Annotated in this window: 54 protein-coding genes, 1 tRNA gene, 3 pseudogenes and 3 riboswitches (1 of these 61 only partly in view); of the genes and pseudogenes, 33 read left to right on the top strand and 25 right to left on the bottom strand. The window is 37.3% G+C overall.

Annotation, left to right across the window (positions count from 1 at the left end):
* The 4 genes from GHC26_RS11705 to GHC26_RS11720 all read left to right on the top strand — a co-directional run.
* Positions 1-282 carry the end of a cytochrome P450 gene (locus GHC26_RS11705; RefSeq protein WP_163971455.1) on the top strand. Its footprint begins 981 nt before the window's first position, so 282 of the gene's 1,263 nt are visible here — the last part of the coding sequence; the start codon falls outside the window, past its left edge; it ends in the stop codon at positions 280-282.
* 113 nt (positions 283-395) lie between these two features.
* A complete protein-coding gene (locus GHC26_RS11710) occupies positions 396-842 on the top strand; it encodes a MarR family winged helix-turn-helix transcriptional regulator (protein WP_163971456.1) in 447 nt (148 codons plus the stop codon).
* Positions 843-931: 89 nt separating this feature from the next.
* Positions 932-1,534 (top strand): NAD(P)H:quinone oxidoreductase, encoded by a 603-nt coding sequence (gene wrbA, locus GHC26_RS11715; protein ID WP_163971457.1) that lies wholly within the window; start codon positions 932-934, stop codon positions 1,532-1,534.
* Between the two features lie 131 nt (positions 1,535-1,665).
* Complete coding sequence (locus GHC26_RS11720) at positions 1,666-2,862, top strand: class I SAM-dependent rRNA methyltransferase (RefSeq protein WP_163971458.1); 1,197 nt, start codon at positions 1,666-1,668, stop codon at positions 2,860-2,862.
* A gap of 758 nt (positions 2,863-3,620) precedes the next feature.
* On the opposite strand, the gene GHC26_RS16225 is transcribed toward GHC26_RS11720, so the two are convergent.
* A complete protein-coding gene (locus GHC26_RS16225; protein WP_163971507.1) occupies positions 3,621-3,869 on the bottom strand; it encodes a TetR/AcrR family transcriptional regulator in 249 nt (82 codons plus the stop codon).
* A gap of 19 nt (positions 3,870-3,888) precedes the next feature.
* A complete protein-coding gene (locus GHC26_RS11730; RefSeq protein WP_163971459.1) occupies positions 3,889-4,341 on the bottom strand; it encodes a YaiI/YqxD family protein in 453 nt (150 codons plus the stop codon).
* A 288-nt stretch (positions 4,342-4,629) separates the two neighbouring features.
* On the opposite strand from GHC26_RS11730, the gene GHC26_RS11735 reads away from it, so the two are divergent.
* Both GHC26_RS11735 and GHC26_RS11740 read left to right on the top strand, forming a co-directional pair.
* Positions 4,630-5,142, top strand: a complete 513-nt coding sequence (locus GHC26_RS11735; RefSeq protein WP_163971460.1) for a DUF3231 family protein — start codon at positions 4,630-4,632, stop codon at positions 5,140-5,142.
* Between the two features lie 32 nt (positions 5,143-5,174).
* Entirely contained in the window at positions 5,175-5,780 is a 606-nt protein-coding gene (locus GHC26_RS11740; RefSeq protein ID WP_318937004.1) for a GNAT family N-acetyltransferase, read from the top strand.
* 43 nt (positions 5,781-5,823) lie between these two features.
* Here GHC26_RS11740 and GHC26_RS11745 read toward each other — a convergent pair whose 3' ends face one another.
* On the bottom strand, positions 5,824-6,264 hold the full coding sequence (locus GHC26_RS11745; RefSeq protein WP_163971461.1) for a YndM family protein: 441 nt from the start codon (positions 6,262-6,264) through the stop codon (positions 5,824-5,826).
* 156 nt (positions 6,265-6,420) lie between these two features.
* Positions 6,421-6,579, top strand: a riboswitch (Lysine riboswitch).
* 175 nt (positions 6,580-6,754) lie between these two features.
* Between GHC26_RS11745 and GHC26_RS11750 the strand changes: the two genes are divergently transcribed.
* From GHC26_RS11750 to GHC26_RS11760, 3 genes are all read left to right on the top strand, one after another.
* Positions 6,755-7,573 (top strand): squalene/phytoene synthase family protein, encoded by an 819-nt coding sequence (locus tag GHC26_RS11750; RefSeq protein ID WP_163971462.1) that lies wholly within the window; start codon positions 6,755-6,757, stop codon positions 7,571-7,573.
* A 347-nt stretch (positions 7,574-7,920) separates the two neighbouring features.
* On the top strand, positions 7,921-9,471 hold the full coding sequence (locus GHC26_RS11755) for a BCCT family transporter (protein ID WP_163971463.1): 1,551 nt from the start codon (positions 7,921-7,923) through the stop codon (positions 9,469-9,471).
* 249 nt (positions 9,472-9,720) lie between these two features.
* Positions 9,721-10,185: a GNAT family N-acetyltransferase gene (locus GHC26_RS11760; protein ID WP_163971464.1), complete on the top strand. Its 465-nt coding sequence runs from the start codon at positions 9,721-9,723 to the stop codon at positions 10,183-10,185.
* A gap of 66 nt (positions 10,186-10,251) precedes the next feature.
* Here the strand turns inward: GHC26_RS11760 and GHC26_RS11765 are convergent, their stop codons facing one another.
* Positions 10,252-10,626, bottom strand: a complete 375-nt coding sequence (locus GHC26_RS11765; RefSeq protein WP_163971465.1) for a carboxymuconolactone decarboxylase family protein — start codon at positions 10,624-10,626, stop codon at positions 10,252-10,254.
* 197 nt (positions 10,627-10,823) lie between these two features.
* Between GHC26_RS11765 and GHC26_RS16230 the strand changes: the two genes are divergently transcribed.
* Entirely contained in the window at positions 10,824-10,910 is an 87-nt protein-coding gene (locus tag GHC26_RS16230; RefSeq protein ID WP_404821792.1) for a MerR family transcriptional regulator, read from the top strand.
* 274 nt (positions 10,911-11,184) lie between these two features.
* Positions 11,185-11,830: pseudogene (locus GHC26_RS11770) on the top strand (transcriptional regulator).
* Between the two features lie 284 nt (positions 11,831-12,114).
* Here GHC26_RS11770 and GHC26_RS11775 read toward each other — a convergent pair.
* Positions 12,115-12,187, bottom strand: a tRNA-Ala gene (locus GHC26_RS11775).
* Between the two features lie 165 nt (positions 12,188-12,352).
* Here GHC26_RS11775 and GHC26_RS11780 point away from each other — a divergent pair.
* From GHC26_RS11780 to GHC26_RS11795, 4 genes are all read left to right on the top strand, one after another.
* A complete protein-coding gene (locus GHC26_RS11780) occupies positions 12,353-12,637 on the top strand; it encodes a YhdT family protein (RefSeq protein WP_226376927.1) in 285 nt (94 codons plus the stop codon).
* Positions 12,634-14,073 (top strand): sodium/pantothenate symporter, encoded by a 1,440-nt coding sequence (panF, locus tag GHC26_RS11785; protein WP_163971466.1) that lies wholly within the window; start codon positions 12,634-12,636, stop codon positions 14,071-14,073. The genes GHC26_RS11780 and panF overlap by 4 nt, the downstream gene beginning before the upstream one ends.
* Positions 14,074-14,486: 413 nt before the next feature.
* A riboswitch (SAM riboswitch) is annotated at positions 14,487-14,587 on the top strand.
* Positions 14,588-14,968: 381 nt separating this feature from the next.
* Positions 14,969-16,033, top strand: coding sequence for a M42 family metallopeptidase (locus GHC26_RS11790; protein WP_163971467.1), 1,065 nt, complete (start codon positions 14,969-14,971; stop codon positions 16,031-16,033).
* 33 nt (positions 16,034-16,066) lie between these two features.
* Positions 16,067-17,671 carry a glutathione ABC transporter substrate-binding protein gene (locus GHC26_RS11795; protein WP_163971468.1) on the top strand — a complete coding sequence of 535 codons (1,605 nt, stop codon included), beginning with the start codon at positions 16,067-16,069 and terminating at the stop codon, positions 17,669-17,671.
* Between the two features lie 477 nt (positions 17,672-18,148).
* Here GHC26_RS11795 and GHC26_RS11800 read toward each other — a convergent pair whose 3' ends face one another.
* The gene (locus tag GHC26_RS11800; RefSeq protein WP_163971469.1) at positions 18,149-20,140 is read right to left on the bottom strand and encodes an acetoacetate--CoA ligase; all 1,992 of its coding nucleotides are present in this window, start codon (positions 20,138-20,140) and stop codon (positions 18,149-18,151) included.
* A gap of 136 nt (positions 20,141-20,276) precedes the next feature.
* Positions 20,277-20,480: pseudogene (locus GHC26_RS15955) on the bottom strand (DJ-1/PfpI family protein); the annotation flags it as partial.
* 219 nt (positions 20,481-20,699) lie between these two features.
* Here GHC26_RS15955 and GHC26_RS11810 point away from each other — a divergent pair.
* Positions 20,700-20,828 (top strand): annotated as a pseudogene (locus GHC26_RS11810) (BCCT family transporter); the annotation flags it as partial.
* 103 nt (positions 20,829-20,931) lie between these two features.
* Positions 20,932-21,057 (top strand): BCCT family transporter, encoded by a 126-nt coding sequence (locus GHC26_RS15960; RefSeq protein WP_226376930.1) that lies wholly within the window; start codon positions 20,932-20,934, stop codon positions 21,055-21,057.
* A 208-nt stretch (positions 21,058-21,265) separates the two neighbouring features.
* On the opposite strand, the gene GHC26_RS11820 is transcribed toward GHC26_RS15960, so the two are convergent.
* The 3 genes from GHC26_RS11820 to GHC26_RS11830 form a co-directional block, all read right to left on the bottom strand.
* Positions 21,266-21,703 carry a YueI family protein gene (locus GHC26_RS11820; protein WP_163971471.1) on the bottom strand — a complete coding sequence of 146 codons (438 nt, stop codon included), beginning with the start codon at positions 21,701-21,703 and terminating at the stop codon, positions 21,266-21,268.
* A 100-nt stretch (positions 21,704-21,803) separates the two neighbouring features.
* Positions 21,804-21,983 (bottom strand): YfhD family protein, encoded by a 180-nt coding sequence (locus GHC26_RS11825; RefSeq protein ID WP_163971472.1) that lies wholly within the window; start codon positions 21,981-21,983, stop codon positions 21,804-21,806.
* A gap of 76 nt (positions 21,984-22,059) precedes the next feature.
* On the bottom strand, positions 22,060-22,857 hold the full coding sequence (locus tag GHC26_RS11830) for a TIGR00266 family protein (RefSeq protein ID WP_163971473.1): 798 nt from the start codon (positions 22,855-22,857) through the stop codon (positions 22,060-22,062).
* A gap of 111 nt (positions 22,858-22,968) precedes the next feature.
* Between GHC26_RS11830 and GHC26_RS11835 the strand changes: the two genes are divergently transcribed.
* Positions 22,969-23,139, top strand: a complete 171-nt coding sequence (locus GHC26_RS11835; protein ID WP_163971474.1) for a hypothetical protein — start codon at positions 22,969-22,971, stop codon at positions 23,137-23,139.
* Between the two features lie 61 nt (positions 23,140-23,200).
* On the opposite strand, the gene GHC26_RS11840 is transcribed toward GHC26_RS11835, so the two are convergent.
* Positions 23,201-23,815: a spore coat protein gene (locus GHC26_RS11840; RefSeq protein ID WP_163971475.1), complete on the bottom strand. Its 615-nt coding sequence runs from the start codon at positions 23,813-23,815 to the stop codon at positions 23,201-23,203.
* A gap of 100 nt (positions 23,816-23,915) precedes the next feature.
* Here GHC26_RS11840 and GHC26_RS11845 point away from each other — a divergent pair, with 100 nt between their 5' ends.
* Both GHC26_RS11845 and GHC26_RS11850 read left to right on the top strand, forming a co-directional pair.
* On the top strand, positions 23,916-25,205 hold the full coding sequence (locus tag GHC26_RS11845) for an alpha/beta hydrolase family protein (RefSeq protein WP_163971476.1): 1,290 nt from the start codon (positions 23,916-23,918) through the stop codon (positions 25,203-25,205).
* 66 nt (positions 25,206-25,271) lie between these two features.
* Positions 25,272-26,219 (top strand): MBL fold metallo-hydrolase, encoded by a 948-nt coding sequence (locus GHC26_RS11850; RefSeq protein ID WP_163971477.1) that lies wholly within the window; start codon positions 25,272-25,274, stop codon positions 26,217-26,219.
* A 45-nt stretch (positions 26,220-26,264) separates the two neighbouring features.
* On the opposite strand, the gene GHC26_RS11855 is transcribed toward GHC26_RS11850, so the two are convergent.
* The 3 genes from GHC26_RS11855 to GHC26_RS11865 form a co-directional block, all read right to left on the bottom strand.
* On the bottom strand, positions 26,265-26,858 hold the full coding sequence (locus GHC26_RS11855) for a hypothetical protein (RefSeq protein WP_163971478.1): 594 nt from the start codon (positions 26,856-26,858) through the stop codon (positions 26,265-26,267).
* Positions 26,842-27,081, bottom strand: a complete 240-nt coding sequence (locus tag GHC26_RS11860; RefSeq protein ID WP_163971479.1) for a hypothetical protein — start codon at positions 27,079-27,081, stop codon at positions 26,842-26,844. Before GHC26_RS11860 ends, GHC26_RS11855 begins: the two co-directional genes overlap by 17 nt.
* Before the next feature lie 133 nt (positions 27,082-27,214).
* Positions 27,215-27,604: a hypothetical protein gene (locus tag GHC26_RS11865; RefSeq protein WP_163971480.1), complete on the bottom strand. Its 390-nt coding sequence runs from the start codon at positions 27,602-27,604 to the stop codon at positions 27,215-27,217.
* A gap of 797 nt (positions 27,605-28,401) precedes the next feature.
* Here GHC26_RS11865 and GHC26_RS11870 point away from each other — a divergent pair.
* From GHC26_RS11870 to GHC26_RS11885, 4 genes are read left to right on the top strand one after another with little or no spacing between them, the layout of a single operon-like run.
* Positions 28,402-28,773 carry a GntR family transcriptional regulator gene (locus GHC26_RS11870; RefSeq protein ID WP_163971481.1) on the top strand — a complete coding sequence of 124 codons (372 nt, stop codon included), beginning with the start codon at positions 28,402-28,404 and terminating at the stop codon, positions 28,771-28,773.
* 12 nt (positions 28,774-28,785) lie between these two features.
* Positions 28,786-29,475 carry an ATP-binding cassette domain-containing protein gene (locus GHC26_RS11875; RefSeq protein WP_163971482.1) on the top strand — a complete coding sequence of 230 codons (690 nt, stop codon included), beginning with the start codon at positions 28,786-28,788 and terminating at the stop codon, positions 29,473-29,475.
* Positions 29,472-30,305 (top strand): hypothetical protein, encoded by an 834-nt coding sequence (locus GHC26_RS11880; RefSeq protein ID WP_163971483.1) that lies wholly within the window; start codon positions 29,472-29,474, stop codon positions 30,303-30,305. The genes GHC26_RS11875 and GHC26_RS11880 overlap by 4 nt, the downstream gene beginning before the upstream one ends.
* Before the next feature lie 12 nt (positions 30,306-30,317).
* Positions 30,318-31,568, top strand: coding sequence for a hypothetical protein (locus tag GHC26_RS11885; RefSeq protein WP_163971484.1), 1,251 nt, complete (start codon positions 30,318-30,320; stop codon positions 31,566-31,568).
* Between the two features lie 40 nt (positions 31,569-31,608).
* Here the strand turns inward: GHC26_RS11885 and GHC26_RS11890 are convergent, their stop codons facing one another.
* Positions 31,609-32,157, bottom strand: a complete 549-nt coding sequence (locus tag GHC26_RS11890) for a CotY/CotZ family spore coat protein (RefSeq protein ID WP_163971485.1) — start codon at positions 32,155-32,157, stop codon at positions 31,609-31,611.
* A 509-nt stretch (positions 32,158-32,666) separates the two neighbouring features.
* Between GHC26_RS11890 and GHC26_RS11895 the strand changes: the two genes are divergently transcribed.
* Complete coding sequence (locus tag GHC26_RS11895; RefSeq protein ID WP_163971486.1) at positions 32,667-32,888, top strand: heavy-metal-associated domain-containing protein; 222 nt, start codon at positions 32,667-32,669, stop codon at positions 32,886-32,888.
* 95 nt (positions 32,889-32,983) lie between these two features.
* On the opposite strand, the gene GHC26_RS11900 is transcribed toward GHC26_RS11895, so the two are convergent.
* From GHC26_RS11900 to GHC26_RS11920, 5 genes are all read right to left on the bottom strand, one after another.
* Complete coding sequence (locus GHC26_RS11900) at positions 32,984-33,316, bottom strand: PTS lactose/cellobiose transporter subunit IIA (RefSeq protein WP_163971487.1); 333 nt, start codon at positions 33,314-33,316, stop codon at positions 32,984-32,986.
* Positions 33,317-33,334: 18 nt separating this feature from the next.
* Positions 33,335-34,636 (bottom strand): PTS sugar transporter subunit IIC, encoded by a 1,302-nt coding sequence (locus GHC26_RS11905; protein ID WP_163971488.1) that lies wholly within the window; start codon positions 34,634-34,636, stop codon positions 33,335-33,337.
* A 13-nt stretch (positions 34,637-34,649) separates the two neighbouring features.
* Positions 34,650-34,970: a PTS sugar transporter subunit IIB gene (locus GHC26_RS11910; RefSeq protein ID WP_163971489.1), complete on the bottom strand. Its 321-nt coding sequence runs from the start codon at positions 34,968-34,970 to the stop codon at positions 34,650-34,652.
* A gap of 19 nt (positions 34,971-34,989) precedes the next feature.
* Positions 34,990-35,211, bottom strand: a complete 222-nt coding sequence (locus tag GHC26_RS11915) for a hypothetical protein (protein ID WP_163971490.1) — start codon at positions 35,209-35,211, stop codon at positions 34,990-34,992.
* A 263-nt stretch (positions 35,212-35,474) separates the two neighbouring features.
* The gene (locus GHC26_RS11920) at positions 35,475-36,077 is read right to left on the bottom strand and encodes a YkoF family thiamine/hydroxymethylpyrimidine-binding protein (RefSeq protein ID WP_163971491.1); all 603 of its coding nucleotides are present in this window, start codon (positions 36,075-36,077) and stop codon (positions 35,475-35,477) included.
* Between the two features lie 70 nt (positions 36,078-36,147).
* A riboswitch (TPP riboswitch) is annotated at positions 36,148-36,251 on the bottom strand.
* Between the two features lie 838 nt (positions 36,252-37,089).
* Here GHC26_RS11920 and ddlA point away from each other — a divergent pair.
* Positions 37,090-38,193 (top strand): D-alanine--D-alanine ligase, encoded by a 1,104-nt coding sequence (gene ddlA, locus GHC26_RS11925; protein WP_163971492.1) that lies wholly within the window; start codon positions 37,090-37,092, stop codon positions 38,191-38,193.
* A gap of 325 nt (positions 38,194-38,518) precedes the next feature.
* On the opposite strand, the gene GHC26_RS11930 is transcribed toward ddlA, so the two are convergent.
* Positions 38,519-39,079, bottom strand: coding sequence for a nitroreductase family protein (locus GHC26_RS11930; RefSeq protein ID WP_163971493.1), 561 nt, complete (start codon positions 39,077-39,079; stop codon positions 38,519-38,521).
* Positions 39,080-39,220: 141 nt separating this feature from the next.
* On the opposite strand from GHC26_RS11930, the gene GHC26_RS11935 reads away from it, so the two are divergent.
* Positions 39,221-40,261 (top strand): PTS transporter subunit IIC, encoded by a 1,041-nt coding sequence (locus GHC26_RS11935; RefSeq protein ID WP_163971494.1) that lies wholly within the window; start codon positions 39,221-39,223, stop codon positions 40,259-40,261.
* A 102-nt stretch (positions 40,262-40,363) separates the two neighbouring features.
* Positions 40,364-40,816, top strand: a complete 453-nt coding sequence (locus tag GHC26_RS11940; protein ID WP_163971495.1) for a DUF2269 domain-containing protein — start codon at positions 40,364-40,366, stop codon at positions 40,814-40,816.
* Between the two features lie 565 nt (positions 40,817-41,381).
* Here GHC26_RS11940 and GHC26_RS11945 read toward each other — a convergent pair.
* Positions 41,382-42,446, bottom strand: a complete 1,065-nt coding sequence (locus GHC26_RS11945) for a D-alanyl-D-alanine carboxypeptidase family protein (RefSeq protein WP_163971496.1) — start codon at positions 42,444-42,446, stop codon at positions 41,382-41,384.
* Positions 42,447-42,850: 404 nt separating this feature from the next.
* On the opposite strand from GHC26_RS11945, the gene GHC26_RS11950 reads away from it, so the two are divergent.
* Entirely contained in the window at positions 42,851-43,465 is a 615-nt protein-coding gene (locus tag GHC26_RS11950; RefSeq protein ID WP_163971497.1) for an alpha/beta hydrolase, read from the top strand.
* Between the two features lie 69 nt (positions 43,466-43,534).
* On the top strand, positions 43,535-43,702 hold the full coding sequence (locus tag GHC26_RS11955; protein ID WP_163971498.1) for a hypothetical protein: 168 nt from the start codon (positions 43,535-43,537) through the stop codon (positions 43,700-43,702).
* A 162-nt stretch (positions 43,703-43,864) separates the two neighbouring features.
* On the opposite strand, the gene pepT is transcribed toward GHC26_RS11955, so the two are convergent.
* Positions 43,865-45,097: a peptidase T gene (gene pepT / locus GHC26_RS11960; RefSeq protein ID WP_163971499.1), complete on the bottom strand. Its 1,233-nt coding sequence runs from the start codon at positions 45,095-45,097 to the stop codon at positions 43,865-43,867.
* A 163-nt stretch (positions 45,098-45,260) separates the two neighbouring features.
* Here pepT and GHC26_RS11965 point away from each other — a divergent pair, with 163 nt between their 5' ends.
* On the top strand, positions 45,261-46,112 hold the full coding sequence (locus tag GHC26_RS11965; RefSeq protein WP_163971500.1) for a sulfurtransferase: 852 nt from the start codon (positions 45,261-45,263) through the stop codon (positions 46,110-46,112).
* Positions 46,105-46,683, top strand: coding sequence for a DNA-3-methyladenine glycosylase I (locus GHC26_RS11970; RefSeq protein WP_163971501.1), 579 nt, complete (start codon positions 46,105-46,107; stop codon positions 46,681-46,683). The genes GHC26_RS11965 and GHC26_RS11970 overlap by 8 nt, the downstream gene beginning before the upstream one ends.
* Before the next feature lie 966 nt (positions 46,684-47,649).
* Here the strand turns inward: GHC26_RS11970 and GHC26_RS11975 are convergent.
* Positions 47,650-49,395 (bottom strand): methyl-accepting chemotaxis protein, encoded by a 1,746-nt coding sequence (locus GHC26_RS11975; RefSeq protein WP_163971502.1) that lies wholly within the window; start codon positions 49,393-49,395, stop codon positions 47,650-47,652.
* Between the two features lie 569 nt (positions 49,396-49,964).
* On the opposite strand from GHC26_RS11975, the gene GHC26_RS11980 reads away from it, so the two are divergent.
* On the top strand, positions 49,965-50,483 hold the full coding sequence (locus tag GHC26_RS11980; RefSeq protein ID WP_163971503.1) for a GNAT family N-acetyltransferase: 519 nt from the start codon (positions 49,965-49,967) through the stop codon (positions 50,481-50,483).
* 402 nt (positions 50,484-50,885) lie between these two features.
* Here GHC26_RS11980 and GHC26_RS11985 read toward each other — a convergent pair whose 3' ends face one another.
* Complete coding sequence (locus tag GHC26_RS11985; RefSeq protein ID WP_163971504.1) at positions 50,886-52,325, bottom strand: amidase family protein; 1,440 nt, start codon at positions 52,323-52,325, stop codon at positions 50,886-50,888.
* Positions 52,326-53,021 lie beyond the last annotated feature (696 nt).

Genomic DNA, 53,021 nt, shown 5'->3' on the forward strand with positions numbered 1-53,021 from the left:
GATCCAGAACTCTGGGATAACCCAGATAGGTTCTACCCTGAACGCTTCTATAATTGGGAAGGAAGTCCATTTGATTTCATTCCACAAGGTGGAGGAGATTATCATATGGGCCATCGTTGTGCTGGAGAATGGGTAACCATTGAGGTCATGAAAACAAGTTTAGATATAATGGCCAAAAAACTTGCATATTCTGTCCCTGACCAAAACTTAGAATTCAGTATGGTACGGATGCCGTCTATTCCAAAGAGTCGATTCATTATCGAAAATGTGCGTAGAATATAATCTTTGTCAATCATGTAAATGGTTGAAGTGGTTTGCATTTACATGATTGACGTTTCTATGTAAATTAGTATATAATTATTTCGAATTCGAGATTTTTTAAAGGAATGATAAAGATGGCTGAAAAGAGGGAACAAGAAAATTTGTCGTTAAAGTTATTTGTTGTATTAACGCGTGCATTACAATCCATAAAAAAACAAGTGGAAGCAGATATTAGAAGCTACGGACTAAATACGACCGAGTTTGGTGTACTAGAATTGTTATTTCATAAAGGCGATCAACCGATTCAAAAAATTGGGGATAAAGTATTGCTGGCTAGTAGTAGTATTACCTATGTCGTTGACAAACTAGAAGAGAAAAAGTATTTAGAGCGTAGACCTTGTCCAACAGATCGCCGCATAACACATGCTGTATTAACAGATAAAGGCCGTGAGTTAATGGAGGAGATCTTTCCGAAACATAGGGAAGCGGTGCACAACATATTTGAGGGATTATCAACAACTGAGAAGGAAACAATGATTACACAGTTGAAAAAGTTAGGTCTTTATGCCGAAGATCTTTAATTTATAGAGCTGCTTTTTGAATATATTTCCGGTATTTGGAAATCCTAATTATTACTGTTTATATACTTACATAAAAGGAGATGATACATTTGGCAAAAGTAAATCTAGCAGTTATTTATTATAGTTCAACAGGAACCAATTATCAGTTAGCACAGTGGGCTGAAGCAGGCGCTAAGGACGCTGGAGCAGAAGTAAAGGTTGTGAAAGTTCCAGAACTTGCACCTGAAGAGGCAATTGCATCTAATCCTGCTTGGAAAGACCATTATGAAGCAACAAAGGATGTACCAGAGGCAACCTCAGATGATATTGAATGGGCAGATGCTATTATTTTTAGTGTACCAACAAGATTTGGCAATTTACCAGCACAAATGAAGCAATTTTTAGACACACAAGGTGGACTATGGGCTAATGGGAAAACGGTAAATAAAGTAGTAAGTGGTATGACATCAGCACAAAACCCACATGGTGGTCAAGAGGCGACACTCCTTGCTCTATATACTTCTATGATGCACTGGGGTGCCATTATAGCTACCCCTGGATATACCGATCCTGTATTATTTGGAGCAGGAGGAAACCCATATGGAACTAGTGTATCAGTTGACCAAGATAATAAGATGGTTGAAGATGTAGAAGCTGCGGTTAAACATCAAGCGAAACGAACCGTTGATATTGCACAACGCGTAAAAGGATAAAGAAATAGGAGAGAGCTGGTCAGGGGATTACTGGTCAGCTTTTTTCATATTTGCTTGGACAATCTCCCCTATATTATGCTTACAAATAGAATCTTTTAAGAAATGGTAAAAAATGTAGATAGGATGACACGATGACAAATATAGTTAATATACATGCGAAAAAGAAATTTGTTCAGCAATATCAAAAAGGATTTCCCCTTATTAATAAAGATACGATTATGGATGCAGGAGTTTTGCAAGGGGAAGGAAGTATTATACATCTCCATGATCATAGTGGAAAATTTATAGCAAAGGGGTATTATGGAAGGCAGAATAAAGGAATTGGGTGGATTCTTACAACGGACAAAAAACAAAAGATTGACGAGTCTTTCTTTGAACATAAAATGGTAGAGGCAATGAATAAGAGGCAATCCTTTTATAATGATACGGAAACAACCGCCTTCCGCATATTTAATGGTGAAGGAGATGGAATAGGTGGCTTAACAATTGATTATTATGCAGGTTATTATGTGATTAATTGGTATAGTGCAGGGATATATGCGTTTAAGGAATTTGTGATCCGTGCTCTAGATAACATAGCAGATTATAAAGCAATTTATGAAAAGAAACGTTTTGATACAAAAGGTCACTATATTGATGATGATGATTTTGTAAAAGGGGAACGCGGTGAATTTCCGACTATTGTGAAGGAAAATGGTATGCAGTATGCCGTTTATCTAAACGATGGTGCCATGGTTGGGATTTTTCTTGATCAACGAGATGTGCGGAAAGCGATTCGCGATCGTTATGCCATTGACAAAAATGCATTAAATACATTTTCTTATACAGGAGCCTTTTCTGTTGCAGCTGCATTAGGTGGTTCAGTGAAAACAACTAACGTTGATCTCGCAAAACGGAGTAAAGGAAAAACAATAGAACAATTCAGTGTGAATGGGATCGATTTCGAACAACAGGACATTATTGTAATGGATGTCTTTGATTACTTTAAATATGCGAAACGGAAAAATTTGACCTATGATCTCGTTATTTTAGACCCGCCGAGTTTTGCACGTTCCAAAAAACGTACCTTTAGTACTGCGAAAGATTATCCGGATTTACTGAAAGATGCGATTCAGATCACGGAGAAAAACGGGCTGATTATTGCTTCAACCAATAATGCGTCGTTTGGTATGAAAAAATTCAAAGGGTTTATTAAGAAGGCCTTTGAGGAAATGGGTAGTTCTTATAAGGTAATAGAGGAATTCTCATTACCAGAAGATTTCACAGTTCATCCATCTTTTCCTCAGGGGAATTATTTAAAAGTCGTGATTGTTGAGAAAAGGTCATAAGTACGCTTTAGTGACCGAATCAGCAGGGTATGTTGTATAGGGAACACGCTTGTCAATGCCTGAATCAGCAAAGAAAGACGTGAAAAGATAGTAGCGCGCGCTTGTCAGTGACCGAATTAGCACATAATGTGGTAGAAGGGTAACAGATCACGCCTCTCTGTGACTGATTCGGCATGCAAAGTTGTAAAAAGGTAACAGAGGAAGCTTCTCAGTGCCAGAATCAGAAAGCAAAATAGAAAAAGGTCATAGAGCACGTTTCTCAATGACCGATTCAGAAAGAAAAGCCATCAAAAGTTGTGGCAAAAAGCGCCACGACGAGGCTTGACTTATGCTTGCCAGATAAGAAACAAAACGTTCTTACTGCATAAGTGCAACTAAGGCTTTTGCCATAAGAACTCGGCGAAAAGCCTAGTTTTCTAATCGGGGGTGATCATGGCGCTTCTAGCTTTTGTTAACAAATAATCCATTCTGTAGGATGTGTTTGATATAAGACAACCACTCGGGTTGAGGAATGTCTGAATGGTTAGGAATATCAATTGTTTGGAAAATAAAACCTAAGATTAAGGTGTCTGGGATAGAAGGATCTAATCGCTTCTCTTTTCTTCCGAGGTCAACAAAGCTTTGTAAAAAACGGTACATATCATGATGCAGTTGTTCCAATTGTTCTAAATTAGTTTTAACTGCTTCATTGGTTTCAGGAATTTTAAAGGCGATTTTCGGTATGTTATAAACCTCATTATCTTGAAAAATAATATGTATTAGAAAATCAATTGACGCAAAAAACTGTCATATGCTTTGAACTGTTGTAATGTTAATAGGAATTTCTCCATTTCATATACCATATATTCCGTTATTAAAGCTTCTTTATTTCCATAGTATTTATATAATGTTCCCCTTGCAATGTCCAGTTGTTCTGGAACGGAACGAAATGTAAATCCCTCATATCCGTGTTGGAGTAGAGTTTTTTTTTGTTGTTTGATAAAGTGTCTCTTTCGAAAATTTCCGATCTCGTGCTATTTTATGTCCTCAACTTTCCCTGATTGATTTGATTGTTTGTTTCAGTAACGTTTCAAATTTTGTTTTATCTTCATCAGTGAATGGTTTTGGTCCCTTTGTTTTTTGCCCACTTCTTCTAGCCTTGGCACTTAGATGGCGTGCCTGTAGCAATTGGTCAATATTTTCATTCGTATACTGGAACCCTTTATGATGTAAAATGATGCACCCTTTTCCTAATCCAAGGGAAGCCAAACCATAATCCTGTGTAATAATAATATCATGCTTTTGCGCGAGTTTCATGATACGATAGTCTGCCGCATCAGAACCGGTATCAACATAAATCGTTTCCACTCCCTCTTTAGGTTCATCATGGGAAAAGTGACTAAAGCTTTTCACTAACACAACAGGGATATGAGCTTTCTTTGCAACAGAAATAACGATATCTTTTACGGGGCTTGCGTCTGCATCCACATATATTTTCATCGTATGTATCTCCTTTTAATATCAGTAAGTTGATTGTGAGGATAATGGCAGTCGCTATATTTGTCAACTTTGAAATGTAAATGGTGAATAGAAAAAGGAAGTAGGAGCAAGATATGGATAAACATGTTGTTTACATTATAAATCAAGGCTGTTTTCCCTCAGGGTTGGTTTAGCACTCATCCTATAAAGAGGATGATCATAACTACTGCGCATTATATAGATTATGCGACGTAGAAAACAACAAAGTATGCGAAAAGAGCCTAAATTAAATTCATGGAGGTAAAGCTAATGGGTATATTAGGAGGAAATCCAAAAGAAGAACCAATGCATTATGGTGAGGTATTTGGAACATGGACATTCTTAATGAGTTCTCAATCGTTAGTGGCTGGCTATCAAACACTTTATAATCATACTGGTGATGGTGATTTGAAAAAAATCATAAAAGAAGCAATTGATGATTGCCAGGATGCAATTACAAAAGTGGAAGCATTATTAAAAGAAAATGGTGTAGGACTTCCACCAGCCCCACCCGAACGGCCAGAAGCACAACTAGATGATGTTCCAGTTGGTGCTAGGTTTCAAGACAAAGAAATTGCAGCAATGGTAGCAAAAGATAATGCTGCTGGGTTAGTAGCATGCAGTAAGATAATGGGAGAGTCTATCCGAGAAGATATCGCAACGATGTTTGGAGAAATTCATACAAAAAAGGCAACATTAGGAGCAAAAATTCTTCGGCTAAATAAGGAAAAAGGATGGCTTATTGCTCCACCATTGCATCAACAGCCATCGGAAAATGATTAAAAGAAAAAACAAATCACCATTGTTGGGATACAATGGTGATTTACTATTTCGTTTGGCAATACGCTCCATTTGTAAATATTCGTCACTATGATTATGATAATAAAGGGATTAATAAAGATATAAAAGGTGATGACATGGAAAAATATATCGTAATGGATGAAATGACGAAAAGCGATTGGCCTGCTGTCCAAGCTATTTATGAGGAAGGAATCCAGACAGGGAATGCAACATTTGATACCGTAGCACCTACTTGGGAAGAGTGGAATGCACAACATATTGCATCATGTAGATTTGTTGTTCGCGAAGATGACCGTGTTATTGGCTGGATCGCGTTAAGTCCATATTCTACAAAAAGGGCCTATCAAGGGGTTGCCGAGGTTAGTATATATATTAGTCAACATAGTGCTGGAAAAGGAATTGGGCGTAAGCTGATGGAAATCTTAATTAAGGAAAGTGAGGCAAGTGGCTTTTGGACCTTACAAGCTGGAATTTTCCCCGAAAATACCGCTAGCCTCACTTTACATAAAAAGTTTGGGTTTGAAGAGGTTGGAATAAGAAAGCGTATCGGAAAGCTTAATGGTGTGTGGCGGGATGTTGTTTTATTAGAACGTAGAAGTTCAAAAGTTGGTATGGACTAAGAAAAAAGCTGACCAATATTCCTAAAGGTCAGCTATGATGGATTTATCCTTTTCGATGCTGGTCAATTTCAGATTTAGGGTCTGTTTCTTCAGCAAACTCAGTTTGTAATTGGTTTAAGGTGCGATTATCATGACGTGTTCCTGTAATTTTATTGACGACAAAACCATGTACAAATGGCTCACTACATGCGATTAAAAAAGCAGAGATAAGGGATAATGTAATAATTGGTATATTTCCCCAAATAAACATATTTCCTAATACCCATAGGGAAACAAATGTTAAGCCGAAGTCGGCAAAAGAAGCAACAACATTTCCAAACATTCGTAAAATAAGTAAATCACCTATTGCATAAGCAATAATGGTGGTAAGAACACTAATCCAAAGTAAATTGATTAAATTAGCTTGATGAAATACACCAAAAATTGCATAAACCGTAAAGGCGATAATAACAAATTTAATTCCGATAGCTTTAATATGTTCCATATGTTAGCCATAATCCTTTCCTATTGTTTTCTGTTAGTATTTGTCTATTGCTAAAAATTTATGAGAGTCACATATTTTTACCAATAATATACACTTAAATTAAACTTGATCATCCTATGTAATTCATGCATAAATTCTTAAGAGACCTTATCAGATCGTTGAGGTAGAGGTGCGGGCAATAAAAGTAATCAATGGGAGCATGACATCGATGAACATTGACGAAAGGATTGCTGGCCGAAGCGTAACAGGGGTCAAGCTTGTTATTGCTGGTGTCATCATCCAAAGTTCGATGTAGATGAACGTTCTATGCTTAATATTGGGAAGGTTTTTATTTCGTCGGTATTGGATTATTTACAAGAAGATAACAGATAATTCTAGAAAAAGCTTAATCCCAGAAAGTCTGATCTGGGATTAAGCAAAATTCATATAAATTTGCCACATTATTTGGTATACTAAAGGTACCTCATGTTCCATGAAGGAGGATCTTACATTGAGTGAAGCAGCAAAATTGCAAAAAGACGCAATGCGGATGCTTAAGCTAACGAGTAGGACGTTTTACATACCGATCAAACTGTTAAAACCAACGTTAAAAGATACGGTTGGATCTGCTTATTTATGCATGCGTGCAATAGACGAAATGGAAGACCATGAAACTTTAAATAAAGAAACAAAATCCTACTTATTACGAGAAACTAGCAACCTTTTGGCTAATAACTTCGACGAAGAAGCTTATCAACGACTCGTCAAACCTTATCAAGATGATTTACCTGAAGTTACATTACGCCTAGGGGATTGGATTAAGGTTTGTCCAACTGAAATTGTCGATAAGGTAAAAGAATCAACAAGTATCATGGCAAAAGGAATGGCGGATTGGGTCGAAAAAGATTGGCATATTCAAACAAAAGAAGACCTTGATGATTACACGTATTATGTTGCTGGTTTAGTTGGTGTTATGCTCTCAGACATTTGGAACTGGTATGATGGCACAGAAACAGATCGTGAGCTTGCAATTGGTTATGGACGAGGTTTGCAAGCAGTAAATATTTTACGAAACCAACATGAAGATGATGAGCGTGGTGTTCAATTTATTCCTGATGGTTGGACAAGAGATGATGTTTTTGCTTATGCTACGAAAAATTTAAGTTTAGCGGATGAGTATATGAAAAGTATTGATAATCGCAATATCCTCCTGTTTTGTAAAATACCACTTGCACTTGCCCATAAAACCTTAAAAGCAATGCGAAATGGAAAAGAAAAAATGTCACGACAGGAAGTAGAAAGTACAGTAGATAGTATATTAAATGAATAAAATATTGAAAATGAAGCACGATTAGAAATGATTAGTCGTGCTTTTTTAGTATCTAAAAATGGGGATAGATAGAAATTGTTGGTCATACAGTCTTGGCCATGTAATATATATTAAAAGTGAAACCTATAGAGAGGAAGGGATGAAAATAGGAAATGGATGGATAAAAATAGTTGACGATAAACAATTTAAGCCCTATAATCAAAAACTATGTAATTATATTCAAAAAATTGAAGTAAGTTGTTGGTGCTAGTTTTAGGGAGAAATTTGATAAAAATAGTATTAACAATGAAAATTCGAGGGTCTTTGGATGTAGTCAGATCTTCGTTTCAAAAAATAGGAGGAAAAGTGTGAAATCAAAAAAAAAGGTTCCATTAGACTGGCCTGTATTTTTAATAAGTGGTGGTTTTTTAATTTTATTTATCTTACTATCATTCTTTAATAGTGACATGGTAGGTAATGCGATTACAACATTATTTGATTACTCTGCAGAATTTTTTGGAGCATACTGGCAGGTATTATTGCTAGGGAACTTCTTTGTCGGGATTGGATTAGCCATTTCAAAGTACGGAAAAGTACGTTTAGGTAAGCAAGATAAACCAAAATATAGCTATTTTCGTTGGGTAGCCATGATTCTGGTTACACTACTAGCGAGTGGTGGTGTTTTCTGGGCAGCTTCTGAGCCTATGTACCACTATATGACTACCCCTCCATTACTAGGTGGTGGAGAATTTAATGATATGTATGGTGCATTTGCGCATGCATTTATGCACTGGGGTTTCTTGGCTTGGGCGATTCTAGGAACATTAGCATCCATTGTGATGATGTACGTACACTATAATAAAGGATTTCCATTACGTCCAAGAGGATTATTATATCCTATCTTTGGGGAGAAAATTTATCATAAAAATGCAATTGGTACATCCGCGGACGTTTTTTCAATAATTGCTACGGTTGCCGGTACCTTGGGACCACTAGGGTTTTTAGGGTTGCAAATATCCTATGGACTTAATCATCTATTTGATGTTCCAAATACTTTAACGGTAAGTATCATCGTCGTACTTGGTCTAGCCACGATTGCCGCAATTTCAGCTGCTACAGGGATTGATCGCGGAATTCTTACTTTAAGTCGCTATAATGTTGGTTTTACTATTTTCTTAGCAATAGTTATTTTAATTATCGGACCAACTTTCTTTATCATTGATGCATTTGTTGGGGGTACAGGATCCCATCTCCAAAACTTTTGGGCAATGACCTTGTTCCGTGGAGATCATGCTTGGCTAGGTGCTTGGACAATCTTCTTTTGGGGATGGTTTATTGGCTACGCACCAATGTTAATTGTGTTTATTAGTCGAATCTCCCGTGGTCGGACCATTCGTGAATTAATTATTGCTGTTTCCATTGTCGCACCATTAGTCAATAATTTCTGGTTCTCTATCGTGGGTGGATCTGGTGTGTTTTTTGAAAGAGAAAATCCAGGTTCCGTATCGAATGCATTGAATGAAGGTGGTATGCCAGCAGCGGTTATGGCCATAACAGATCAGTTGCCACTAGGTTTATGGATTGGTTTAGGATTCTTGATTGTTTCCGTTATCTTTGTTGCGACAACAGTTGATACAATGTCTTATACCGTAGCAGCAACCTTAACAGGAAATGACACGCCAAAACGCTGGTTACGTGTTTTCTGGGCGATTATTTTCGGTTTAACGACTGTTATGATCTTGTCAATCGGGGAAGACAGTATTTCATCTATACAAAACTCGATTGTTATTACAGCTGTTCCAGTGTCCTTGTTATTATTGCCACCTTTATGGCAAGCACCAAAAATTGCTCGAAAAATGGCCTTAGAGCAAGGACTAATCTGGCAGCGGGAGTTAATGCGCAAAGTTGATAAGAAATAAACGATAAGGAGAAAAGGCTGTTTTTCGGGGATAAAACAAGATCCCATAAAACAGCCTTTTTACACGTTAGGAAAGTATAAAATTTTGGCTAGGAAGAAGACTCGACGTTGCTAAAATTTTAATGTCCCAAGTATAAGAAAAACGAACACGTTCGCTAAAGGACGAGCGAATGCGAGTTTTTCTAAAATGAACAGTTTATGGTATCTACACTTATACTAGATAGTAGTTAGGTTGTAGAGGAGAATCATGATGGAGATAAAAAAAACGAAGGATTATGAAAAGATTGCTTTATTAAATAAGCATGTACATGATTTACATGTTTCTTTATACCCGAATTATTTTAAGGAATATGAAGAAGGTTCAATGAAGGATTTTTTTAAAACAGTTGTCACTTTTCCAAATCATTATTTTCTATTGCTAGAGGATCAGGGGGAAACAAAAGGGTATGCGTGGGTTGAACGAATCAATCAACCAGAAGATATGTTCCGAAAAGCTTACCAGTGCTTATATGTGCATCAAATTAGTATTAATCCAACTAACCAAAATCAAGGGTATGGCAGGCGATTAATGAAGGCGATTTATAATTTAGCAAGAAGGCAAGGTATAAAACGGGTTGAATTAGAATATTGGATTGGAAATGATGTGGCGAGAGCATTTTATAAAAAGGAAGATTTTAAATCTTATCGAGAAGTTGTATACAAAGAAGTTGATTAGATTAAGACGGAAACGACCATACCTTAAATGATCGTTTCCGTCTGTTTTGGTACATGAGATATGTACTTAATGTTTGGTCCCATGATAATGATCAAACGTTTCCATTGCTAACGTAACTCCTTGGGAAAATGCAGCACCTCCACCTAATGCAGAGCTAACAGCAATGGTTTCAGCAATTTCCTCTTCAGTTGCACCATGTTCTACTGCACCTTTTGTATGATACATAATACAATATTCATCTTGTGCATAAATACTAATTCCTAGTGCCATTAGCTGCTTTTCTTTTTGACCCATTGTTCCCTCTTCAAAACATGCATCCGTAAACTCGAAATAGCTTTTGGTGATTTTCGGTAAACGTTCCTCTAAACGACTACTCCCTTCCTTATAATCAAGGATGGATTGATCAAAGTAATTATCAATTTCTTCTGGGTTCATTTCCATTTTTACTACCTCCAATTCATAATTATTGTTATACATTTTTATCCTTTATAATTAGATAGGAATCATGCATGGAATAAACTGGAATCCCCTGAAATTTTAAGGAATATAGTTGACCCTCATATAACGTTGAGAAAAAAGAGGAGCTGGCTTATGAAAGTAAAGGTCGTTTCGGAAATTCTGGTGTCAGTGTCTGGACCTTGCATTATTATGATCAAATTGGCTTATTAAAACCAGATACGATCAATGCACCGATCTATCGGAGTTACTCTGAGGATAATTTGTAGACATTACAGCAAATATTGTTTTTAAAGAACTGGGGTTTCCATTAAAAGAGACCAAACAAATGATTTACAGTGAGCACTTTGATAAGAAGGAGGCGTTATACCTTCATCGAAATGATACAGTTTAGGACAATTAAGTTGAATACAGAATTATGTTGCTAATCACCCCCGCTTGAGCTATTATTGTAATAATTAAAATCCCCTCTGCTATTGTGCTTCCCCCACTTTATAAAAATCCAGCTGCTATTCATTAAAATTTAATAAGGATGTGTTAATCATGGAACCATTTGAACAAGCATTGAACAACTGGCTTCAACAAAACATTTCTGAGGAGAAAAACCATAGCGACGTGAAATATTGATGAAAGGATTAGGGTATGGGACTATTGAATTCCTCCGTTTAATCTGGTATCCTGCCATCAGAAGTTTTGAGCATTTATATCCAGAATGGGAAGTACGAGATTTCAACAATGGGTACCGTTATCTTGATCTTGCTTATATGCCTGAAGGTGCTAAAGGAGGAATAGAGATTCAAGGATATGGACCACATGCAAGAGATCTTGATGTTAGAAGATTTAAAGACTTATGCTGGCGGCACTCACTGTTAGCATTAGATGGCTGGACTTTTTCACCTATTGCTTACTTATCTGTAAAAGAAGAACCCAAACAATGCCAACACTTGTCCTTTCTTTTATCGGCAAGTTTGTTTCCACTGATGTACCCACAGGTTTAACGTGGCTTGAAGCAGAAGTTGTACGCTACTCCCGTCGTATGCTCCGACCGATTACTCCACTTGAACTCGCAAAACATCTGAATATTAGTGACCGACATGCTCGAAGAATCCTCCGTAAACTGTTAGAACAACAGATACTTGTTGTTGCAAGCGGTAAAGAACGAATACGGTCGTATAAGCTTAGAAATTAGTGAAATAAGGAACGATGTTAGTTTTATAGATGAATCGTGATTCCGTTATTTCTAGAAAAAGTAATATATAAAGGGGATTGATGAATCGAGGTTCCGCTATTTGCTAAATATCGACCAGAATTTAATAGATTTACTACCTATAGTGGAACGAGGATTCCATAACGCCTTAAAAGTGGGATAATTTTATACAATAGCGGAATCAGGATCCGCTTAGTTAGTTTAATAGACTCCAATCAAAAAAACCAACCCATCTGGCTTGGCCAAATGGATTGGTTTTTTAAAAGTGGAGCATATCGGGCTCGAACCGATGACCTCTTCGCTGCCAGCGAAGCGCTCTCCCAGCTGAGCTAATGCCCCATCAAACATGTTATATTATAATATTATTTTGTAGCACGATCAAGTAGAAAAATTCATCTAACAAATGATGAATCAAAGTCGCAAATTTTCCTATATTTACATAATAACATTGATACGCTATATTTAAAGTAGTAAAATTTGCTATACGATCAAAGGGGGATCGGTATGAGAAAAGATGCAATGGAAATGAAGGACCATCATCGTAAAATTGTGAATCGGGAGGCACTTATCGGTGTAGGACTGGTCCTATTTAACTTTATTTGGTGGTTTGCATTTGCATATGGGTTAGGTGGAAAAGACCCATCAGAATACACGTATGTTTTTGGTTTACCAGCATGGTTTTTTTATAGCTGTGTGCTTGGTTTTATCATCATGTCTATTTTAGTAGCTATCGTTGTGAAAAAGTTTTTTGTGGAGATACCTTTTGATGAAGAAGAGGAGAGCCAATGAATATAGAAGCGCTAATTCCGTTGATACTGTTTTTAATTCTTATTTTTGGTGTTGGTATTTGGGCAGGGAAATATGTTCAAACACCTAAAACATTTTTAAATGAATATTTTTTAGGTGGTCGAAGTTTAGGTGGATTTATCTTAGCAATGACGATGACCGCAACTTATGGAAGTGCTAGTAGTTTTATAGGTGGACCTGGAGCTGCTTATAATGAGGGACTTGGCTGGGTACTACTATCGATGACACAAGTGGCAACAGGTTATTTTGTGTTAATGGTTCTAGGTAAGAAGTTCGCAATTGTAACGCGACGATATCAAGCGGTTACGATGGTGGACTTTCTAAAAGAACGTTATCAATCTAAGTGGGTCGTACTAATTTCGTCCATTAGCATTATTATCTTTTTATTTTCTGCAATGGCGGCACAATGGATAGGTGGTGCTAGATTAATAGAATCGTTGACTGGTTTAAATTATACTAGTGCACTATTTATTTTTGCCTTATCCGTGCTTATTTATGTGACAATTGGTGGCTTTCGTGCAGTTGCCTTAACGGACGCCATTCAAGGTAGTGTCATGTTTATTGGGACCTTAATTTTACTAATTGCCACGATTATTGCTGGTGGAGGGATCCCCAATATTATTAGTGACCTTACCGCGGAGAATCCTAATTTAGTAACCCCATATGGTGCTGATGGGACATTGACAGCTACATACGTATCCTCTTTCTGGATTTTGGTTGGTGTCGGAGTCATTGCACTACCACAAGTAGCTGTTCGTGCGATGTCTTACAAAAATTCGCGATCCATGCATCGTGCCTTGATTATTGGAACGATCGTTGTAGGGTTTATTATGCTAAATATGCACTTAATTGGGGTGTTTGCACGTCCTATTTTACCTGGTATTGAAATAGCGGATACCGTCATGCCCCTTATTGCGTTAGAAGTGATGCCGGCATGGCTTGCTGGCATAGTATTAGCTGCACCAATGGCGGCAATTATGTCTACGGTCGACTCATTACTTTTATTAGTTAGCTCTACTATTGTAAAAGATGTGTATTTAAATTACATTGAACCAAAAGCATCCTATGAGCGAGTGAAACGATTAAGTATTACCATTACTGCTGTTTTAGGAATTATTGTTTTTGTCTTAGCGTTAAATCCGCCAGATCTTATCATATGGTTAAATCTATTTGCGTTTGGTGGATTAGAAGCAGCCTTTATTTGGCCAATTATTATGGGGCTATATTGGAAAAAAGGGAATAAAAATGGTGCAATTGCGTCCATGATTGTGGGGGTTGGACTCTATATTCTTTCCGATTCATTTTTTCCACAGCCGCTTGGTTTACATTCAGTAGTTTTACCAGTTGTATTCTCCTTTATCGCTTATGTAGGGGTGAGCTTGTTAATGCCAATTACTCAAAAACAACTACAAAAATAAAGCATTACTTAGAGGAGGAACAAGGACACTTGGATTGGAAATATGCCCTGTTTCATCATTAGAAAAACTCGCATTCGCTCGTCCTTAGCGAATGGGTTAGTTTTTCTTATACTTGGGACATTAAAATTTTAGCCACGTCGAGTCCACTTCTTAGCTAAAATTTTATGCTTTCCTAACGTGTTAGAAAAACTCGCATTCGCACGTCCTTTAGCGTGTGTTCGTTTTTGGCAGCTAGGAAAGTATAAAAACTTTCCCACTGCATAAGTGCAACTAAGGCATTCACCATTAATGCCTTGGCGAATGCCAAGTTTTCTAAGAAGGTAAGCCTTACTACTCTTTTAAATTTTTATTTTCTTCTTGACATTATGATTTAATAGATGTATAGTTTTGATATTCAATTAAATAGATTTTCTTTCTTATCTAGAGAGGTGGAGGGACTGGCCCTTTGAAGCCTCGGCAACAGACTGAAATAGTACTGTGCCAATTCCAGAAGCGTAATGCTTGAAGATAAGAAGAGCGAATGACTTTTGTTTATAAACCTCTTCTTAATTTCAAGAAGGGGTTTTTTATTTTTAGATTTTCCAAACGTATTGAAGGGGGTTAAATGTCAACGCAGGTAAAGCTTACATATTTTGAATTGGAAAGAAGGGATATTAACGAGCTAGATCGTTTGATCCTAAGGTAACACTGGATAATCTTGAGGTACTTAAACAAACACCAACAATACTTATATTTTTCAAAAAAATAGTTGATTCCTATATTCGTCTCGGATATAATAATTTAACACCTTAAAAAGATACCTTTTTATTCCCAAGGTATAATTTAGGAGTGTATGTTTAAAAATTTATTCCTGATGATGGTTGTATCAGGATGTAAGTAGAGAGGAGAGGTTGTAATGGATTCATTAGTGAAACAATTAACAGAATTGAATGGCCCATGTGGGTATGAACATAATGTCACCTACTTCATAGAAGATTATGTAAAAGGTAAAGTCGATGATGTGAAAGTAGATGCGGTTGGAAATGTTATTGCCCGAAAAAAAGGGGACAAGCCAGGTCCAGTAACATTATTAACCGCACATATGGATGAAGTTGGATTTATTGTGAAGAAAATTGAGGACAATGGTTTGTTGCGATTTGAAAAGCTTGGCGGTAATGATGATCGTACATTGTTAGCTCAAGAAGTAAAAGTACTTGGATCAAATGGAGAGATCAATGGTGTGATTGGTACCATTTCAGCACACTTTGTGAAATTTGATGATCCTAAAAAGGTCCGTCCTCATACGCAATTGTATATTGATATTGGAGCTACTTCTAAAGAAGATGCACTAGCGTTAGGGGTGGATGTTGGCACACCTGTAACATGGGCGACTGAAACGAAGAAAATAGGACGAGAAGACAATGAAGTGTTTGTTGGTAAAGCATTGGATGATCGAGCTGGATGTGCTGTTTTATTGTCTGTGTTAAATGAGGTTCAAGATACATCGTTTGCAGGTGAACTTATTTTTCTTTTTGCTGTTCAAGAGGAAGTAGGTTTGCGTGGTGCACAAACAGCAATCAATGGCTTAAAAGAGGTAGATGTGGCCATTGCAGTGGATGCAACTGTTGTAAGTGATACACCTGAAGAAGGGAAAGATCACAGCTTACTTCTAGGCGCAGGAACTGGTATTAAGGTAATGGACTTTAGCTTAATTGTCCAAAAAACAATAAAAGATACGCTACGTAAAATCGCAGACGAAGAAAGTATAACATACCAAATGGAAATTTTCCCTGGTATTGGAACAGATGGTGCAGCTGTTGCGCCAGCAAATAGTGGCATACCAACAGGTGTTTTATCAATCCCTTCTCGTTATTCTCACTCACCAGTTGAAGTAGTGAATAAACAAGATTTACTAGCAACTAGGGATTTACTGAAAGCATTTGTGTTACGTATTGATGAAAATACAAGCTTTGCATTTTAATAATATCAACTAGAAAAAGGAGATTTGACAGTTATGCAATCAATAAAGAAAGGTTTTTTCACAATTGTTTTACTCGTATTAATTAGTATGGTACTTGTTGCATGTGCAAGTGAACCGAACGAAAATGAAAGTTCATCTGATGATAGTGAAGGGTCAAGTGAAGGAAAAGGTGGCGATTTAGTAATAGCTAATTTGTCTGATGCTGTTTCACTTGATCCACCGAGCTCAAATGATACACCATCTGCTGATGTAACGATTAATATTTTTGAAACGTTAGTCGTACAAGATGAGAATATGGAAAATCAACCAGGCCTTGCTGAAAGTTGGGAACAAGTTGATGATAAAACATGGGAATTCAAATTACGTGAAGGTGTAACATTTCATGATGGGTCCGAATTTAATGCAGAAGTTGTTAAAGCGAATATAGATCGTATTTTAGATCCAGAATTAGCATCTCCAGTTGCATTTATGTACGATATGATCACAAACGTAGAGGTAGTAGACGACTATACCGTTCACTTTGAAACAGAATTTCCATTTGCACCACTTCCAGCACACCTTGCACATCCAGGTGGGTTAATTGTTTCAAAAGAACAAATTGAGGCAGATTATGCTGCAATGGAAGAAGGAGAAGAACCAGGAAGTGTAATTAATGAAAACCCACAAGGAACAGGGCCATTTAAATTTGAAGAATGGCAATCAGGTCAATCTATTAAATTAGTTCGAAATGAAGATTACTGGGGAGAAAATGCATTACTAGATTCTGTTACATTCAAAGTAGTTCCAGAGGATTTAACACGAATTGCTGAATTAAGAACTGGTGACTCTCACATAACGAATCCATTAAGCCCATCTGATTTAGAGCAAATTGAAGCCGAAGATGGTATGTCTGTAACAAGACAATCAAGTTCTTCCTTATCATATATTGGATTTAATAGCGATAAAGAGCCGTTTAATGATCAACGTGTACGCCAAGCTATTTCCATGGCAATTAACAAAGAGGAAATTATTAATGGGATTTACGACGGAATCGGGATCCCAGCAAAAGGACCAGTAGCCCCTGGTGTATTTGGTTATGACGAAGAGTTAAATGGTTTAGAGTACGATGTGGAAAAAGCGAAAGAATTGTTAGCAGAAGCAGGATTTGAGGATGGTTTTACTGCTACAATTTGGACAAACGATAACCGAGAACGAATTGATACTGCAACAAATGTACAAGAACAACTTGCTGAAATTGGAGTCGAATTAGAAATAGAAGTATTAGAATGGGGTGCTATGTTAGACCAAACCGCTCAAGGAGAACATGAGATGATGGTATTTGGTTGGACAAATGTTACTGGTGATGCAGATAATAGTTTGTATCCACTATTCCATTCGGATAATCTAGGTTCAGCAGGGAATCGTACGTTTACTGCAGATGAGGATCTTGATTCTTATTTAGCAAATGCACGTCAAACATCAGATCAGGAAGAACGCCAAGAATTCTATAGTCAAGCACAGGAACGTATTGCGGAATTAGCTCCAATGATCTTTATTCATCACCAAGAATATCTATTAGGAGTACGTGATGAAGTAAAAGGATTATCACAGCTTCCAACTCAATTATTGCAATTAAAAGAAGTATATATAGAAGAATAACTAGATTCTATTCAATGATCATTTGCGTTAAGGATTTATAAATAAAATGCACACGTTATTTCATAAATGAAATTATGTAACGTGTGCATTTTTTCGTTATATCAAGTGATAATAGATACTGTGCTCAGTTACCACTTAGCAAGTTTTAATGCTTGGATTGTCACTGATAAGGATGCTCATTCCCCTTTTTGTACAAATTCCAGCAAGAAAGGTAACAGAGAAGCGTGCTCAATGCCCTATTTGTGCAATTCCAGCAAGAAAGGTAACAAAGAAGCAAGCTCAATTGCCTTTTCGTACTATTTCCAACAAAATTGGTAACAGACAAGCACTCTCTGTTCTTTTTTTCACGTTAGGAAAGCATAAAATTTTAGACAAGAAGCGGATTCGGTGTAGCTACAATTTTTACGTCCCAAGTTTCTAACATGATTTCAAGCTAAATTGGTCTCAGAAACACGAGCTCGACTATCATTTGCCAAGTTATGTGCTCAGTTTAATTGTCTCTCTAGCATATTGTTCATAGAAATCTAGGGCATTCGCATTACTTAAGGACCCTTTATTAACGACTTCTTCAACCGGTTTTCCCATTAGTAATTTCTTGACTGGAACTTCTAGTTTTTTCCCATTTAATGTTTTTGGTATATCTGGTACTTCCACAATTGCCGTTGGGACGTGTCGTGGCGAACATTGTGTGCGAATTTGTTTTTTGATGGCCTCTTCCAGTTGTGGTGTTAATATTTGTCCTTCTTTCATCAACACAAATAGTGGAACAAAGGATTCCCCTTTACCTAATGGGATATCAACTATTAAGCTATCGGCTATTTCTTTTATTTGGTCTACAGCACGATAGATTTCACTTGTTCCTATCCGTACACCACCACGATTAATGGTTGCATCTGAACGTCCGTAAATAACACATGATCCATGATCCGTTATCTTTACATAATCTCCATGGCGCCAAATCCCAGGGAAGACATCAAAATAGCTATTCTTTAAACGAGAGCCATCTTCGTCATTCCAAAAATAAATTGGCATAGAAGGGAAAGGTTTTGTTAAAACAAGTTCCCCTACTTCTTCAATTTGGGCTTCTCCTTCGTCATTAAAGCATTCTATTTTTGCTCCAAGGCCACGACATTGCAATTCCCCTGCATAAACTGGCAAAATGGGTGCCCCTAATACAAAGGCTGTACAAACATCTGTCCCACCACTAACCGAGGCAATCCACAAATCGCTTTTTACATTGTCGTAACACCATTGAAATCCTTCTGGTGGGAGAGGTGATCCTGTAGAACTAATATTTTTTAATGCACTTAAATCAAATGTCTCACCAGGCTTTAGTTCATCTTTCATACTTGCTGTTAGGTAACTAGCACTAGTGCCAAAAACGGTCATTTTCGTATCTTGAGCAAATTTCCATAGCATTTTATTATCTGGGTATGCTGGGTTCCCATCATACAACATAATCGTACTTCCAGTGAGTAATCCACTTACAAGGAAATTCCACATCATCCATCCAGTCGTCGTAAACCAAAAGAAACGATCTTCGCTTCCTAAATCAGCATGGAAGGTTAACGCCTTAAGATGTTCAAGTAATATTCCGCCTTGACTATGTACAATTGGCTTCGGTTTACCAGTTGTTCCTGAGGAAAATAATACCCAAAGTGGATCATTGAATGGTACATGTTCATATGTAAGAACTTGTTGACTTTCGGCTGTAATGGCATCATTCCATGTTGTAACATTCTTTAATCCGTGAACGGAAGGATTTTGATGGAGAAAAGGTACAACAATAGTAGCTTCTAATGATGGGAGTTCAGCTTGGATCTGTTTAATCACATTTAATCGGTCAAACGTCTTTCCTGCATAATGGTAGCCATCGACTGTTATCATTACTTTTGGCTTAATTTGCTTAAATCGATCAATAACACTTTGCGTTCCAAAATCTGGTGATGCACTTGACCAGATTGCTCCTAGGCTAGCTGTGGCAAGAAAGGCTACAACCGATTCGTAAATATTTGCAGTATACGCGACAACACGGTCTCCCTTTTCAACACCAAGGTTCTGGAGTGTTTGTTGGAAACTAGCTGTATCTTGATAAAGCTGTTTCCATGTTACTTCTTGTTTTTCACGTGATTCGGATGCATGGATTACGGCAACCTTATTTTCGTCACGATTCCGAAAGATGTGTTCTGTATAATTGATTGTTGCTTCAGGAAACCACTTCACACCAGGCATCTGATGTTTGGTTAGTACGGTTTTATAGGGGGTGTTTGCTTGAATATTAAAATAACCCCATAGCGACTCCCAAAAGGCTTCTAACTCGTTAACAGACCATTTCCAAAGGGAATGATAATCGTTAAATAAAAGTTGCTTTTCTTGTTTGAGCCATTGCATGTAATGATAGAGATTAGATTGTTCTATCCGCTTTTCATCAGGTTGCCATAATAAAGAACCTTCCTTAATTTGACTCATTATATTCCCTCCTGAATATTTAGATGATTATTACTATTATAGAAAAACGCTCACGCTGTGTAAAGTCTATACAGACAAGATCACCCTGAAGAAATAAAAGCAAATGTATGTTTTTTTGAAAGGTAAGTACAAAATTGTCCGCATTACTGCCTTCAGGGACAAGAATCACGTCATAGTCCTCTGCTTGGCAATCAGTAAATGTATAAGCAGATTCAGGGGGAACGCCATACTTTCCAATGTATTTTTTGTTTGCTTCTTTTCCAACTAAATGGACATCTGCCCCTTCCTCTTGAAGGCGTAAAACTGGGTACCAAAGCTCAAGATTATTTCTCCAAATAATTTAGAATCCATAACAGCAAAAATAACTCAATTTATTTCAGTAAATTTTGGATGGTACTATTTATCCCGCATGTAACGGGCAGTAAGACCCCCACATCAAGATTTCTTAGGAGATCCAAGAAAGATAAGTGGGGGATCAAACTGCCCGTAAATGTCCGATTCGTTCAACTAACAATCAGTGGGGGAGGAAAGGAAACCCTATTAATAGTCCATGTTAATGTTGTTTTTTTGTATATATTTAGTATTTTCCCGCTACGGTAAGATTGAGCTCGGTAAGGATACAGATAAGCCTGAATTTAATTTACCTACATGGTTTGTGATGTTATTTAGTGCAGGTATGGGGATGGGACGCTAGGGATGTTAAGCACTTCTGGACTATTGAACCCAGCGAATTCGGCTAAAATTGTATGGGGGCTTACTCAATCAGCTCTTGTGGCAATTGTCGTGTCTTTATGGGAACACAAGGGTTGCAAAACGTTCTCATTATTGCGGCTCTACCTTTTTCGATTGTAATATTATTAATGTGCACATCATTTTTAAAAACAGTAAGAAAAGACTATGTACCAAAAAAAGAATAGGGCTTCTAGAAAAGTGCTGAAGCCTTGGTCACCCTCGATTAGAAAACTTGGCTTGCCGCTAATCCTTTATGGCAAATGACTTCGTTTTACTTACGCGTATAGGATAAGGAAAGCTGTGTCAGTAATGCACTGCCCGAGAAAAAGTGAATTTTTTAAAAGGACGTGCAAAATTGGTCACGTACGACTCTTGCGCTACTTAACCAATTTTTTACGTAAACCATCGTTTTATTTTAGCAAATACGGAACTGTCGTCATCTGTTGATTCCGTTTCATCCGTTGTTTCTTCAAGGAAAATATTTTCTTTGTCAATCGCATGATCATAGGTTAAGACAGCACCAATATCCGTATTGGCTTTCTCATCTGTAATGGTTGTATAAGGGATGTCATATTTAGAAGCTAAGGCTTTTTCTTCTTTTAAAAAACGGTGAGCAACTTTACCATTAATTATAAGCTCTGTATCACGGTTGTTACGCATCGTTTCTTCTAAAGCCCTTAGTCCTTTATCACTCATCACTTGTCCCTTTGTTAATGCAATGACAATCCGCTCTCGTAATGTTCCTAAATATTTTTTTCGTTCCGCCTGATTCGGGTCTTTTTTTCCGTATATCCCTTCTGTAAGATAATCTTCAACATCTTTTTTACCCATTGAATATGCCTCACTTTAATGTATTAAGTATACACCTATTTTACACAGTTAATGATGTTAGGAAAAGCGATACCTATTCGGATCGCTTTTCCACTGTCAATTACTTGTGCTTTGCTCGTTTATCTGCAGCATTTGCACGTTGTTGTGCTTCTTTATCTTCATGATCTGCAAATTCTTCTGCATATTCTACATCATGTCCATCACTATTACGTAATTGATTTCTTGGTGTTTGTGCTAGTCGATTTCGTCCTCTGGATTTGTTGTGTTCATCTCTACCCATATAGTTCACCTCATTTAATTTAGAGTCATACATGAGTAGTTTGTGTAGGAATAAATGTATTAAACCAAAAAGAACGTTATTTTCTGTCGCCACCTAATATATCAAATAAGCCACCCGCGATACTACCTTCCCCTTTGTTTTCACCCCCATTTTCTGGAGTGGCAGCAAATACTCTGCTAGCTAATCTGCTAAATGGAAGTGACTGAACCCAGACAGTTCCTGGTCCGCGAAGTGTCGCGAAGAATAAGCCTTCACCACCAAATAGTGCCGTCTTTACACCACTTACAAATTCAATGTTATAGTCAACATCACCTGTCATGGCAACAAGACATCCTGTATCAACTAGTAACTTTTCTCCTGGTTCTAATTCTTTTTTGTGAATGGTTCCACCAGCATGAACAAATGCCATACCATCGCCTTCTAATTTTTGCATGATAAAGCCCTCCCCACCAAAGAAACCAGTACCAATTTTACGTTGAAATTCAACACCTACTGCAACTCCTTTAGCTGCGGCAAGAAAGGCATCTTTTTGACAAATCAGTTTACCGTTTATTTCACTTAAATCCATTGGAATGATTTTTCCTGGATAAGGTGAGGCAAAGGAAACATGCTTCTTTCCCGTTCCTTCATTGGTGAAGGTAGTCATAAATAAACTTTCTCCAGTTAATACACGTTTTCCTGCACCAAGCAGTTTTTCCATAAATCCGCCTTGATTTTTTGAGCCATCTCCAAAGATGGTTTCCATTCGTATTTGATCTTCCATCATCATGAGGCTACCTGCTTCTGCGATAACCGTTTCTTGTGGATCAAGTTCCACTTCTACAAATTGCATATCATCGCCATGCAGTTTGTAGTCGATTTCGTGATTATTCATTTTATCCTCTCCTTTATGTATATCTCTCCTTTATAATTATATGCTATTTTCCACATACTAGAGAAGTATACACGAGTATAAATTTTATTATATAAAGGAGGGGGATTCTGAATGGAACATGGTCAAATTTGTAAAGCATGTCAAGGAACTGGTATGTTAGCTGATGATGAAGGATGGCAATATAAATGTCGAATTTGTAATGGAGATGGTTTGTATAACAGTGCCGATGTTAGACCTTCCGAAATTCTGGATGTAGATGAAACAAACCGAATATTGGATTAGTAAACAAGCAGAAAAAACTACCTATCCTGAAGTTATAGGTAGTTTTTTCTTCAAAATAATCTTAATGAGGCATGTTGCCCTGAATTGGTGCAAAGCTGTTTTTCAAAGCTTGCATATCTTGCTGTTGTAATTGTGGTACTTGATAATATTGATTTTTGTTCTGATATAAAAATACTTCATAGGCCATCTCGACCATGTTTGGTACACTGTCAGCAAACACGCGTCGTAATACTGGGTTTGTTACCTCCAATGCGGTCATCGTAAATGTTGATGCACATGCCTTTAAGGCACTCATCATGTAGCTTGATACACACTGGTCATTAATCTCATTAACAGATTGAGCAGGTGACTTTGGCTGGGATGGTTGCATACCATAGACGACATCATTACTTTGTGTCATATTATAGGTGTAGGTCTCTACAGTTGGCTTCTGGCCAGTTTTTAATGTTTCTACAATTGTGTTATACAGTTGTTTTAAAAAGGTTTGGTGCTGTTGAAGCATTGTTTTTAGTTCTGGATCTTGAATGTGTTGTTCATACAATAAATATTGTTCCATTCCACCAGTTAGTGTTGATAAAGCTTCATGTGCATCAAACAGCTCATGTCCTCCTAGACTTTGTTGGGCAGGCATTTGTGTGGATGATTGTAAATCTTGGTTTTGATTTTGACCTTGCATACTTACATCCTCCTTTAAGATAGTCGTCATTATTTTAAGCCAAAATGTTGGATATATTCGGATTATGTAATGTATATAAATATACTTGGAGATGATTCTGATGAAGAAGTTTTTGCCGTTAGTATGGTTTACGATAATCGTTTTGGTGCTCGGTTGTAACCAAAACCAAGATAATCAGTCGCTGAATGAACAGTTAACTGGTCAATGGACAGGTATGATTCAAATTCCGGAACAACCACTTTTTTTTATTGTAGAATTTGAACAAGGAGATGAGTTTTCTGGAAACATCAGTATTCCAGTTCAAGGTGTTGAAAGTTATCCATTGTCGTCGATAAAAGTGGAAGATTCCACGGTTTTGTTTTTAATGGAGGTACAAGGACAATTTATTTCATTTGAAGGGACAGTGGATGGCAAATCGTTAGAAGGTACGTTTAAACAACATGGACAATCCTATCCATTTCAGCTTACGAAAGGATCCTATAAGGAAGAGGAATCTGATGATGAGGGAACCTTTTTAACCGTTGAAACAAATGAAGGGGAGCTTTATGGTGAATTAGAAACACCTGATACAGAAAGGCCACATCCAATTGCAATTATTATCCCAGGGTCTGGTCCAACCGATCGTAATGGAAATGCCGTGAACGGGAGAAATGACAGTCTTAAAATGCTTGCCGAAAGTTTATCGGAACAGGGTGTTGCTAGTCTTCGGTATGATAAGCGTGGTGCTGGTAAAAATGAGTCTGCAATAATACAAGAAGAAGAACTTCAATTCGAGCAATTTGTAGAGGATGCAAAGCATTGGGTAAACATGTTAGAGAGCGAGGACTATACGGAAATTGGTATTATTGGTCATAGTCAAGGATCACTCGTAGGAATGCTTGCCGCAGAGGAACCGAGTGTTGATTTCTTTATTTCACTTGCAGGGGCAGGACGTCCGATTGACGAAGTATTATATGATCAATTAAGTGAGCAGTTATCTGAGGATTTATTGGAAGAAAGTGTTGAAATTATGGATCAATTAAAGAAGGGGAATGAGGTCGAGCAGGTTAGCACAGCCTTACAAAGTGTATTTCGTCCTTCTGTACAAGGATTTACATCGTCCTGGATGCAATACGACCCAGTTATGGAAATCGGGAAATTGACCATCCCAACGTTAATTGTCAATGGGGAAAATGATATCCAAGTACCTGTTACGGAAGCGGAGATGCTACATGAGGCAAAAGAGGATGCTAAACTTTTAGTGATACCTCAAATGAATCATGTACTAAAGGAAGCACCTGCAGATCGACAGGAAAATCTCCAAACCTATGCTGATCCTTCCTTGCCATTAGCGGAAGGATTAATCGAGGGGATCATGTCCTTTTTAAAGGAAAGCCAAGTAACAGAGTGACCTAGTTAGTAATGATTGTGCTAGGATGAAAGAAGAAACGTTCATTTTTAATGGGGAGGTAATAACATGTTGGACAAAGATCCGATTCAATTAGATAAACGGATTTATTTAATTGATGGATTCGATTTAACTGTACCGGAGCGGACGGGTACCTATGTCATAAAAGAGGATGCATTAACAATTGTAGAAACGGGTCCGAGCCCTTCGGTGAAATATATTAAACAAGGACTTGAGAAATTAGGATATACCTTGGATCAAGTCAAGTATATTATCGTAACGCACATCCACTTAGATCATGCTGGTGGAGCTGGCTTGCTACTAAAAGAGTGCCCGAACGCGAGTGTTGTCGTTCACCCGAAAGGTGCCAGACACTTGGTAGATCCTACAAAATTAGCTAGAGGAGCACGAGCGATTTATGGTGATAGCTTTTCTGAACTATTTGATCCAATTGTTCCCGTTCCCGAAGATCGTCTACTTATTAAGGGGGAAGGGAATACGCTAGCAATAAGTGATACCTGTACGTTGAAATTTTTAGATACACCAGGTCATGCAAAGCATCATTTTAGTATTTATGATCCTGTCAGTCATGGCATGTTCACTGGGGATACTGTTGGAGTTCGCTATGAACAATTAGTACGTGATGGGGTTGATTTTTTTCTGCCATCCACTTCGCCAAATCACTTTGATCCCGAGGCAATGCAGGAATCCATTGATCGGATGCTTGATATGAATTTGGATCGCATTTATTATGGTCACTTTGGAATGACAGAGAAAGTGGAACTAGCTCTACATAAGGTGTCTGAATGGCTTGATATTTTTGTAGAAGAAGGGGAACAAGTGGTCGCGGAAGGAAAGGGGTATGATGAACTCGCCCAACGTCTATTGGAGCATGTCAAAGAGCATTTACGGACATTATATGTGGACGATGACCACGATGTCTATATTTTAATTAATCTTGATATGCAAGTAAGTGCATTAGGAATTATTGATTATTTTAAAAAGTTGAAGCACTAGGAGACATACATAATAATAGCACCTGACATTATGTTATATTATTTGTCAGGTGTTATTCATTTCCAACCATTTCTTAATTAAATGATCAACACGTGCCCTCCTAGAGGCGCTTAGTAAGTATTCTTTATCAAGTATTTCAGCATCATTTTTGTGAATTTGGTACATTCGTTCTGCCCATTCATAGTCATCTGTCCATTCTGGATTTTTAGGTTGTGAAACTATAGCTGATTCTAATCGATGAATAATAATATCTTCTATACCTATTACAAAAACTCGTCGGCCACTTGCTAATTCCATGCTAGTAATTTTATCTAGATTTCCTTCAAGAAAGTTACTTGGTATTTCAATTGATACCTCTAGTTCCTCATGATACCAACTACGGCCTTCCTTTATAAAGCCGAGTTCCATTGTTAATAATTCATTAAATTTATCCCATCCGTCAGTAATTAGATCTATATCGTACGTTGTATAATTATTTCTTGTATATATCTCAACGGATAATCCGCCAACTATTATGGGTTTAATACAATCCTTTTGAAAATACTCTGTTAACAAAGCACACATTTCAATCATTCTTTCATGTTTCGATAAATGTACAAGCTTGTCGAATTCTCTTTTCAATTCAATCAGTTGGATCATAATATATCTTTCGCTTTCCGATTATTTTCATTTTTCCTTCACGTTTTGCCCTTTCTACACTTGCTTTGGTGATTTTCGTTATTGCATTCCGTTCATCTATTGTCCTTGGTCTATTTCTTTTAATACGCGGGATATTACTGCGTTTAGAACGTATTTGCAAATTAACTGATCGGCGTCTAGCTTTTATATTCCTTTCAATTTGATTCATTTTAACGGTACGCATTAATCATAACACCCCCACATTTACTTATCTTAATTTTATAACATTATGGCTATTATATCCACAAACATACCAAAAAGAATTATCTATGTTGTATTTCTCGGTCTTCAGTCAATCCTTGTAAATTCGGTTGATCTCAGTCATCTTTTGTTTTCATAAACGTTAAAATAACAAAGAACAAAAAGCTTAGTAGTAAAATGGTTCCACCAACAATAAAGAAAACCGTAACGAATGAATCAGGAAGGTTGAAAGGTCTTAGATAGTATAGCCACATTCCGACTGTTAAGCCAATTGCTCCAATGATTGCAGCATAAACATGTAGTGCTGCAAGGAGTTTATTCGTTGGTGTGTATATTTTGTAATATACTGACCATGCAAATAGTGTTAACCAGCCGACAACAAGTATGTGAGCGTGTACGGTACGAAATTCGTATCCACCTGCACCTGCCATGTGTGATCCTAAGAATGCACCAATTAATGCAAAAATTGCTGAAAATCGAAGTAAGGTTTTACTATATGTATTCAAACTTTCCCTCTCCTTTTATTATGTATTGGTCTATGTGTACACCACTATATTTTACTATGAATCAAGGATGTCGTCACACTTTTATACCTGTTTCGCATACTATGTTGTTTTTCCTTATGGCATTTTTTCTAAAAGATTGATGTTTTTTTCAGTAAGAATCTTAATGAACAGTTGATAGATTATGCGCAATAGTTTAGCTATGAATACCGCTACGGAAATACACTTCGCTTTCCGCAGACGGCTGTTGAGCCTCCTCGTGCTACGCACTGCGGGGTCTCACCTATGCCTCTTTTCCTGCAGGAGTCTTCGTGTATTTCCTCCGCTAGTTATGCACTATTTTACTTCTTATCAATGCACTGCTAATACAAGGCTTGATTGGAGCGTAGGACAGTCGACTCCTGCAGGAAAAGCACGTGTCCGAAGACCCCGTAGGAAGTGATCTTCTTCCAAGGAGGCTAAGGCCGTGCCTGCGGTAAAGAAGACACTGTGAAAACGTAAAGTTTGAACAGATGTCGCACTTGTGCCCGTGGTGAAAGCGACTGTCCGGAGCGAAAATCAACCATACTATTTTACTACGCATTATATAGAAACTGTGACGTTAAGAAAACAACAAAGTGTACGAAAGGAGAATATCTTATTATTGGTTAAAAAACAGGTTGACAGGTGAAGTGTACTAATTATATAATACACCACATAAGATGTATTAATCGGTTCATACATTTTTATGCCTAAAGTGTATTAATGGATTAATACAATAAGACATTAGTCAAACAACAGAGAGTATAGGGGCTGTGTTTATGAAGGTAGATTTTAACAAGCGGGATCCTGTTTATGTGCAAGTAGTGCGGCATTTTAAAGAACAAATTGCTAAAGGAATGCTTGAACCAGGACAAGAAATCCCATCAAGAAGAGAATTAGCAAATCAATTAAAAATAAATCCAAATACAGCTCAACGTGCATATAAGGAAATGGAGGGACAAGGATTGATTTATACGGAACGAAATTTACCAAGCAAAATTACCAAAGATGAAAAAGTCCTTGGATCTGTAAGAGAAGAACTTATTGTTGAGGCAGTAGATTCCTTCATCGCATCCATTCGTCCAATTGATGTTTCTGTTGAGGAAGTATTGGATTTGGTAAAAGAAAAATATGAGCAAGAAAAGAAGTAGGGAGGGGTACAGATGATCGAGGTAAAAGAATTGATAAAAAAGTTTGGACGTAAAAAGGTGCTGGATGGTGTTTCATTTACAGCAAACAAAGGTGAGATTACGTGTCTAATTGGTATAAATGGTGTAGGAAAAACAACGATCTTAAATGCAATAATGGCACTAACTCCAATCCATGGTGGTGAAATTTTAATAGATGGGAAAGCCATTCATAAAGATAGCTATGAAAAAATAACCTTTATCCCAGACGCTATTACGATGTTGCCACAAATGCGGATCGCCGACGCAATGGAATTTATGGCGGATTTCTATGAATCTTGGAACCAAGAACGAGCAACAGAGATGCTTCGCTTTTTTAAGTTGAAGGAAACTGAACGGATATCTAGTCTGTCGAAAGGAAATACCGCAAAAGTAAATTTGTTACTCGGTTTGGCATTGGATGTGGATTACGTCTTAATGGATGAGCCGTTTTCAGGGATTGATATGTTTAGCAGGGAGCAAATCGCTGATGTGTTTACGAGCCATTTAATTGAAGATAGAGGGGTTATTATTACAACACACGAAATACATGATATCGAACATTTAATTGATAAAGCGATCTTACTTGATAATGGAACTGTATTAAAAGCGTTCAATACAGAAGATCTACGAGAGAGTGAAGGGAAATCAGTGACAGATGTGATGAGAGAGGTGTATCAAGGATGAATCGATATCTTAAGTTAGTAAACTTTGAATTCAATCGTTTTGTGAAAATATATGTAGTACTACTAGCTATTACATTGATAACACAAATCATTGGTGTCATTTTGAAATCAAGAGAATATGTGGCCAATGCAAATGAGGCGATTTATCAAGAACAATTGTCTACGTCTGAATTTCTTAGTCAGTACGGAACGATGAGCTTTGATACAATTGTAAGAAGTGTCTGGTTTCTCGGACCAATTGCTTTATGTGCTGGAGCAGTAGCCTTTTATATTTTTCTTATTTGGTATCGTGATTGGTTTGGAAAAAACACGTTTATTTATCGACTATTGATGCTACCTACAGCAAGACTAAATGTTTTCTTAGCAAAGGGAACAACCATTCTTTTAGTGACACTAGGATTTATAGGTTTTCAACTTATCATCTTACCAATTGAGACGACGATTTTAAAATGGATCGTTCCAAAAGATTTTCGTGTCGATATGGGTGTACACGAAATTATTGGGGCAATTCCAGAGTTGCATCTTATATTCCCACAAAGCTTTATTGAATTTGTATTGTCCTATGGTGCAGGTATGATGGTTGTATTTGTGCTATTTACAGCTATTTTACTTGAGCGAAGTTTTCGGTGGAAAGGGATTCTAATGGGAGTTGCTTATGGAGTTGTTGCACTGTTTATTATGCTGTCCCCATTATTAGTGCAGGACTTTGTTGTAGATGGCTATTTTTATATAAGTGAAATGGTACTGCTTGAGGTATTAGTTGGTTGCATTGTAATCGCATTATCGATTTGGTTTAGTAACTATTTATTGAAACGAAAGATCCGTGTGTAAGGAGGGGAAATGATGAAAAAATATTGGAAACTAATCACATTGACAATCATTATTATGGCAGGTATTGGAACATTTTATATTTATGATAGCCTAGCAGCAGATGCCTATCCAGCCTTTACAATTGAAACAAATAGTGGGAATGAAGAAGTGATAGAAAACCTATTGATAAATGCCCATTATGGAACAGGACAAAACATTCAACCTGTGCAAATTACAAAAGATGAAGCTATTTATGCTAATGAGCGTTCTTTTTTTGAACGGTTAGATGGAGCGTACTTATCCCCTGAGCGAAAACACCTGCAAGAGAATTATCGGAACTTTATGAGGGGAAAGGCCATTTATGGATCGTTCTATGAGGATGAGGAATATCTCGTATATGCCAATGTCAATATTGATACAAGTGCACTTGAAGCTCGATCCTCCAGCATTGAGGTTTCTATGTTAGACAAAGGAACGGATGAAACAACATCGTTTGTATACGATATTCCACATAGTTCTGAAGTGAATCATGTAGCACTCCAGGATGTGCAGTTAGTAAATGATAATGTTACGCTTATTACACAAAATCATTCTCGCTCGCAAGGGAATTTAGCGATTCATGTTTATGAATTCGATGCACAATCTCATGAACTTATACGAGAGGAAAGCATCATTTCAGATCAAGCACAAGAGCAAAATCAGTTTACAGATATGTTCATGCTAAATGAAACAGATCCTATGTCTTCAAAAGACTATGCTGTTTTTCGAAATGTGGTACGGGAAGAAATTAGGAACAATGATGGAACCTACTCACATGAGGAAATTAGCAATGAATTGATTGCCTATAATCTTGAATCAGGAAAGATCGAGGACATTACATTGACGGAAGAGCTTAAAGAGTTTGGTCGTGTAAATTTGTTCGATGGTACTAATCTTTATTTCACGAAGTCTATCGAAAATGGATTAGAAGTAGTTTCTTATAATATAAAGGATAAGAAAATTGAGAACGAAATGACAGTAGAATTAGATCAAGTAGAAAGTAGCCAAGCTCCATCATTTCCAATGGTTAATGAAGGTGGTAGAGAACTCGCGCACCTTACCGTACATGATAAAAACTTATATATACTATCACGAATAGGCAATGTTGAAGAACCAGCAGACTTAATTGTTATTGATTTAGAAACAGAGGAAACCATTTATGAGGGAGAGATTTCCGAAAAAGGCCAAAATCGAGATTCAGATGAGAAATATGAGTTAACTATAACAGGTATTGAAGTGAATTAGGGAGTAAAAAGGACTGCATGGTGCAGTCCTTTTTACTTCATTAGTCATCATTATCTGGGAATTGTGAAGCAGGTAATGGTGTAATAGGGTCAAGGCAAGTGATACCACAGAAACAATTTAGATCCACTGTTATACAAATTCCTGTTGCTTGGAAATCTCGGATACTATTGCCAGGGAAGTAATCACATACATCATCCCCACCTGGTCCTGGAGTAGAACCACCTTCTGTTACAGGAAGTAATAGCTCAAGTCTTACGCAGCATTCTTCATCATCGACAAATTCTTTTGCACGGAAGATTGGTGTTTCGACACATCCAAAGTACGTGTTAGGAGATCCTCCTAGTTGTGCTTGGTAAACCCCACTTCCGATGAATGGCTCACACTCACCTTTACAGTAAAGAATAAATGGGATTGTATCGTTTACTGGTGTAGTTCCATTGATACCTGCTGGTGAAAGTAACTGCTCAATAGAGTTCTCACAGCCTGTGGAGCAGCAACCATTATCATTATTGTTTGCTACTTCATCCTGAGCTGCGACAATATCTCTCACCACATCACATACACAATTATCAGTTGGTCCAAGACTCATTTAAATTTCTCCTTTCTACCTTTTTAGTTATTACAGTAATAAGCTATGTAGAAATAGATTTGTTGGTTGTTTAATAGTCTATCTCGGGGAGAAAATGAGTACATTGTCCAATAGATTAGGTAGATTGAGCGGTTATCCTGCGATAAATGCCAACACTAGAATATAAAATAGAACATACTAATATAGTAAATCTTTACAAGGCCTGTAATAGATTTGTCTGCCAAAAACCCATGTGTACGTGTATTTGACCAGCTGATCACTGGTCTTTTTTTGTTTTGGCTGTTTTCTTAAAGATTGTTGATATGTAATAACTAGAATATGCACATTGCTTCGCTTCGGAAAAACATTACGCTTTCACCAGGGGCATAAGTGCGACATCTGTTCAACTGTTCGTTTCACTATAAACGAAAATATTCTTTGGATAAAAAGGTGAAATTTGATCTACGTCAAGGTTTAAAACAAGAATGGATTATATAATAAAGACAGATCAAAACAAAGGAGAGATAAACATGAAAACAGCTAAATTCCAATTAGAACCATTAACTTGTCCATCATGTATTAAAAAAATTGAAGGTAAACTTAATAAAATGGACGGTGTTAAAGAAGCAAAGGTATTATTTAATTCAAGTAAAGTGAAAGTAACTTTTGATACGGAAGTTGCTACACCAGAGGCATTACAGGAAACAATCGAGAACCTAGGGTATCCCGTATTATCTAATAAAGTTGCTTAATAAATGCATATCAGTCATAAATATAAAATAAAAGAGGCTATTCCAAGTCGGGTATGATCTAAACCCTTTTTGGATAGCCCCTTTTTGTGTGCCATTTATTTCTCCAATATTTCAATCCGTTTCTCAAGCTTTTCTGTCGTTCTCAGTTGGTCAATCATTCGTTTGATTAATTGAATTTCAGCTTGGGCTGTCATAATATGATCCTGTGCATGGATCATGAAGAAGCTTGGCACTGCTTGGTCATCTTGGCTCTGAATTAATTCTGTTTGATACTTATGTCCTTTTAGGAATTCATCATTTGCCTCTTCTAACAGTTTTTCAGCTGCATCAAATTTATATTCTTCTGCTTCATCTAAAGCTTCATATGCTGCACCGCGCGCATTACCGCCATGTAAGATTAGTTGTGTCATGATTTCTTCATAATTCATCGTTATTGTTCACTCCTCTTAGCTGTTAGCTGGTTCTGGATCTCCATCTTCTTTTTCTTGTTCTACAAGCTGTTTTTCATAACGTTTAAAGAATGGGTAATAAATGATGGTAGCAATTACCGCATTCATGATTTGTACAAGACCTGCTAGGACAGAACCACCTGTTGCGATAAATCCACCAAAGAAAATTGGAACGGTAAATGGTGGTTGTATCACTACTGGAGGTAAAATACCAGTAGCAAATAAAATGTAATTAATCGTTACAATGATCGCTGGTCCTAACACAAACGGTATGATTAATAGTGGGTTTAATACAATTGGTAACCCGAAAATAACAGGTTCGTTAATGTTAAACAGAGATGGAATAATTGACGTTCTACCAACTTGTTTAATTTGTGCTGACGCAGAGAAAAGCATGAATACGACTAACCCTATTGTTGCACCAGACCCACCAATATGGGTAAACATATGGTAAAAAGGCTCTGTTACAATACCATTCGCTTCTGCGCCTTGGTTTACAGCTTCCACGTTGTTTGCTAATTGTGTCATCCAAAAAGGGTAAACCACTGAAGATACAACGTTCATACCATGGATACCAATAGACCATAGGATAAGCATTAAGAGGATCATACCTAATGCTGCCCAATAAGAGTTAGATGCTGTTACTAATGGACTAAATATGTCTAATACCAATTGAGGTATCGTTACCCCAGTATTTGCATATACGATCCATGCTACAATCCAGACCAATGGTAAAATCAGCATAAATGGAAGTAATGCACGGAAGGTCCGTAAAACATAAGGTGGAACACCAGCCGGCATCTCAAATGCAACCCCTTTATTAATTAGGAACCGCATTAACTCGGTTGTTATAATCCCTAAAATAATTGCCACGAATAAGCCTTGTCCACCAAGATACTGGAGGATTTCCCCAAATGCAACTTGTTCAATGTCTACTACTGGAAATGCTGTCATGAAGAATGCCAGCATGGAAAGAATACCTGCCATCACAGCATCCATATCCTCACGACTTGCTAAACTATATCCAATACCAAAGGCAACAGTCAATGCCATGAGCCCAAACGTAAGGTTAAATGGAAATAAGAGTTGTGCTTGTATTGGTTCAATAGCATTTTCCCATGCTTCAATAATGCCCCATTCTAAAGATGTAGGTGGGTTGGCTATTATTAGGAAAATTGCTCCCGTAATAATGACTGGTAATGCAAAGATTACAAAAGCATCACGGATTGCTTGCAAATATTTATTTTGCGCAATTTTCCCTAGTGGCTCCATTAAGTGGTCTTCTATCCAGTTAATCATATGGAACTACCTCCTATTTGTTTAATAAGTTCATGGCCTGATCAAGTACTTTATCACCGTCCATTAAGGCAAAAGCACGTTGATCTACCAGTTCAACTGGAATGTTGTGAGAATCTGCAATTTTTGTTACTTCCTTTTTTAAATGACGGACCTGTGGTTCTAATAAAGCGACATTATAGTCACCAGCTTTTTGTTTAAATTCGCCAGTTCCCCCAGCATGTGCTTCCACTTCAAGTCCTCTTTTTTCAGCTGCTTCTTGTACTTTTTTTGCTAATTGGCTAGAAGTAGCACCCCAGCTACATAAAATAATTAATTTAATTGGTTGTTCTGACATGTCAATCACTCCTGTATTATTAGTTTTTTGATAATATTTTTTTGGCCATGGCATCAATGTTTTTATAATGGTTCATTAGCCATCCAGATAACCATGATGTGGCAAAAATAACAATAGAGAAGGCAACACCAAACCCAAGCAATATATGTGCAGAAGGCTGGTTTGTCAATAAAGCATAAAGCCCGTATCCGATCCAAATTATTGAAAAAACTAGGGCGTAAATATATAAGAATTTCTTCACCTAAAAGCCTCCTTTATAAACAGTGTGTTACTGTCTTTTGGTAGTTTCTCCTTTCACCTTTCGATTATGCAAAAGAATGGGAGCAACACTATTTGAATAAGAAAACATAAAAAAAGATGTGTGCCATTATTTAGCACACATCAATGCGATCACTCAATTAATATTCATTTTTTTCTACGTGGAATGATAATAATACCGCCGATTTGAGAAGATAATCCGTAACTTGTCATATTTAGCGAGGTAGCTAAAGCATCATCATCCTTTTATTTGCCGTGTGATGGGCTATTTGCTGAAATCGAAACCGTCATTACGGTATGGCTAGAACCACCTTTTACAGTAGCGCGAAAAACTTTCTCTAGCCCTTCAAAAATAGCTAGTGCTTCTCCGTCCAAGCGTGTTGCATAATGTGTATGTTGTATATCAACATATTGTTTCATTGCTTCAATCTGCTCGGAAATAACATCCATATAGTCACCGCCACCTAGTGGGTAGAGAGCAAATTTAGCACCGACGTATTGTTGTATGTCTTTTACTAACTCATGATTCACTGGTTCGTTCTCTTTTGCTAAAACGACATTCTCAGAAGTACTACTACCTGGACAGCCTAATGAATAGGTAGCTTGAAATGCGACATGCTTTCCAGTTTTGGCTGCCTGCATAAAGATTGCTTTTGTTACATCAAATACATGTACCATTTTCCCGCGTACCGTGGTACTGACATCATCTGTATTAGTCCAAACAGTAGAAGTATCAACTGCTTGGAGTGCATCTTGAATAATTTCAATAAAGTTGTCACTCATCGGATGAATAGAAAAACTAGCTCCAGCTATTTCTGAATTGCTGTTGTTACACACTTGGTTTGACATATGATCCTCTCCTTTTAAAAACTAAAAAAACTGCATCCATCTAGGGAGTGCAGTCTGTATGTAAATGAAATTCTATACGACTACACTTCCCCACGCTAGTATTATCTAGTTCGGGTGATAAGGGTCAGAACGTTCTGTTCCTCTCAGCCAAAAAAAGCTCCCCTAGTGCAACTCAGTCATTCGCCCTTAAGAGTATGGCGAATGCCAAGTTTTCTAATGATACAGTTTTTATAGTTATATGATAAAGCGTCCTAACACATGTGTAAAGGAAAGAATGGAAAAGCATGTATGTGTAGCAAATTTTTTGGAATAGGACTGTCTTAAACAAGCCTTTTTATGCTATTTTAAATATAGAAGGTTTTCGATATACAAACAATCTTTTAAGAGGGACTGTTTTAAAAAATGGATCTTTTCTAATTCTTTGTTGTTTTTTAATGTCGCATCTTATATATGATACGACATAAAATAGTTAGTTAATTTCCGCTTCGGACAGTCTTTTTAACCACGGGCATAAGTGTGACATCTGTTCAAACTTTACGTTTTCACAGTGTCTTCTTTACCGTAGGCACTGCCTCAGCCTCCTCTTTAGAAAAGCTAAAAGTGCCTTGGTCACCCCCGATTAGAAAACTAGGCTTTTCGCCAAGTTCTTATGGCGAAAGCCTTAGTTGCACTTATGCAGTAAGAACGTTTTGTTTCTTATCTGCCAAGCTTAAGCCGAGCCTCGGCGGTGGCGCTTTTTGCGTGTAATGTGGATTGACTTAAGACCTCGAGGGGGTAGGCGCTGGCCGATGAAAACTCGTGCGTCCTTATGTCTATCGGCACTAGGACGTCCTGTCCGTCGTAGCTAGACATTCGGAAGAAGACCACTTCCTGTGGGGTCTTCGGTATTTCCGTAGCGGTAATTAGAAAACATTTACGACAGATCATTTATCAACTATACATTAAGATTTATACTTGAAAAAGAAAAGCAACAATCTTTTAGAAACAGCAAAAAAATAAAGGAGTTCTGATGATGGGGAAAACAACGGTTGGGATTATTTTTGGCGGAAAGTCAGCAGAGCATGAAGTTTCTTTACAGTCAGCTAAAAATATTGTAGATGCGATTGATAAACAGAAATATGACGTCGTTTTAATTGGGATCGACAAAGAGGGAAAATGGCATATAAATGATGCAAGTTCCTATTTAATAAATGAAGATAACCCGAAACTGATTCAATTAAATAAGTCCAATGAAACAGTTGCAGTAGTACCTGGTGAGACAGGTCATCAACTGATTTATCAATCTCAACAAAAAGTATTGGAACAGCTTGATGTGGTGTTTCCAATTGTTCACGGTACTTTAGGCGAAGACGGCAGTTTACAAGGTATGATGCGGATTGCAAATTTACCGTTTGTCGGGACAAATGTATTAGGTTCTGCTGTTTGCATGGATAAAGATATTGCAAAACGGTTGTTGAAAGCGGCAGGTATTAAGGTGGCAGCGGGATATGCATTTTCGAGTTCAAATCAACAGCAAATTGATTTTGATGAAATAAAAAAAGACATCGGTGTACCATTATTTATTAAGCCTGCAAACCAAGGTTCATCGGTTGGAGTTAGTAAGGTTTCTACAAAAGAGGAATTTGACGAAGCAGTAGAAATGGCATTTCAATATGACCATAAAGTAATTATTGAAGAAGGTATTGTTGGACGGGAGATTGAATGTGCTGTCCTTGGTAATGAACACCCGAAAGCATCTGTTCCTGGTGAAATATTACCACAAACGGAATTTTACTCTTATGAATCAAAATATATTGATGAAAGTGGTGCGAAACTTGAAATTCCCGCTGAGTTATCTGATGAGACAGTAGCTAGAATTCAGGACGAAGCGATTCGTGTATTTCAAACATTGGAATGTGAAGGCTTAGCAAGAGTGGATTTCTTTTTAACAGATAAGGGTGACATCTATGTGAACGAGGTCAATACATTACCAGGATTCACACGTATCAGTATGTATCCAAAACTATGGGAGATCAGTGGTATTTCCTATCCAGATTTAATTGATAACTTAATTCAGCTTGCATTAGATCGTCATCAAAAAGATGCGACGTTAAAAAATGCCGTATGGGATGAATAGTGGATGTGTGACGAATCCAGAGGTGGAGACGATAGAAACAAAACAATACACACGTTATTTTATATTGAAAATAGCGTGTGTATTTTATTTGTATAGCAAAAAAGGGTGTGGAGTTGACTTTGTTTATAATGAGATTCTGGCAGGCATTATCTGTTATCCTTTGTGATATTTTAAGCCAGATCGGTCGGTCACAGAGAAGCGTGCTCAGTTCCTTTTTATGTAATTTTCATGCAAGATGGTTACAGAGAAGCCCGCCCACTCATATCCCTTTTTTCGACTAATTGTCACTTTGCAATTCGCAAGTAAATCCATTGCTATCGATTCTCTAAGCTTGGAACCTAGAAAACTTTTGCCTCGCACTTATTCGTTCTTTTTTAACTGGCTGTTGGTGAAAATAGCCAAGATGTAAAAAGCCAACAATTTTTTCATTTTCCCTTACCTTTAAAATCTTCTTGACTGCTGGGTTATATATATGGGGATTCGTTTTCCAAACAACTCCGAGCTTTTTCTCCCATGCTAATAATTGAAAGTTTTGGATAAGGCTTGCCGTTGCTCCAAAGTTTTCATCCCATTGTTTTTCGGAGTCTGGTTCGTCCATCACAACGATTAATATCGCATTGGGCTCATTTAAATATTCATTTCGATTAGCTTGCTTTTCAATTGGATAAGTTGCTGCCACTTGTTTTGCAAAGTCTGGCAACTGATCTTTATCAACAAAAATGAAACGCCATGGCTGTCGCATACCATGGGTGGGTGCCCAAATCGCATCCTCTAAAAGTGACAAAACAGTTTCTTCTGTTACACGTTGGGATGTGTAACCTTTCTTAATTGATCTTCTATTTCGAATAGTTTTTGCTATACTTGAATTAGATGTATGATCTTCCAATAGGAAAACCTCCTAGCTGAAGGGTATTAAACAAGTTGATATGTGAAATCATTAGCGTAATCATAAAACAAACGGTAAGTAGAGGTCAAGGTTATTATAAATATTGTGAATTAATTCACAAAAACAAAAGGAGGGATATCGATGAGCGTAAAGGAATTCCTGCACGAAAAAGGAGTTACTTTATCAGTTAGAGAATATGTATTGACAGCATTAAGTTATATGGCATTGGGGTTATTTTCTTCCTTGATTATTGGACTAATCATTCAAACGATAGGGGAACAGGGGACATTTCTTCCTATTTCTATACAGGATGCTTTTGTAGAAATGGGAACCTTTGCAATGGAAACAAAAATAATGGGAGGTGCAATTGGTGTTGCTATTGCATATGGACTAAAAGCACCTCCTTTGGTGTTATTTTCCGTGTTATTTGCAGGTGCCTATGGTGCAGAATTAGGTGGGCCTGCAGGAAGTTATGTTGCCGCTTTGTTTGCTACAGAGTTGGGTAAGCTAGTCTATAAAGTAACACGGATTGATATTATTGTGACACCATTTGTGACTATTGTTGTTGGATTTATGGTAGGCTCTTTGATCGGACAGCCTATCAACACATTCATGATCTGGTTTGGCGAGTTGATCAACTGGTCAACAGCACAACAACCATTTTTAATGGGAATGATTGTTGCAGTACTAATGGGGTGGGCGTTAACTGCACCAATATCTAGTTTAGCTATTGCAATTATGCTTGGAATTGATGGATTGGCTGCTGGTGCTGCAACGATTGGATGTTCAGCACAAATGGTCGGTTTTGCAACAGCTTCTTACCGTGATAATGGTTTTGGAGGATTTTTAGCATTAGGAATTGGCACATCGATGCTTCAAATTGCCAATGTTATTAAAAAGCCAATTATTATCCTTCCACCTACCATTGCGGGAATGGTATTGGCGCCATTAGGTACAGTCTGGTTGGAAATGACAAATAATGCATTAGGAGCAGGAATGGGAACAAGCGGGTTAGTAGGACAAATTATGACATTTGAAGCAATGGGGTTTTCCCGGAGTGTGTTGTGGGCTATCCTCTCATTACATATAGTTGGTCCTGCTTTAATTAGTTATTTCCTTGCTACATGGTTTAGAAAGATGAATTGGATTAAACTTGGTGATATGAAAATAACATATGAATAAGGAATATTTTGCTAGTGCCTGTAATGTGTTAAATATCACAGCCTTCAATACTTAAAAGAGCGTATAATGATAACCAGAGGCTGAGTATTGGAGGAACAATCAATGACATTTTATGACATATTGGTATTCATACATGTTTTCTCTGCAATATTAGGTATGGGGCCAGGGTTTGTAATGATATATGTAGTCAATAAAGCAACCAATATGACAGAATTAAAGCATGCCTATTATATCCGGAATAGGTTACACATTTTTGTCATGGTTGGTGGCACCTTATTATTAATTACTGGTTTATGGATGGGCTTTCTTAACACGTATTTATTTCAACAAGGGTGGTACATCGTTAGTTTAACTTTATTCTTGGTTGCGTTGGCATTTGGCCCAACCGTACTTTCACCAAGATCAAGACCGATTAAAGCGCTTCTTTCTAACCATCAAGGAGAAGAAATCCCAGAAAGCTACCATGAACTAGCAAAAAAGTTATTTTTCTTTGAACGAATTGAAAATATTATTTTTCTCGTTGTTATTGCACTAATGATTTTAAAACCTTTTTAAAAGGTGTACCCACTTTGCGAATGGGTACACCTTCTTTTATTTGGCTGTTGTCTAAAAGATTATTGCTTTAAGGTATGAAACATCTTGCATATAAGATATATTATACGCAACAAAATAGTGCTGTTGATTTCCGCTCCGGACAGTCGTTTCCGCGGACAACGCTTCAGCTTCCTCGGAAGCAAAAACCGCTTCCTGTGGGATCTTCAGCTGTTGTTTTTTTCGCAGGAGTCGACTGTCCTACGCTCCAATCAAATATCATAAAAACATAATATTTAATAAGAAGTGTTGATCCTATCAGTGGAGGAAATACACGTAGACTCCTGCGGGAGGAACGGCCTAGGTGAGACCCCTAGAAACGTGTGACGAGTTGAGGAGGCTCAACAGCCACCCGCGGTAAAGAAGACACTGTGAAAACGAATAGTTTGAACAGATGTCGCACTTATGCCCCTGGTGAAAGCGAAGTGTATTTCCGGAGCGGGTAAATGCTCCAACCATCACCTCAAGTTACTGCGCATATTATGCATTATACGTCGTAGAAAACAATAAAGTATAAGAAAAGAGTCTTTTATTTTAAATATTCCTCAAGTGTCATGCCTTTTTCCATTATTTCTACAGCAGCTTTCTTTCCAACATAGCGTATATGCCAAGGCTCATATTGGTATTCAGTTACTTCTTCTTTTCCTCTTGGGTACCGGATAATGAATCCATATTCGGCGGCGTTCTCTTCTACCCATTTACCCTCTTCAGTTTTACCAAATGTTTCATTTAATAGAAACTCAGCACTTTCACTTGTGATATCCATTGTTAGGCCAGATTGATGTTCACTTTCACCTGGGCGAGCGCTAAAGGTATTTGCCTCTTGTTCTCCATGGTCTTCTACATATGAGGCAAACAATGACTGTTGGGTATCATATGCACGATACCCAGATTGGGCATAAAGGTAATAGCCTTCTTCTTCTGCAGCTTTAAACAGTTCTTCTAATGCATTTGCAGCCACTTCACGCATTTGCTTTTTAGGATAATCCTCTGGAAATGGAAATCGGACATCTGGGATAACGAGATCCTCTGGAATATAGTCACTAGGTAATGCATGTTGTTTGTTAATGAGTGCTAATTGATCATAGGGATTAGCAAGTATGGTCGATCCGTAGTCTGTTGTTACCGTTTCTGTCTTTTTCTCTAGTCCCTCTCCAGGTTGTACTGTATGTTTGTTGGTTATGAGTGTTTCCAAGACTTGCTTTGTGTCTTTATCAAATACTCCTGTTGCCATTAAACTATCCTGCTGTAGTTGTAAATCGGTAATGGCCCAAGTTGTTTCAGCATCAAATGTACGGTCCTCCGCAATGTCATAGCCAATAGAATTAAGTGCTTGTTGGAGGCTAAGAACTTCTTCTCCTTCGTCTTTCTTCTGTATACCTGCTTTAGGCACAATAAGCTGATCAGTTTGATTATCCTCTACATTCTCCGTATCGTCAGTTTCTGCTGAATTTGTAGGTGAAGAATCCTCTTCTGAAGCTAGTATATCTTGCTTTTCATTGTTTGTATCTTGATCTTCCTCTGTATTACACGCCGTAATTACAAATAATATGACAACCGTTATCAAAAGCATTTTGACTTGTCTGTTAATCATTGTCTTCCCCCGTATTTTACGTTTTAGATGACGAAATCTATTATTTATTTTCTCATTAAAAACAAATGTGGGCAATAGGGGGAAATGAAATCAGAAACGAAATAGTAATAAGTTGAACTATGTTATTTCATTCGGTAAAATTGTCTTTAATTCGAGATATACTGAAATTGGATGTTCTACCACGTGTTAACTGGCAGGCTGACTAAGAACGCCACGTCAATCGCACCGTCAGCACTAGCACGTCCTGTGCGTCGTAAGACCCCACTTCAAGACTTCGAGAAACAAAGAAGTATAAGTGGGGGATAACTGCCAGTGAAAGTGAGATAAGTTCAACTAACACTCGGTGGGGGATGAAGGGAACTCCCCACCGGATTAAGCTTTATAAAATGAAAGGAAGGGATCAAATGAAACATATATATCAGGAAGGGAAAGCGAATAAGCCAACATTATTGTTACTTCATGGAACAGGAGGAACAGAACAAGATCTATTACCAATTGCGGAAATGATAGAACCAGAAGCTTCTGTTTTAAGTGTACGGGGAAATGTTTCAGAAAATGGAATGCCACGTTTTTTCCGCCGTATTCGAGAAGGTGTATTTGATGAAGAAGATTTAGTATTTCGTACAAAGGAATTGTATGAATTTTTAGATGAAGCGTCAGCGAAGTATGGATTTAACCGGGATAATATCATTGCAATTGGCTACTCAAATGGTGCAAACATAGCAGGAAGTTTATTGTTCCATTATGAAAATGCATTAAAAGGGGCATTTTTACATCACCCAATGGTACCTAGAAGAGGAATTGAATTACCAGATTTAACGAATACCCCAGTGTTTATAGGTGCGGGTGATAATGATCCGATTTGCCCACCAGAAGAAAGTAAAGAGCTAGAGAAATTACTTCGTGAAGCTGGAGCACAGGTGGAATTACATTGGGAAAGCTTAGGCCATCAGCTGTCTAGAGGCGAGATTGAAAAAGCCAAAGAATTGTATGATAAACACTTCGGGAATCTAGGATAGGAAAGTAACGTTCACATCTGTACTGCTTTAGGCATACCCATGTGTAAAAGACTGAAGAGGGGATATGTCATGGAGCGTGGATGGACAAATCAAGCTACTTCTTATTCTGTCATTCGGGTGCTGCTTTTTTGGTGTGCATTGCTTGTTGTATCCAGTGTGTATATTACCACACCTCTTCTATCAGTTTTTTCTGATGAATTCTCAAGTAATGTCATCAATGGCTGCATGGACTTCTAGTACATTTTCTCTTTATTATGCGATTGGCTTATTGTAATGACATTTGGGCTTGCTTGGTGGTCGGTATGGGCGAAAATAGTTGATTGTTTTTGGCTTAGGCATATAAACAGAAAGCAACTAGATCATAACTATAGTTGGTGACCTAATTGCTTTTTGCTTTTATTAAGCTTTTGCTTCAAATAAGCGAGAAATTTCAATAATAACATTTGTTGCTTTTTCCATATTATCGACAGAAATATATTCAAATTTACCGTGGAAATTTTCACCGCCAGTAAAAATATTAGGTGTTGGTAAACCCTTATAGGAAAGCTGGGACCCATCTGTTCCACCTCTAACTGGCTCAATGATTGGGTTTATCTGTAAAGATTCCATTGCCTCTTTTGCGATATCAACAATTTCCATGACAGGTTCAATCTTTTCACGCATATTGTAATATTGATCAGCCATTTCCAATTCTACCGCGTCTTCTCCATAAGCTTTTTTCATTTCGTTAACAAACTGTTTAATGGTTTCTTTTCTTTTTTCAAAGTTTTCTCGGTCAAAGTCACGAATGATGTAAGATGCCTCTGTCTTCTCTACATTTCCATTCACTGAAACGAGATGATAGAACCCTTCATAGTTTTCGGTTGTTTCCGGTGCTTCATTTTTTGGTAACTTTTCAATGAATTCTGCTGCCATTTTCCCAGCGTTTACCATTTTATTCTTTGCTGTACCAGGATGCACACTATTTCCTTTGAAAATAATGCGCGCTGCGGCTGCATTGAAGCTTTCATATTGTAATTCCCCAAGAGGACCTCCATCTACTGTATAAGCATATGTAGCATTAAAACGGTTAACATCAAACTTGTGTGGTCCGCGCCCTATTTCTTCATCTGGTGTAAAGGCAACTCGTATTGTTCCATGCTTTATTTCTGGGTGATTAATGAGGTAAGCCATAGCTGTCATAATTTCAGCAATTCCTGCTTTATTATCAGCACCCAATAATGTTGTTCCATCTGTAGTAATTAATGTGTGTCCTTTGTATGTTGGAAGCTCTGGAAAATCGTTTGCACGTAATACGACATTTAACTTATCATTTAAAGTGAGATCATTACCATCAAAATTTTCCACAACCTGAGGATTTACATTTTTTCCAGTAAAATCTGTAGCTGTATCTAGGTGTGCCATAAATCCAATGGTTGGGACATCTTTATCTGTGTTAGCAGGTAATGTTGCCATTACATAGGCATGTTCATCTACTGAAACATCTTTCATCCCAATAGATTTTAGTTCTTCAACTAGAAGGTTTGCTAATTCAAATTGACCAGGTGTAGAAGGTGTTGTATCACTAGTGCCATCTGATTGTGTATCAACCTTTACGTATTTGGTAAAACGCTCGATTATTTCTTGTTTCATGTATTCCCTCTCCTTGTCTATTTATCTAATCTCTATACTGATTATACATGAAGTGTCCTTGTTTTTCTATTTGCAAAAACATTATGTCTTTTCACACGGAAGAAATACCATTATAGTGAATATAGAAAGCATTTATGAAAAATGTGATAAGGAGGTACCGTATATGGGTTCGTATTTTGTTTCACCAGGGTGGTTAAAAAATCACATAGAAAAGAACGTTGATGCAAACTTGGTAGTAGTAGATACGAGGTTTCAATTAAATGATGAAAATGCGGGAAGAAAGGCTTATATTGACGGCCATATTCCTAGTGCTATTTATTTAGACTTAGAGAAAGATTTATCAGGCAAAGCACAAAAACATGGTGGGAATCACCCATTGCCAGATATCGATACATTTGTGGCAAAAATCGGTAACATTGGAATTGATAACAATACAACAGTTGTTATTTATGATCAAGCCAATGATATGTTTGCTGCTCGGTTATGGTGGTTGCTCCACTATGTTGGACATGAAGATGTATATTTGTTAGATGGTGGATTTGATACTTGGGTGAAGGAAGGTAATCCGGTTACAACAGATATTCCTGAACTAGTTCCAAAAACGTTTCATCCCAACGTAAGCAGTGATGAAGTTGTCCATATCGAGGATGTTAAAGAAAAGCGAGATAACACTACCTTAATTGATTCTCGTTCAAAAGATCGGTATCTTGGTAAAACAGAGCCACTCTATAAAAAGGCTGGTCATATTCCTGGAGCCATAAATTACTTCTGGAGAGACGTATTAAAACCTGATGGTAGTTGGAAAACAGAAACAGAGCTCAAGGAACATTTTAACCAACTAGATAGAGAGGAAGAAATTATCGTTTCATGTGGTTCTGGTGTGTCTGCATGTGCCAATATACTGGCATTAAAGCTGGCAGGCTATGAAAATGTTAAGCTCTATCCTGGTAGTTATAGTGATTGGATCTCCTATGATGAAAATGAAGTAGAAACTGAGGAAAGAAATGATGAATAAACAACGATGTGCTTGGGTTACGGATGATCCAGTTTATATAGCCTATCATGACCAGGAGTGGGGGGTTGAAACACATGATGATCGACAATTATTTGAAATGTTATCGCTTGAAGGTGCACAGGCAGGCCTTAGTTGGATAACAATCCTGAAACGTCGAGAAAATTATAGAAAGGCATTTGATGATTTTGACCCTACCATTATTAGTAAGTATGATGATACCAAAATAGAAATGCTGCGAAAAAATGAAGGGATTATCCGTAATAAGCTTAAAATTCAATCTGTTGTTACCAATGCTCAAGCCTTTTTACGTATACAAGAGGCACATGGAAGTTTTGATGCGTATATTTGGCAGTTTGTGAATGGGGAGCAAATTACAAACCACTGGGAGAAGCATGAAGATGTACCAGATTACACCAATGAATCAGAGGCAATGAGCAAGGACTTGAAAAAACACGGATTTAAATTTGTCGGTCCTACGATTTGTTATGCTTTTATGCAGGCCACTGGGATGGTTTTTGATCACACGACAGACTGTTATCGATATAAGGAAAGCATAAAACACCCAAGCTAGTATTTAACGGGTTTACTTGTGAGGTGCAACATAATAAAACACAGACCAAATCACATAGTTTCCGTTATTAGATTCAGAGTATAATTAACAGAATAAAAGCGCAAGCGCCTTGATTACCCCCGATTAGAAAACTTGGCTTTGTCGCCAAGTGGCGAAATCCTTAGTTGCACTTATGCAGTAAGTAGTTTCTTATCTGCCAAGCATAAGCCAAGCCTCGACGTGGTGCTTTTTGCGCGTAATCTGGATAGATTTATGACCTCGAGGGGATAGGCGCTGGCCGATGAAAACTCGGGTGTCCTTATTTCTATCGGCACTAGGACGTCAATCGCAACGCCAGTACTAGCACGTCAATCGCTCGAAGCTTGACGTGGCCTTTCCTATAAAAGGCTGTAATGAGTCCAACTTTTTATACTTCCTTATCTTTTCAAAAGGACTTAGAGAAAATCTTCTCAAAGTCCTTTTATTTCACGTTAGGAAAGTATAAAATTTTAGCTAAGAAGTAGACTCGACGTGGCCAAAATGCCAAAATTTAATGTCCCAAGTATAAGAAAAACGAACACATTCGCTAAAGGACGAGCGAATGCGAGTTTTTCTAATTAATTGTTTGTTCAACGAAGTAAACCCGTTAGCTAGTACTGGATGTTTTATTCTTTTGCAAAACTTAGTGAAGTTAAATAATGCATAGGAAAATAGCACCTTTGGCTTTCACTTCGCTCAATTAATTAGCAGTAAAAATGATAACGCTTTTATCACTTGTTAACTGGCAGTAAGACCCCCACTTCAAGACTTCGGGAATCAAAGAAGTATAAGTGGGGGATAACTGCCAGTAAAAGTGAGATAAGTTCAACTAACATTCGGTGGGGGATGAAGGGCTGACTAAGAACGCCACGTCAATCGCAACATCGACACTAGCACGTCCTGTGCGTCGAAAAACCCCCACCGAATGGGTTAAGCTTTATGAATTTTTTAGACGTTAAATACTTTTAATTCATCATTTAACTTATCAGCGAGTTTTGCCAACTCACTTGCACTATCATATACATCGTCCATTGATCCAGCGGTTTGTTGAGCAGATGCAGCTACTTGCTCTACACTAGTTGCTGATTCTTCTGACACAGAAGCAATTTCTTCAATTGTATTATTCATGACAGTACTATTTTGAGCAATATCTGATAAAGTTTTGGATATGGCTGAGATATTTTCCGTCATATCTGAAACAGAGTTGTGAATGGTTTCGAAATTTCCTCTTGTCGTTTTTATTTGCTCTGTTCCTTCTTTTACTTCCTCATATCCACTATTTAGAGAATCTACTACATGATCTGTTTCTGTTTGAATACTTGTGACAATGTTCGTTATTTCTGTAATCGAATCAGCTACTTGTTCTGATAATTTTCGTACCTCTTCAGCTACAACGGCAAAACCTTTTCCATGTTCACCTGCTCTAGCTGCCTCGATGGCTGCATTTAATGCTAATAAGTTCGTTTGATCCGCAATATCTTTAATGACGAGCACTAATTTTGTAATATCATTTGATTGCTTTTCCAAACCTTGCACTTTTTTAACAGAATCCGTCACAATCATATCGATACGTTCCATCTGATTAACGGATTTTTCCATTAATGCAGTACCTTCATTTGTTAAGGTTTGTATTTGATTAGAATAAGATGCAACCTCTTCTCCATTTTGCTCAGATTGGCGTACTCTTTGAACAAAGTCATTCATATTTTCGGAAAGGGTCGTTGCACTATTTGCTTGTGTTTCAGAACCAGATGAAAGCTCGTCCATTGTTGAGGCAACTTGAATATTGCCCTCTTTCACATTGTTGGCAGACTTTGATAGTGCATCACTTTTAGCAGATACCAACTCCGATGCCTTTGTAATATTTTGTATAATGGAGTGAATATTGTTTTTCATTTTATTGGTTGCTACACTTAATTGTCCGATTTCGTCGTTACCGTTATATTCAACTGATTCAACATCGAGATTTCCATCAGCAACTTCTCTTGTTAAGGTCACCACATTTTTTAAGTTTGTGGCTATTTTACGACTAACAATTAACATGAAGGATATTCCAATACCTATTGCAACAAGAATTGCGATAGCCAGAATAACAATACTATTATTTAAACTGTCTTTTGCATTTTGGACAGAAGCTGTTTGTTCTTCATTTACCATATTTGTTAATTGGTTAATTAAGTTTACATTATTTAAGCGCAATGTACTTGATTCATCACGTAATGTAAGGGCTTCATTCATCTGGTCGTTTTCTACAGCGGTTGTGATTTCGTTCATGAACATATCATTGATTTGTACATCATTTTCTTTAATTTGTGAGAAGACTTCCTTCTGATCTTTTGTTTCCATGAGTGGATCAAGTGCTGCCATTGTTTCATCGAACTGATCTTGTCTATGTTGGAATTTATCAATATAAGATGCATTGGTTGTAATAATATAATCCGCAATATCTACATCTTTTGCTTGGACAATCGAGGCTAGTTGTGCCATTTCATTCACACGTAAGCTTCGCTGTTCAATGACATCAATATCTTCTTCTGCCTTATACAATTGTGAATAGACCATTGTTCCAGCTAAAACAAATAGTACTGCCGTTACAAGGAAGATGGTGATATACTTTCTACTAATCGGCAAATCTTTCCAATTAAATTTGTTTCTAGATTTTTTCTTTCCTTTTTGCTTTTTTTGTTTTTTCATATAAACCCCCAATAAAAGTAAATTTTTCCTGTATTCTGTTAAATCTAATTATAACGAAAGTTAGGTCTTTCGTCTAATATATGATAGGGAAAATTACTTATATAGGTGTTAGGGTTCTTTGATAGTTTTGTAGTATAGCCATTATCACACTTTCGTTACTAGCTTATTATCTTCTTTTGGCAGCCAAAAAAGTTACACTCATACGGAACTGCTTCATACTAAATTTTAGGCTCTTTTCATATTCTAATTATTTTTAATGTCGCACTTATGCCCGTGGTGAAAGCGACTGTCCGGAGCAGAAATCAACAGCACTATTTTACTGCACATAATCTATCAACTATGCATTAAGAGTTATATTTAAAAAACAAGACCTTTTATAAAACAGCAAAATTTTAAATTTTCCTCATTCGCATGTATCCCCAGATATGAACTTTTTCTCTAAAGTTTACATAATTTATCAAAAGATCAATGGGTTTGTAACTTATAAAATGGAAACTTTCAGAAACTTGCATTCTATTTATCTGCTCTAGTACAATACAAAAATGTGTGTGTTAAATAGGAGGCTAAATGTGCTACAAACAGAATTTCCATTAGAAGAAGACACAAGAAGTAAAAAAGACCTAAAAGAAGAATTAGATACGTTAGAGATTCAATTGTTTCGAATGCAAGAAAATATGAAGCAAATTGCAAAGCAGTCAGAAATTGTTAGTATTGATCAATCTAATCAAAACAATTGGGTTATTATTTATATAAATAAAGATAGGGAAACTGTTCAATTAATGTTGCATGATTGCCAGACACCATTTCGAGGCAAGTGGCATTCAGCAATACAGGCAGAATATAAATCAACAAATAGATTACACATTGCAGATATTAAAGGTGAAGAAAACCAAGGATATGGATCAATTCTGATGAATCACTTAAAGGAAATGGTACGATCAGAAAATGTTCAATATATTACAGGAGATATTGTAAAACGAGATTTTGATCATGTTGATCGTTTGCAGTATTTCTACCGTAAGCATAACTTTGAGGTTGATATTGATCATGAGGCTCAATATGGTAGGATTATTTGGAATGATGGGTAATGATTTCTCTCTTGAGGTAAATAATAGAGGAAACCATCATGTAACATAATAATTTGCAGATGGTTTCCTAGTATCTTTTAACAACCGTTTCGATATACTTTGCTAGATTGCTTGTTCCTCATTCCGTTGTTACCTGTAAACCCCTCGTTTGGAGCTTTATTTGTAGTCCTCGTTCCGTTATTGATCGTTTCTATCCTTATATTTTATTGATTTTACGCTATTAGCGGAACTAGAATTCGCCACACCCCTTTTAGATAGGTTTTCCTACCTTTAACGGAACGAGAATTCACATGCACACCTTGCTTAATCCTCATTTGTAAGACTTCAATTAAAAATAACTCTATTAATGGAAAAATAGTATACTAATTTCTCTACAATACAGGCCACTAATCGAATTTTTGATTATAGGGTAGGTGCTTTGCGGTGCAATGTTTTCTTTTCATAAGCATATGCCATTTCAATTAAGGTAGCTTCGGAAAATGCTTTACTTGTAAAGGTGATACCAATTGGTTTTCCTTCTGACGTATAGCCACCTGGTACGGTAATGGAAGGATAGCCTGGTTTAGCAGCAATTCCTGCTCCAAGATTATTAGCAAAAAGTAATGCATCCAGCTCATGGTCATCTATAATTTTATCAATTCCATTTTCCTGTGATTGCGCTAAATCTTGTATACGATCACGAAGGTATTCAGCTTCTGTTAATGTTCCACTTTTCTTTTCAGATGCTAGTAGTAACGTTTGGTCAAATTGTAATGCTTCCTTAGGGTGTGCTTGATTATAGTTAATGACATCTAATAGTGAATGTACAGGTGAGGATCCAGGTGAATTTTTTAAATACGCATTCACTCCATTTTTAAACTCATGAAACATTACACTTGATTTAGGTGTATTATTTAATTCAATAGAATCGACAATCGTAGCACCTAATGCTTCTAAATCTTTCACTGCTTGATTAAAAAGGGCCGTTTCTTCGTCGGTTAAATTAGTTAAATAGTTTCGTGGAATACCAATTCGTGTATTCTTGGCTCCGTCTTTATTTAAATATGATGTATAGTCTTGTATGACGATGGGATTCATTTTAGTTGCTGGATCTTTTTCATCGATACCTGATAGTACACCTAACAGGATAGCAGCATCTTCTACAGTTCGCGTCATTGGCCCAGCAGTATCTTGACTATTAGAAATGGGAATGATCCCAGTGCGACTTAATAGACCAACAGTAGGTTTAATTCCAACTAGTGAATTACTACTAGCAGGACTTAAAATAGATCCACTTGTTTCTGTCCCTATACCACCGACAGCAAAGTTGGCTGCAATACCAGCTCCTGTTCCAGCACTAGAACCACCAACATCAAATTTACCAGGGCCATATGGATTAAGAACCTGACCCCCTCTTGAACTATAACCATTTGGCATGCCTTCTGTCATAAAGTTTGCCCATTCTGTTAGATTCGCCTTTCCTAAAATGATGGCACCAGCATCACGTAATTGTTTTACAATAAAAGCATCTTCTGTTGCATAATGATGTTGTAATGCAACGGATCCTGCAGTTGTATGTGTCTTGTCAGCTGTGTCAATATTATCTTTTACAATAACAGGTATTCCGTGAAGTGGCCCACGAGCACCATCCTTTTTTCGTTCCACATCTAAGGCTTCTGCAATATGTAAGGCATCAGGATTTACTTCTACAATGGCATTGATTTGTGGTCCATCTTGGTTATAGTTGGCAATTTGTTTCAAGTATAGAAGTGTTAATTGTTTTGCCGATAGATTGCCAGCTTCCATTTGTTGTTGTATTTGTTTAATGGTGTTCTCTCCTAATTGAAATGAATCAGTATGCATGATATCTTCCCCCTTAGTTAAACTAATATAAGTATACCGACATTTTCAATATATTGCGATAGTTATATGTTGATTTATTTTTGAATGGTTTCTCCTAGGCTGTTTTCTAAACGATTGTTGTTTTCTAGTGAAATGGTTGCATATAAGATGTATTATACGCAATAGTTTAGCTATGAATACCGCTACGGAAATACACTTCGCTTTCACCAGGGGCATAAGTGCGACATCTGTTCAAACTATTCGTTTTCACAGTGTCTTCTTTACCGCAGGCGGCTGTTGAGCCTCCTCGTGCTACTCGTCTTTAGGGGTCTTACCTATGCCTCTTCGACGAACAGGACGTTCTAGTGTCGGCGTTGGTCACAGGACGTGACCGACGTTAGCCGACGAACTGCAGGAGTCTGCGTATATTTCCTTCGCTAGTGATGTGTTTTTGTTATATATCATCATTAATGGGAATCCGCTGACGGAACTGTTGCCAGCTAAATACCAATAAAATTATATGTTTATCATCATATCTTCTTACTATTCTTACTTCTGTTGAGTGACTATTCCAAGCAGCGGAAAATGCGAGACTCCTACGGGAAAAGGAACAGTCTGAAGACCCCACAGCGAGCGTACTTTGCTCGCGAGGAGCATTCCTGTTTGTAAAGTAAAAGGGACTTGATATAAAAATAGCCCTCTTGTATGATGTTTGAG

It is taken from the genome of Oceanobacillus halotolerans (genome assembly GCF_010993955.1).
GTDB lineage: Bacteria > Bacillota > Bacilli > Bacillales > Amphibacillaceae > Oceanibacillus_A > Oceanibacillus_A halotolerans.

What these genes read in the sequence shown, in the direction of transcription:
- GHC26_RS11710 (WP_163971456.1), top strand. Translation starts at nt 396, where the DNA reads ATGGCTGAAAAGAGGGAACAAGAAAATTTGTCGTTAAAGTTATTTGTT.
- GHC26_RS11720 (WP_163971458.1), top strand. Translation starts at nt 1,666, where the DNA reads ATGACAAATATAGTTAATATACATGCGAAAAAGAAATTTGTTCAGCAA.
- GHC26_RS11730 (WP_163971459.1), bottom strand. Translation starts at nt 4,341, where the DNA reads ATGAAAATATATGTGGATGCAGACGCAAGCCCCGTAAAAGATATCGTT.
- GHC26_RS11735 (WP_163971460.1), top strand. Translation starts at nt 4,630, where the DNA reads ATGGGTATATTAGGAGGAAATCCAAAAGAAGAACCAATGCATTATGGT.
- GHC26_RS11740 (WP_318937004.1), top strand. Translation starts at nt 5,175, where the DNA reads ATGGTGATTTACTATTTCGTTTGGCAATACGCTCCATTTGTAAATATT.
- GHC26_RS11745 (WP_163971461.1), bottom strand. Translation starts at nt 6,264, where the DNA reads ATGGAACATATTAAAGCTATCGGAATTAAATTTGTTATTATCGCCTTT.
- GHC26_RS11760 (WP_163971464.1), top strand. Translation starts at nt 9,721, where the DNA reads ATGGAGATAAAAAAAACGAAGGATTATGAAAAGATTGCTTTATTAAAT.
- GHC26_RS11765 (WP_163971465.1), bottom strand. Translation starts at nt 10,626, where the DNA reads ATGGAAATGAACCCAGAAGAAATTGATAATTACTTTGATCAATCCATC.
- GHC26_RS11780 (WP_226376927.1), top strand. Translation starts at nt 12,353, where the DNA reads ATGAGAAAAGATGCAATGGAAATGAAGGACCATCATCGTAAAATTGTG.
- panF (WP_163971466.1), top strand. Translation starts at nt 12,634, where the DNA reads ATGAATATAGAAGCGCTAATTCCGTTGATACTGTTTTTAATTCTTATT.
- GHC26_RS11790 (WP_163971467.1), top strand. Translation starts at nt 14,969, where the DNA reads ATGGATTCATTAGTGAAACAATTAACAGAATTGAATGGCCCATGTGGG.
- GHC26_RS11795 (WP_163971468.1), top strand. Translation starts at nt 16,067, where the DNA reads ATGCAATCAATAAAGAAAGGTTTTTTCACAATTGTTTTACTCGTATTA.
- GHC26_RS11800 (WP_163971469.1), bottom strand. Translation starts at nt 20,140, where the DNA reads ATGAGTCAAATTAAGGAAGGTTCTTTATTATGGCAACCTGATGAAAAG.
- GHC26_RS15960 (WP_226376930.1), top strand. Translation starts at nt 20,932, where the DNA reads ATGGGAACACAAGGGTTGCAAAACGTTCTCATTATTGCGGCTCTACCT.
- GHC26_RS11820 (WP_163971471.1), bottom strand. Translation starts at nt 21,703, where the DNA reads ATGGGTAAAAAAGATGTTGAAGATTATCTTACAGAAGGGATATACGGA.
- GHC26_RS11825 (WP_163971472.1), bottom strand. Translation starts at nt 21,983, where the DNA reads ATGGGTAGAGATGAACACAACAAATCCAGAGGACGAAATCGACTAGCA.
- GHC26_RS11830 (WP_163971473.1), bottom strand. Translation starts at nt 22,857, where the DNA reads ATGAATAATCACGAAATCGACTACAAACTGCATGGCGATGATATGCAA.
- GHC26_RS11835 (WP_163971474.1), top strand. Translation starts at nt 22,969, where the DNA reads ATGGAACATGGTCAAATTTGTAAAGCATGTCAAGGAACTGGTATGTTA.
- GHC26_RS11840 (WP_163971475.1), bottom strand. Translation starts at nt 23,815, where the DNA reads ATGCAAGGTCAAAATCAAAACCAAGATTTACAATCATCCACACAAATG.
- GHC26_RS11845 (WP_163971476.1), top strand. Translation starts at nt 23,916, where the DNA reads ATGAAGAAGTTTTTGCCGTTAGTATGGTTTACGATAATCGTTTTGGTG.
- GHC26_RS11850 (WP_163971477.1), top strand. Translation starts at nt 25,272, where the DNA reads ATGTTGGACAAAGATCCGATTCAATTAGATAAACGGATTTATTTAATT.
- GHC26_RS11855 (WP_163971478.1), bottom strand. Translation starts at nt 26,858, where the DNA reads ATGATCCAACTGATTGAATTGAAAAGAGAATTCGACAAGCTTGTACAT.
- GHC26_RS11860 (WP_163971479.1), bottom strand. Translation starts at nt 27,081, where the DNA reads ATGCGTACCGTTAAAATGAATCAAATTGAAAGGAATATAAAAGCTAGA.
- GHC26_RS11870 (WP_163971481.1), top strand. Translation starts at nt 28,402, where the DNA reads ATGAAGGTAGATTTTAACAAGCGGGATCCTGTTTATGTGCAAGTAGTG.
- GHC26_RS11875 (WP_163971482.1), top strand. Translation starts at nt 28,786, where the DNA reads ATGATCGAGGTAAAAGAATTGATAAAAAAGTTTGGACGTAAAAAGGTG.
- GHC26_RS11880 (WP_163971483.1), top strand. Translation starts at nt 29,472, where the DNA reads ATGAATCGATATCTTAAGTTAGTAAACTTTGAATTCAATCGTTTTGTG.
- GHC26_RS11885 (WP_163971484.1), top strand. Translation starts at nt 30,318, where the DNA reads ATGAAAAAATATTGGAAACTAATCACATTGACAATCATTATTATGGCA.
- GHC26_RS11890 (WP_163971485.1), bottom strand. Translation starts at nt 32,157, where the DNA reads ATGAGTCTTGGACCAACTGATAATTGTGTATGTGATGTGGTGAGAGAT.
- GHC26_RS11895 (WP_163971486.1), top strand. Translation starts at nt 32,667, where the DNA reads ATGAAAACAGCTAAATTCCAATTAGAACCATTAACTTGTCCATCATGT.
- GHC26_RS11900 (WP_163971487.1), bottom strand. Translation starts at nt 33,316, where the DNA reads ATGAATTATGAAGAAATCATGACACAACTAATCTTACATGGCGGTAAT.
- GHC26_RS11905 (WP_163971488.1), bottom strand. Translation starts at nt 34,636, where the DNA reads ATGATTAACTGGATAGAAGACCACTTAATGGAGCCACTAGGGAAAATT.
- GHC26_RS11910 (WP_163971489.1), bottom strand. Translation starts at nt 34,970, where the DNA reads ATGTCAGAACAACCAATTAAATTAATTATTTTATGTAGCTGGGGTGCT.
- GHC26_RS11920 (WP_163971491.1), bottom strand. Translation starts at nt 36,077, where the DNA reads ATGTCAAACCAAGTGTGTAACAACAGCAATTCAGAAATAGCTGGAGCT.
- ddlA (WP_163971492.1), top strand. Translation starts at nt 37,090, where the DNA reads ATGGGGAAAACAACGGTTGGGATTATTTTTGGCGGAAAGTCAGCAGAG.
- GHC26_RS11935 (WP_163971494.1), top strand. Translation starts at nt 39,221, where the DNA reads ATGAGCGTAAAGGAATTCCTGCACGAAAAAGGAGTTACTTTATCAGTT.
- GHC26_RS11940 (WP_163971495.1), top strand. Translation starts at nt 40,364, where the DNA reads ATGACATTTTATGACATATTGGTATTCATACATGTTTTCTCTGCAATA.
- GHC26_RS11945 (WP_163971496.1), bottom strand. Translation starts at nt 42,446, where the DNA reads ATGATTAACAGACAAGTCAAAATGCTTTTGATAACGGTTGTCATATTA.
- GHC26_RS11950 (WP_163971497.1), top strand. Translation starts at nt 42,851, where the DNA reads ATGAAACATATATATCAGGAAGGGAAAGCGAATAAGCCAACATTATTG.
- GHC26_RS11955 (WP_163971498.1), top strand. Translation starts at nt 43,535, where the DNA reads ATGGAGCGTGGATGGACAAATCAAGCTACTTCTTATTCTGTCATTCGG.
- pepT (WP_163971499.1), bottom strand. Translation starts at nt 45,097, where the DNA reads ATGAAACAAGAAATAATCGAGCGTTTTACCAAATACGTAAAGGTTGAT.
- GHC26_RS11965 (WP_163971500.1), top strand. Translation starts at nt 45,261, where the DNA reads ATGGGTTCGTATTTTGTTTCACCAGGGTGGTTAAAAAATCACATAGAA.
- GHC26_RS11970 (WP_163971501.1), top strand. Translation starts at nt 46,105, where the DNA reads ATGAATAAACAACGATGTGCTTGGGTTACGGATGATCCAGTTTATATA.
- GHC26_RS11975 (WP_163971502.1), bottom strand. Translation starts at nt 49,395, where the DNA reads ATGAAAAAACAAAAAAAGCAAAAAGGAAAGAAAAAATCTAGAAACAAA.
- GHC26_RS11985 (WP_163971504.1), bottom strand. Translation starts at nt 52,325, where the DNA reads ATGCATACTGATTCATTTCAATTAGGAGAGAACACCATTAAACAAATA.